We start from the raw sequence: 45,716 nt of genomic DNA, 5'->3' as shown, positions 1-45,716 counted from the left end.
CCTCTGGCTAACACTTCCCCTTGCCGGGTGTGTAGAGGACTTTCACCTCCCAGTCACCAGCGTGGCCACCACAGCCAAGCTGGTTGCGCTTGCGCGCAACGCGCCATGCCTGGCGCACCAAAAAAAACCCTCCGTGAGGAGGGTCAAGACTGCATGGGATGTCAGGGAGTACTCAGGCCCGCGGCGTTCATAAACATGCGCATCAGGCTGGCCACCACGAACAGGGCCAATACGCTACCGGCCCAGATCATTGCCAGCCAGCCCAGGCGCTGCCAGAGCGGCTTTTTCTCGGCCTGTTCGATATCGTCCAGTGAAGGTTTACCGGTCATGGTCCAAGCCTCCTAGTGATAGCCGTCTTCATGGGTCACCTTGCCGCGGAACACGTAGTAGCTCCAGAAGGTGTAGCCCAGGATGAACGGGATGATGAACAGCGTGCCCACCAGCATAAAGCCCTGGCTTTGCGGCGGCGCGGCGGCATCCCAGATCGAGACCGACGGCGGGATGATGTTGGGCCACAGGCTGATGCCCAGGCCGCTGTAGCCGAGGAAGATCAACACCAGGGTCAGCAGGAACGGCGTGTAATGGGCGTTGCGGGCCACGGCACGCACCAGCGCATACAGGGTCACCAGGACCAGGATCGGCACCGGCAGGAACCAGAACAGGTTCGGCAGGGTGAACCAGCGCGAGGCGATTTCCGGGTGAGCCAGGGGTGTCCAGATACTGACGATGCCAATCACCGCCAACAACACGAACGCCAGGGGCCGCGCCAGGTTATGCATCTGCTCCTGCAACTTGCCTTCGGTCTTCATGATCAACCATGTGCAGCCCAGCAGCGCATAGGCCACGATCAGGGCCACGCCGCAGAACAGGGTGAACGGGGTAAACCAGTCCAGTGAGCCACCGGCGAACTGGCGGTCGACCACCGGAAAGCCTTCGATAAACGCCCCCAGCGCCACGCCCTGGAAGAACGTCGCCGTCAGCGAGCCGCCGATAAACGCCTTGTCCCACAGGTGGCGCTTGTCATCCTTGGCCTTGAAGCGGAACTCAAAGGCCACGCCACGGAAGATCAAGCCGATCAACATCAGGACCAGGGGCAGGTACAAGGCCGAGAGCACCACCGAGTAGGCCAGCGGGAACGCGCCGAACAACGCCGCGCCCCCCAGTACCAGCCAGGTCTCGTTGCCGTCCCAGACGGGGGCGACGGTGTTCATCATCACGTCACGGTCGGTCTTGCCCGGGATAAAGGGGAAGAGAATGCCGATCCCCAGGTCAAAGCCGTCCATGATCACGTACATCATGATGCCGAAGATGATGATCACAGCCCAGATCAGCGGAAGATCAATACCCATGATTCAATTCCCCTTGTTCAGTGTGTCGCCGTGATCAGCGTCGCCGCTGTCATCGGCTGCCGACAATGGACGCGCCGGGGTACGTTGCTGCCCGGGGCCGCCATGGGCCGGTTCGGTACTGTCGTGGGCGATCGGGCCTTTGCGCACCAGGCGCATCATGTAGCCCAGGCCAGCGCCGAACAGGGCGAAATACACCACCACAAACAGCACCAGGGTGATGCTCATCTGCATCAGGCTGTGGTTGGAAGAGGCATCCGCCGTGCGCATCAAGCCGTAGACCACCCAGGGCTGGCGCCCGATTTCCGTGGTGAACCAGCCGGCCAGGATCGCAATCAACCCCGACGGCCCCATCCACAGTGCCAGGTACAGGAACGGCCGGTTGGTGTACATCTTGTCGCCCTTGCGCAGCCAGAGGCTGAACAGGCCGGTGAAGATCATCAGCATGCCCAGGCCGACCATGATCCGGAATGACCAGAACACGATGGTCGAGTTGGCGCGATCCTCAGGCGGGAACTCCTTGAGGGCCGGCACTTGCTTGTCCAGGGAATGGGTGAGGATCAGGCTGCCCAGGTACGGGATTTCCACCTTGTACTTGGTTCTTTCCTCTTTCATGTCCGGCCAGCCGAACAGGATCAACGGGGTCGGTTCATTACCGATGTTTTCCCAGTGGCCTTCGATGGCGGCAATTTTTGCCGGCTGGTGCTTCAGGGTGTTGAGACCGTGGAAGTCACCGATGACCGCCTGGATCGGCGCAACGATCAGCGCCATCCACATGGCCATCGATAGCATGGTGCGGATCGCCGGGTTGTCCTTGCCCCGCAGCAAGTGCCAGGCCGCCGAGGAGCCGACAAAGAATGCCGTGGCAACAAACGCCGCCGTGGCCATATGCGCCAGGCGATAGGGGAACGAGGGGTTGAAAATCACCGCCATCCAATCGGTTGGAATGACCTGGCCATTGACGATTTCAAAACCTTGCGGCGTCTGCATCCAACTGTTGGAGGCCAGGATCCAGAAAGTCGAGATCAAGGTACCGACGGCCACCATCACCGTGGCAAAGAAGTGCAGCTTGCGCCCGACCTTGTTCCAGCCGAACAGCATCACCCCAAGAAAACCGGCTTCAAGGAAGAACGCCGTGAGCACTTCATAAGTCAGCAGCGGCCCGGTGACGGAACCGGCGAAGTCCGAGAAGCGACTCCAGTTGGTGCCGAACTGGTAGGCCATGACCAGGCCGGAGACCACACCCATGCCGAAGTTGACGGCAAAGATCTTCGACCAGAAGTGGTAGAGGTCACGGTAGGTATCATTGCGGGTCTTGAGCCACAGGCCTTCCAGTACCGCGAGGTAACTGGCCAGGCCAATGGTGATGGCCGGGAACAGGATGTGGAACGAGATGGTGAATGCGAATTGAATTCGGGCGAGATCTAGCGCCTCCAAACCGAACATAAGTCTTCCTCTGTCAGGTAATACCAGCTGCAGGCGGGGAGGCCTGCACCCACTGCCCCCACGGATATGGAGTGTGGCGAATTGCAATTCGTTCTTTTTATAACCGACCACGTAGGGATTCTGGCCTTTCGGCCACCAGGCCAACGCTGCAATCAGCATTGATCTGGATCAAGCAACGCTCAAAGAATAGTCCCATTTTTCGGACGGGATGGTGTGGTCTTTTGCCGCGCGACAGGCTGCCCCGGTAAAATGGATGTCTTGCTAAGGATATCTGTATGACAGCAACTATTTGTTACAGGTTGATGCTAATCTCGCCGTTCCCCACGCTCAGTCCAGTCCTCGCCGATGCCCAGTGAAACCCCGCTGCTGTTACGTCATCACCGCCCTTTTATCGCGTTCTGGCTGGCACGGATCTTTACCGCCAGCGGCTTCCAGATGCTCACCGTGGCCATCGGCTGGAACCTCTACCAACTGACCGGTAACGTGCTCGACCTGGGGTTGGTGGGCCTGGTGGAGTTTGTGCCACGGGTGCTGTTCATGCTGCACACCGGGCATGTGGCCGACCGCTACGAGCGGCGCAAGGTCGCCGCTCTTTGCCAGACGCTGCAGGCCTTGATTGCCTTGGCGCTGGTGATTGGCAGCCTGACGGACCATATCACCCGCGAGATGATCTTTATCCTCGCCTTCCTGCTGGGCTCGGCCCGCTCCTTTGAAATGCCCACCACCCAGGCCCTGCTGCCGAGCATCGTGCCCAGCGCCCTGTTCCCGCGGGCGGTGGCGGCGGCACAATCGGCCCAGCAATCGGCCACCATCGTCGCGCCGGCCCTGGGCGGTTTGCTCTATGCCTTCGGCAGCGCCTGGGTGTATGGCCCGACCGTGTTGTTGTACCTGATAGCCTGCGGGCTGACCCTCAACCTGCCGGCACGGCAGACCCCGTTGAACAAGGGCAAGGCCACCCTCGACTCGCTGCTCGCAGGGATCCGTTTTATCCGCAGCCGACCGGACATCCTCGGGGCGATTTCCCTGGACCTGTTCGCCGTGTTGCTGGGCGGGGCCACCGCGTTGCTGCCGGTGTTTGCCAAGGACATCCTGCTGACCGGCCCCTGGGGCCTGGGGCTGCTGCGTTCGGCGCCGGCAGTCGGTGCGCTGCTGATGTCGTTGTGGCTGGCGCGGTTCGCCGTGGACCGGCACGTGGGCCGCGTCATGTTTACCGCCGTCGGTGTGTTTGGCGTGGCGACCATTGCCTTCGGCCTGTCCACCTCATTCTGGTTCTCGCTGGCGGTGCTGGTGGTGTTGGGGGCGGCCGACATGATCAGCATGGTGATCCGCGCCTCATTCGTGCAACTGGAAACCCCCGATGAAATGCGCGGGCGGGTCAGTGCGGTCAATGGCTTGTTTATTGGGGCGTCCAATCAGTTGGGCGAGTTTGAATCCGGGGTGACGGCGCATTGGCTGGGCACAGTGCCCGCCGTGGTGCTGGGCGGGGTTGGCACGCTGGTGGTGACTGGGGTGTGGATCAAGTTGTTTCCGACGCTGGCCAAGCGGGACCGCATGCATACGCCGTAAGTTGCCTCACTGGATACGCAACTGGCTCACCAGGGTATTGCGGGGCGCATTGATCGACGTGTTGCTGTACTCGAACCAGCCTGCAGCGCGGATATCCACGTCAAATATATAGATGTAGCCCATCAATGTACCCGCGCCATTGCAGGCCTGGCTGACGGCGCCGACCTGGCAGATCGCCGTCTTTTGCCCCGCAAGCCGCGCCCCATCAAAGGTGGCGATGGAATTATTGCCCAGCCCCGCTTCCATCACCGAGATCCGCGTCGGCCCACGGTGCTGGCACTGCCGGGTGCTGTCGACGCCCTCGGCGATGGACTCGTTGCACGCCTGGGACTGCACCTGGAACACCCGCACCTCGCTCAAGGCCGGTGCAGGCGCGCCCCACGCTGGTGCCGCCGCCAGCCACAGGCCGATACAGGCGAACGGAGCTAGACTCCACGCGATGGCTTTTTTCATGCTTTGGATGATCCTGGACTGAACGTCGACGGAGTATGCCTCAAGGCCACACTCAACAAAACCGAGGCTGGGCGCCACAGGCCGTCGACCTGCTGGTATGATGCGCCGCTTTTTCCGATCCTCTGTAGAAAACACGCAGCGCCTGGCGCAGTTTGTGCTTTGACTTTGAGGTCAACAAATCACGGCGCCAAGCGCGCCACAGGGAGCAGGCATGCTGGAAAAGCTGTTTCAACTCAAGGCACACAACACCAACGTGCGTACCGAGATTCTGGCCGGTATCACGACATTCCTGGCCATGGCCTACATCCTGTTCGTCAACCCGAGCATTCTCGGCGAAACCGGCATGGACAAGGGCGCGCTGTTTGTCGCCACCTGCCTGGCGGCGGCCATCGGTTCGACGATCATGGGCCTGATCGCCAACTACCCGATTGCCCTGGCACCGGGCATGGGCCTGAACGCCTTCTTTACCTACACCGTGGTCCTGCACCTGGGCCATACCTGGCAAGTGGCGCTCGGTGCGGTCTTCATCTCCGCCGTGCTGTTTTTCCTGCTGTCGATCTTCCGCATCCGTGAATGGATCATCAATGCCATCCCCTTGCCCCTGCGCTCGGCGATTGCCGCCGGTATCGGCCTGTTCCTGGCGCTGATCGCCCTGCATAACGCCGGCATCGTGGTCAGCAACCCGGCGACCATGCTGGGCATGGGCGACCTGGCCAAGCCTGCACCGATCCTGGCCACCCTGGGTTTTTTCCTGATTGTGGCCCTGGAAGCCCTGAAGGTGCGCGGCGCCGTGTTGATCGGCATCCTGGCCGTGACCATCGCCGCCATCGCGCTTGGCGTCACCCCGTTCGGTGGCGTGGTGTCGATGCCACCTTCCCTGGCCCCGACCTTCCTGCAACTGGATATCGCCGGCGCCCTGGACGTGGGCTTGATCAGCGTGATCTTCGCCTTCCTGTTCGTTGACCTGTTCGACAACTCCGGCACCCTGATCGGCGTCGCCAAGCGCGCCGGCCTGATGGGCAAGGACGGCCACATGCCGAAAATGGGCCGCGCCCTGATCGCCGACAGCACCGCGGCCATGGCCGGTTCGCTGCTGGGCACCTCGACCACCACCAGCTACATCGAGTCGGCTGCTGGCGTGAGTGCCGGTGGCCGCACCGGTTTGACTGCCATCGTGGTGGCGATCCTGTTCCTGCTGGCACTGTTCTTTTCGCCGCTGGCCGCCAGCGTCCCGGCGTTTGCCACCGCCCCCGCCCTGCTGTTTGTCGCGGTACTGATGACCTCCGGCCTGGCGGAAATCGACTGGGACGACATTACGGTCGCCGCCCCGGTGGTGATCACCGCCCTGGCGATGCCCTTCACTTACTCCATCGCCAACGGCATCGCCTTCGGCTTCATCGCCTGGACCGGTATCAAGCTGCTTACGGGCCGCTACCGTGAACTCAACCCAGCGCTGGTGATCCTGTCGATCCTGTTCGTGATCAAGCTAGGCTGGTTCCCCGCATGACTTTTGACGCAGCAAGTTACGCCCAGCAACTGCAAGAAAAGGTCACGCGCTTGCGTGACCTGCTCGCGCCGTTCGACGCGCCCGAGCCGCAGGTGTTCGATTCGCCCCTGCAGAACTTCCGCCTGCGCGCCGAGTTCCGCCTGTGGCGCGAAGACGGCCAGCGCCACTACGCGATGTTCTCCCAGGACGACAAGCGCACGCCGATCCTGATTGAGGAATTCCCCATTGCCAGCCTGCGCATCAACCAGTTGATGCCGCAGCTCAAGGCCGCCTGGCAAGCCAGCGCCGCCCTGAGCCACAAGCTGTTCCAGGTAGAGTTCCTCACCACCCTGGCTGGCGACGCGATGATCACGCTGTGCTATCACCGCCCGCTGGACGAACATTGGCACACCGCGGCCAACAAGCTGGCGGCCGAGCTGAACGTCAGCATCATCGGCCGCTCCAAGGGCAAGCGCGATGTGATCGGCCACGACTATGTAGTCGAGAAGCTCGAGGTTGGCGGTCGCACCTTCAGCTATCGCCAGCCCGAAGGCGCCTTCACCCAGCCCAACGGTACGGTGAACCAGAAGATGCTCAACTGGGCCTATGAAGCCCTGGGCGATCGCAGCGATGACCTGTTGGAGCTGTATTGCGGCAACGGCAACTTCACCCTGCCCCTGGCCACCCGCGTGCGCAAGGTACTGGCCACCGAGATCAGCAAGACGTCGGTCAACGCCGCCCTGAGCAACCTCGATGAAAACGCCGTGGGTAACGTCACCCTGGTGCGCCTGTCTGCCGAAGAACTGACCGAAGCCCTGAACGAGGTGCGGCCGTTCCGACGCCTGCACGGTATCGACCTCAAGAGCTACGCGTTCGGCAGCGTATTCGTCGACCCGCCCCGCGCCGGCATGGACCCGGACACCTGCGAGTTGACCCGACGTTTCGAGAACATCCTGTACATCTCCTGCAACCCGGAGACGTTGGCGGCGAACATTGCGCAACTGCATGACACCCACCGCATCACCCGTTGTGCGATGTTCGACCAGTTCCCGTGGACCCACCATATGGAATCGGGCGTGCTGCTGACCCGGCGCTAACCCCTTAGTGGATGTGGTGAGTATCCACCGGCTCATTCCTCCTTGCGTGGCCGCCCGCCCTTCTTGCCATTGGCACGGGCGGCTTCGGACTTGGCGGCACTGGTCTTACGGCCATTGCGCGATGCCACCATGCTCGCCGCCAGGTCCATCAAGGGCTGGCTCGTGGCGATCAGGCCGGCGATGGACACATGCAGGTCGCGGGCCTCACAGCACAGCGCCTTGCCGCCAAACCCGAGCTCCAGCTGCTGGAAGTCCTGCACAGAAAACCCTTCAAACTCCGCAAGGCCAGCCACCGGCAACAGAATGCGGCTGCCGTCGCTGAAGCCGATGCAGATGCAGTCGTCTTCATAGCCCACGGAGCTGGCATTGGCGTACACCCGCTTGAGCTTGCGCCCACGGGCCACCGCCTTATCGATGGCGGCCTCAGTGAGCGGGACATCGGGCCGTACCTTGGCTTTTACAATTTTCATAACTCAATCTCCACGGATCCTGGCGCCCTCACCAGGTTCAAAATGGTTCGCCGCCCCGCCACATCGTGCCGGGCCTTGGCGATCACGTAGACACCCCGCCGGATGACCAACCCCGGCACGACCTCATCGGCCTCCCAATCCCAGGAATGGTTCTCCAGGCAGACCGTGTGCAGCTTCTCCCACCAGATCCTTCGCGCCCGCGCCAGATAATGCGGCTGCTTCAATGCCTGGCGGATGCCTTCCAGCACCCCACTGGGTGGCCGCCGCCGCTCGGGATCCACATCCCACAACGCCACGTCCCCATGCAGAAAGCTGAAGCAAAAACGCGCATCCCAGTCCTTGCCCCCGACATGTACGTGTGGCGGGCAATGCTCATCCCTGAGCAACACTGCAATCACATGTCCTTTGTAAGTGCCTACTTTCATCGTAACCCATCCGTTAGGTTATTTATCACCGATCGGCGCTTTAACGAGCATCAACCGACAGCCGGCTCCTTCCAATCGCCAGAGCTGCCTCACAGCCTAGTAACGATTGGCACCGCTTCAAATGCCGGGTTGTAACCGCGCGTGCCCCAGCCAATACAGCCCTCACCCACAATTGATCGTTCGTTAATCGAACACTTCCCCTGCGCAGGAGCCCACGCCAATTGACCAAATTAACTATTCAGTACATTTTATTCCCATCCATAAAAACAACACCGGAGACACCCCCATGCCACCTATCGTGCTGGTCCTCAACGGCCCCAACCTGAACCTGCTCGGCACCCGCGAACCGGCCACCTATGGCCACGAAACCCTGGCTGATGTCGCCGCGCTCTGTGGACGCAGCGCTGAACAGCTCGGGCTGAAACTGGAGTTTCGCCAGACCAACCACGAAGGCGAGCTGCTGGACTGGATCCACGGCGCCCGCGCCCGCTGTGCCGGGATTGTGATCAACCCGGCGGCCTGGACCCACACCAGCGTGGCCATCCGCGACGCCCTGGTGGCCAGTGAACTGCCAGTGATCGAAGTGCATCTGTCCAACGTGCATGCCCGCGACCCCTTTCGTCATCACTCCTTCGTCTCGCCCATCGCCAAGGCTGTGCTCGCCGGGTTTGGCAGCCACGGCTACCACCTGGCCCTTGAGCATTTGGGGCGGGTGCTCAAATGAAACCATCCATCCTCGCCGGCCTGATCGGCGCCGGCATCCAGGCGTCCCGCACGCCGGCCCTGCATGAGCAGGAAGGCGATGCCCAAGGCTTGCGCTACCTGTATCGCCTGATCGACCTGGATCAGTTGCACCTGGACAGCAACGCCCTGCCCGAGCTGCTCAAGGCTGCCGAACAGATGAACTTCACCGGGCTGAACATCACCTACCCGTGCAAGCAGGCGATCCTGCCGCTGCTCGATGAACTCTCGCCCGAAGCCCGGGGCATCGGCGCGGTCAACACCGTGGTCTGGCGCGAGGGCAAGCGTATCGGCCACAACACCGACTGCCTGGGTTTTGCCGAAGGGTTTCGCCGTGGCCTGCCGGATGCGGCGCGCCAGCGTGTGGTGCAGATGGGCGCCGGTGGCGCGGGCGCGGCGGTGGCCCATGCGCTGTTGGCCGAGGGGGTCGGCCAGTTGAGTGTGTTCGATGTGGATAACGACCGCGCCCAAAGCCTGGCCGCCAACCTCAACCAGCACTTCGGCCCAGACCGGGCGTACGCCGGCAGCAACCTGGATAGCGCGATGGCGGCAGCCGACGGCCTGGTCAACACCACGCCCATGGGCATGGCCAAGCTGCCGGGCATGCCCGTGCCAGCGGGGTTGTTGCGTGCGGATTTGTGGGTCGCGGAAATCGTCTACTTCCCGCTGGAAACCGAGCTGCTGCGCAGCGCCCGGGCCTTGGGCTGTCGCACGCTGGATGGGGGCAATATGGCGGTGTTCCAGGCGGTGAAGGCCTTTGAGTTGTTCAGTGGTGAGAAAGCAGATGCACAAAGGATGCTCGATCATTTCCAGAGCATGAATACTTCACTGTAGAAGCCAGCTCCCACACAAACACACCCACATTGAATTCGGCGGTGGATCAGGCCTGTAGGTAACGCAACACCGACTCGCAAATCATCGCCCGATGCCGCTGCTTGATTGCTTCATCCGACAATTCGATCTGAAAAATCTCACTGAAGGTATGGCGGTTGGACACCCGGTAAAAGCTGAACGAATTGATCAGCAAATGCACATCCAGCGGCTCCAGCCCCGCGCGGAACAGCCCCTGCTCCGCCCCCCGGCGCAAGGTCGCCCCAAGCGCCTCAAGGATATTGCTGTTCATCGCCTTGATCGCATCCGACTGCTTTACGTACTCAGCGTTGTGAATATTCTCGATGCTGACAATCCGCACAAAATCCACATTCTGGTCATGGTGGTCGAAGGTGAACTCCACCAGGCGCCGGATCGCTTCACGGGGTTCCAGCGCGGTGAGGTTCATCCGGGTTTCGGTGTTGCGGATATCCCCGTAGAGCTTTTCCAGGACCTCGACGTACAGTTGCTCCTTACTGCCGAAGTAGTAATAGATCATGCGCTTGGAGGTGTGGATGCGCTCGGCGATGGCATCCACCCGCGCCCCGGAAAGGCCCTGCTGCACGAACTCGACAATGGCCTCTTGCAGAATGTTCTCGCGGGTCTTTTCCGGGTTGTTCTTGCGGCTCTTGCGCGGCGCCAGGGGGGCGTCGGGCAGTTCGGAGGTCGGGGTCATGGTGCGCTCACGGCCATTGATGCAGGTGCCGATTATGGGCCGCCACGTCGTACGAAGGAAGCACCAGCGCCCTACAACTTGGCCTGACGCAACGCCCCGCTGCGCGACTTGGCCATCGCGGCCAGGCGTACCGCCACGTTGGCGGCGCCATAGCCCGCATAACCGTTTTTGCGCTGGATGATCTCGAAGAAAAACCGCCCCTCGAAGGGTTCGGTGTACACATGAAACAACTCACCGCCCTGGGCATCACGGTCGTACAACACGTTGTAGTACGCCAGCTCGCTGAGGAACTGATCGTCGAAATCAAAACGCGCCGCCAGGTCATCGTAGTAGTTGAGCGGGATATCCAGTAGTGGCACGCCCGCCTCTTTGGCCCGGCTGACCTCGGCAAAAATATCCGCACAATCGAAGGCTATGTGATGCACACCGGAACCACGATAACTGGATAAGGCGTGGGAAATCGCCGTGTTGCGGTTCTCGGAAATATTCAGCGGCAGGCGGATCGAACTGCAGCGGCTGCGCAGCGCCCGGCTCTTGACCAGGCCGTAAGGGTCCGGCAGCACCACTTCATCGTCGGCCTCGAAATCCAGCAGGCTCTTGTAGAACAGCACCCAACTGTCAAGGCTGTCGGCCGGCAGCGCCATGGCCATATGGTCGATGCGCAGCAGGCCGCCGCCGCGGGTGCTGGCGGCCTGCAGGTTGAAATCGGTGTCGTAGAACCCGCCGGCATGCGGGTCCACCAGGTAGATCAGGCTGCCATCCGGCGCGCGCACCGCCGCCAGCTCCAGCTCGTTGGGCCCGACCAGGCCGCGATAAGGCTGGCCCTTGTAGGCCACCGCCCGCTCCAGGGCCTTGGCGCTGTCCTTGACGCGAATCGCCGTGGCGCACAACGACGGGCCATGGGCCTCGAAAAAGTTGTGGGCAAAGGAGTACGGCTCGCAGTTGAGGATCAGGTTGATATCACCCTGGCGCAGCAGGCTCACGCTCTTGGAACGGTGCTGCCCGGCCTTGACGAAGCCCAGGCGTTGCAGCCATTGGGTCAGCCGGGCGCCGAGGTTTTCATCCACCGCAAACTCGAGGAATTCGATGCCGTCGTACTCGCTGGCAGCCGGGGTCTCAAACAGGATGTCCACCGGCGTGGCCTGCTGCGCCAGGCGTTGGCGGGTCTTCTCTTCCAGGTACAGCAATGAGCGCAAACCATCCGCCGCGTTGGCCCGGGTGGGCGCGGCGCGAAAGCCATCGTTGAAAATCTCCAGGGACAGCGGCCCGGTGTAGCCACTCTGAATGATCGGCGCGAGAAAACCCGGCAGGTCGAACTCGCCCTGGCCGGGGAAGCAGCGGAAATGCCGGCTCCACTCCAGCACATCCATGGCCAGGAGCGGCGCGTCGGCCATTTGCACGAAGAAGATCTTGTCGCCAGGGATCCGGGCGATCGCCGTCGGGTCGCCCTTGAGTGACAAGGTATGAAAACTGTCCAGCAACACCCCGAGGCTGGGATGATCGATCTCGCGTACCAGTTGCCAGATCTGTTGCCAGGTGTTGACGTGCCGGCCCCAGGCCAGGGCCTCGTAGCCAATGCGCAAGCCACGCCGGCCGGCGTGTTCGGCCAAAAGGCTCAAGTCATCACGCAGGATCGAATGTTCGCCCGTGGAGTCCGCCGAGGCATTGCTGCACACCAGCACCAGGTCGGTGCCCAGTTCCTGCATCAGGTCGAACTTGCGCTCGGCCCGTTCCAGGTTGCGCGCCAGGCGCTCGCGGCGGCACCCTTCAAAGTCGCGAAACGGCTGGAACAAGGTGATGGCAATGCCCAGGTCGGCACACATCTGCCGCACTTCGCGGGGGCTGCCGTCGTAATACAGCAAATCGTTCTCGAATATTTCCACCCCATCGAACCCGGCCGCCGCAATGGCTTCGAGCTTTTCCGGCAGGGTGCCGCTCAGGGAAACAGTGGCGATGGAACGCTGCATGGGGTGACTCCCGGCAATGAAAGCTGGTGTTGTTTGCGGCAAATTATTGGCCCCCGGCGATAAAGCGGCAATTTAAAATGTACCAACCGGTTAGTTTTATGGGCGATTATCGAACACAATGGCGATTGGCGAATTGACGATTTTTTAGCCGCTGCGCACCATCGATTGCGCATCCAGGGCCGCTTTTTCAAGGCGCAAACCTGTGATCAAGACCCAGAACACACCCTAACAATTTTAAAAAACGGGTACTTCTCATGCCTTCGCAAAACTCCGCCGTAGCCCCGCGCCCCGGCAACCCGCAAGCGGCCATTGGCGACAAGATTCGCGGCGCCCTCGCCGTTGGCAAAACCCGCTGGGGCATGCTGGCCCTGGTATTTTTTGCCACCACCCTGAACTACATCGACCGTGCCGCCCTGGGTGTGATGCAGCCGATCCTGGCCAAGGAGATGAGCTGGACGGCGATGGACTACGCCAACATCAACTTCTGGTTCCAGGTGGGTTATGCCATTGGTTTCGTGCTGCAAGGCCGGTTGATCGACCGGGTCGGCGTCAAGCGCGTGTTCTTCTGCGCAGTGCTGCTGTGGAGCATCGCCACCGGCGCCCACGGCCTGGCCACCTCGGCGCTGGGTTTTATGGTCTGCCGCTTTATCCTCGGCCTGACCGAAGCGGCCAACTACCCCGCTTGCGTCAAGACCACCCGCCTGTGGTTCCCCGCCGGCGAGCGGGCGGTGGCTACCGGGATCTTCAACGCCGGCACCAACGTCGGCGCCATGCTCACACCAATGCTGCTGCCACTGGTGCTGCATGTATGGGGCTGGCAGGCCGCCTTTTTGTGCATGGCGGCACTGGGTGGGATCTGGCTGGTGTTCTGGGGCCTGAAGTACTACAACCCCGAAGAGCATCCGAGCGTGAAGCAATCGGAACTGGACTACGTGCAACAGGAAGTCGAGCCGGAACAACCTCGCGTGCCGTTCAGCCGCATCCTGCGCATGCGTGGCACCTGGGCCTTCGCCATTGCCTACGCCCTGACCGCGCCGGTGTTCTGGTTCTACCTGTACTGGCTGCCGCCGTTCCTCAACCAGCAATACAACCTGGGGATCAACGTGACGCAGATGGGTATCCCGCTGATCATCATTTACCTGACGGCCGACTTCGGCAGCGTGGGCGGTGGGGTTCTGTCCTCGTTCCTGATCGGACGTGGCATGCCGCCGATCAAGGCGCGCTTGCTGTCGATGCTGCTGTTTGCCTGCTGCATCGTCGGCGTGATCATGGCCGCCGGCGCAAGCCAGCTGTGGGTCGCGGTGTTGGCCATCTCCCTGGCCATCGGCGCGCACCAGGCCTGGACCGCCAATATCTGGAGCCTGGTGATGGACTACACGCCCAAGCACATGATGAGCACAGTGTTTGGCTTTGGCGGGATGTGCGCGGCTATCGGCGGAATGTTCATGACCCAGATCGTCGGCCATATCCTGACCGTGACCCACAACAATTACACCGTGCTGTTCACCCTGATCCCGGCGATGTACTTCATCGCCCTGGCCTGGATGTACTTCATGGCACCGCGCAAGATCCCTACCGTCGCGACCTGATTCAACGCCGCCGCTGCTGCCAGGCAGCGGCCAGGCCGCTCAGGCAGATCACCCCGATCCCGACCACCGTGGTCAGGTCCGGGGTGTGATTGAACACCAGCCAGCCCAACAACCCCGCAAACACGATCTGGCAATAGCCGAACGGCGCCAGCAAGGCCGGCGCGGCGAAGCGGAAGGCCTGGGTCAGCATCAAGTGCGCAGTCATCCCACAGGTGCCCAGGGCCAGCATCAACAGGCCATGGCCCAGGGTCGGCACCTGCCAGAAGAACGGCACCAACGCGCTCATCACCAGGGTGTTGCACAGGCCGGCGAAGAAGTTGCTGGTGGTCGGGCTGTCGTACTGGCTGAGGATGCGGGTCAGCAGTTGGTAGAAACAGAAGAACAACGCCGAGACCAATGGCAACAACACCGCCGGGGTGAACAACTCACCGCCCGGATGCACAATGATGATCACCCCGACAAACCCACAGATCACCGCCAGCCACTGGCCCCGCGTCACATGCTCGCCCAGCAGCGGCACCGACAGGGCCGTCACCAGGATCGGCGCGAGGAAGTTCACCGCCGTGGCTTCCGCCAGCGGGATGTAATGCAGGGCGGCGGTGAAAAACAGGCTGGTGCCCAGCAGGCACAAGGCTCTGGCCACTTGCCATAACGGGCGCTTGCTGCGCAGCACGCGCAAGCCCGATTGCGGCAGGAAAATCCCCGCCATCAGCAGTGTATGCACCATGTAGCGGGCCCACACCACCATCACGATCGGATAGAACCCGGCCAGGTATTTGGACAAGGCGTCGTGGCTGGAAAACAGGAACGTGGCCAGCACAATCAGCACGATGCCCTTGAAGGGATGGTTGACGCCGGAAAGTGGGGTGCTGAGAGTCATTGAATTCTCGTGCGTGACAGGCTGAAATGACCGCCGCAAGCAGTGGCACTCAACGCGCTAATCTAGAGCGGGTGGTGCATCGGTCTCAAGAGCATAACCAAACAGCGGGCGATCAGCGCACTAATTCGCCCAAACCCAGTCCAACCCTGCACGCCAGCCTGCCATTGCAGGCTTTTTAACCAAGGCCAATCCCCGATGAAAAAAACCCTGTTGCTGCTTTCGACCCTCGCCCTGCTCAGTGCCTGCGATAAAGCCCCCCAGGCGCCCAAGCCGGCGCCGCCTTCGGTACAGGCGAGCCTGGTGCCAGAAACCCTGCCCACCGACAAATGGGTCGGCAAATGGATCGGCGTCGAAGGCCTGCACCTGACCGTCAGCAAGGACGACAGCATCGGGCGCGGGCATTACCTGCTGACCATGCAATACGGCCTGGATGCCGATGCGGCCGGCACCTTCAAGGGTCAGGCTGGCGAAGACGGCATCCTCTTCAACCGCCCGGACGGCCCACAGGTGCTGCGCGCCGGCAATGGTGCCGCCACCGGTTTGAAATGGCTGGCGGATAAAAAAGACTGCCTGGTGGTCAACACGGGCGAAGGGTATTGCCGCGAATAACGGCCATACTCAATCACGGCGCTAACAACACGATCATCAAGAGGATTGCCCCATGCTATGGAAAAAGGGTCGACGCAGCGACAACGTGGTCGACGCGCGCAATGACGGCGGCGGTGGCGGCGGCATGCGCTTTGGGGGTGGCAAGGGCCTGAGCCTGACCGCCATTGTGCTGATCGTCGGAATCGGCCTGCTGACCGGCCAGGACCCGATGCAGATCCTCGGGCAACTGAGCGGCCAGATGACCGAGCAGGCCCCTTCGGTCAGCCCGCAAACGCGCCAGGCGCCGCCGGCCAATGATGAGCAGGCGGATTTCGTGCGCGCGGTGCTGGGCGACACTGAAGACACCTGGGGCCAGGTGTTCCAGGAAAACGGCCTGGCCTACAAGAACCCCAAGCTGATCCTGTTCCGTGGCCGGGTGAATTCCGCCTGTGGCGGCGCGACCTCGGCCAGTGGCCCGTTCTATTGCCCGGCCGACCAGCAGGTCTACCTGGACCTGGATTTCTTCCGGGAAATGTCCCAGCGCTTCCAGGCGGCCGGCGATTTTGCCCAGGCCTATGTGATCGCCCACGAAGTCGGCCATCACGTGCAAACCCTGCTGGGGATTTCGTCAAAAATCCAGGTGGCGCGCCAGCAAGGCCGGCAGATGCAAGGCGATGGTGGCCTGCTGGTCCGCCAGGAGCTGCAAGCCGACTGCTTCGCCGGGGTCTGGGCCAACCGTGCGCAAAAGCGCCTGAACTGGCTGGAACCGGGCGATATCGAAGAAGCGCTGAACGCCGCCAACGCCATCGGCGATGACCGCTTGCAGCAACAGGGCCAGGGGCGTGTGGTCCCCGACTCGTTCACCCACGGCACCTCGCAACAGCGGGTTCGCTGGTTCAAGACCGGGTTTGCCCAAGGCCAGATCTCCCAATGCGACACGTTTACGGCCAAGAGCCTGTAAATGAATAAACGCTGCGGATGGCTGCTGGGCGTGATGATCACCAGCGCTACCGCCACCCAGGCCGCCGGGCAGGCGGTCAAGGTGGTCAGCCCCGAGCGCTTTTCTCTGCAAGCCGGCGACCTGAGCCTGGGCCTGAGCCAGGACTGGCGCCAGCCGCTGCCACAAATCACTCGCGCGTTGATTATCGTGCATGGCCGGCTGCGCAACGCCCAGACCTACCTCAACAGTGCCGAAGATGCAGCGGCCCACGCCGGGCAAGGTGCCAATACCCTGGTGATCGCGCCGCAGTTTCTCAACGAGGCCGATATCCAGCGCCATCACCTGGGCGATAACGTTTTACGCTGGCACGGCAATGGGTGGATGGCTGGCGAGGCGTCAATCGGCCATGACCAGATCAGCTCCTACGGGGCCCTGGACCAGATCATCCAGCACCTGGGCAACCGCACACTGTTCCCGGCCCTCAAGGCAATAGTAGTCGCCGGGCATTCCGGCGGCGGCCAGGTGGTGCAGCGCTTTGCCCTGACCGGCCATGCCCACCCGGCCCTGCAAACCGCCGGGATCAGCCTGCGCTATGTGATCGCCAACCCGTCGTCCTACGCCTACTTCAGCCCGCAACGCCCGGTGCCGTTTACCCCGGCCAGTTGCCCGGACTTCAATGCCTGGAAATACGGCCTGCAAAAGCTGCCGGCCTATGCCAATGGCCAAAGCCCCCAGCAACTGGAAAAAGCCTACGTCGCGCGCGATATCACCTACCTGCTGGGCCAGCAGGACACCGACCCCAACCACCCGGCCCTGGACAAGAGCTGCGCGGCCGAGGCCCAGGGCGCCTACCGGCTGATTCGTGGGCACAACTATTTTGACTACCTCAAGCTGCGGCATCCGCAGTTGAGCCAGCGGTTGGTTGAAGTGCCTGGGGTTGGGCATGATGGCGACAAGATGTTTACCTCGCCGCAGGGGCAGGAAGCCTTGTTCCACTAACCGCCCTGGAAAAACCCAATCAAAAATGTGCTGCCTGGGCTAGATCATCTGGCGCAATGCCGCGCAGTCCTTGGCATGCCAGTCAGCCAGCCCAGGCCAGGGGTTTTCGAGCTGGTTGACCAACACCGTCCGCGTCCCCGCCGCCCGCCCGCAATCCAGGTCAAAGCGATAGTCACCCACCATCACCATCTCGGCCGGCGCCACATCCCAGGCCCGGGCCAGTTTCAACAGGCCTCCGGGGGCCGGCTTGGGCGGTGCATCGTCACGTCCCAACACATCCTCCACGGCAAAGCAGTCCGCCAGGCCGATGGCCTGCAAGGTGATGTGCGCCAACGCCTGCGCATTGCGCGTCAGGATCCCGAGGCGATAGCCCCGTGCCGCCAAGTCCCGAACCAGCTCCACCGCGCCCGTGGCCGCCACCGACCCCAGCGCCAGTTCACGCTCATGCTCCAGCAACCAGGCATGCTTGGCCGCCGCTTCAGCCGCGGGCAATGTCGCCAGGTGAGTGAGGATGTCGTCGGCAGGCGGAACATCCAGGGCCACGCGGATTGCCGCAAAGTCATGCACGGCCACGGTCAGGGTGCCGTCCATATCAAACACCCAGTGCTTAACGTCGGCCAGGCTCATGCCCAATCCTTGCGATGGCGGATCAAACCCTCCTGGGTCACCGAGGCCACCAGTTGGCCGGCGCGGTTGTACACGCTGCCACGGGAGAACCCACGGGAATTGCCGGACCATGGGCTGTCCATGGCGTACAACAACCAGTCATCGGCCCGCAGGTCGGCGTGGAACCACAAAGCATGGTCCAGGCTGGCCACTTGCATGTCCTTCTGCCACACGGTCTTGCCATGGGGCAGCAACGAGGTGGTCAGCAGGCCAAAGTCCGAGGCGTAGGCCAGCAGGTACTTATGCAAGGCCGGCAAGTCGGCCAGGGCGCCATCGGCGCGGAACCACACATACTTGACCGGATCGCCCGGCTGCGGGTTGTACGGGTCTTTCTCGGTCACCGGGCGCACTTCGATCGGCTTGGGGCACAGCAGTTTTTCGCGCATGGGTTCGGGGATCAGGTGCGCGCGCTGCCGGGTCAGCTCCAGCTCCGACGGCAGGTTCTCCGGGCCTACCACCACCGGCATGGTGGTCTGGTGCTCGAAGCCTTCTTCGTCGTACTGGAACGAGGCGCTGCAGGTGAAGATCGGGTTGCCCTTCTGGATCGCCGTCACCCGGCGCGTGCTGAAACTGCCGCCATCGCGTACCCGGTCCACTTGATAGACCACCGGCAGCCCGGCATCCCCCGGACGCAGGAAATAGCCGTGCAACGAATGCACATGCCGCGCCTCTTCAACGGTCTGGCTGGCCGCCGACAGCGACTGGCCCAAGACCTGGCCGCCGAACAGTTGGCGAAAGCCCAAGTCCTGGCTGCGACCACGGAAGAGGTTTTCTTCAATCGGTTCCAGGGTCAGCAAGTCGACCAGATCTTCCAACACTTGGCTCATTCAAACTCTCCTCACACAGGGCAAAACCGCGCAGTCTTGGCTGCGGCGGGGAATCACATCGGGCGGCCTGCTTATCCGTGCAGCGTATCCAACCATTGGGCGCGGGTGATGCGGTACAACACATGATGGCGCAGCGGATCATCCGCCGCGAGCCTGGGGTGCTGAAAATCTGCCGCCGGATCGTAATGCATGCCGATGGCCTGCATGACTTTCTGCGACGCCAGGTTGGCCTCGGTGGTAAAGGCCACGATCTCCTCCAGTAGCAAACGATCAAACCCACCACGCAACGCGGTCCAGGCCGCCTCACTGGCAAAGCCCAGGCCCCAGTGCTCGCGGGCCAGACGCCAGCCGATCTCCACCGCCGGGGTGAAGTCGGCCTCAAAGCCGACATGCATCAACCCCGTGAGGCCGATAAACTCGCCGCTGTCCTTGCGTGCCAGGGCCCACAGGCCAAACCCGAACTCGGCAAAATGCCCGCGTACCCGCCCGATCAGGGCGGCGCTTTCCAGGCGGTCCAGGGGGGCCGGGAAATAGCGCATCACCTGCGGGTCGGCGCACATGCGGGCAAACGCCGGCAGATCGCTGTCGCGCCATTGGCGCAGCACCAGGCGCGCGCTTTCCAACTCCAGTATCGGCTCCATCGTTCCCCTCCCCGGCCATGTGCGTGAGTGTACAGCGCTGTTAAGATCCGTCGCTGGTTCCTGTCAGAAATTGCCATGCCTTTGCCACTGATCTACCACGACGACTACAGCCCCGAGTTCCCGGCGGATCATCGCTTCCCCATGGACAAGTTCCGGCTGCTGCGCGATCACCTGGTCGACAGCGGCCTGGCCCAGGACAGCCAACTGCTGCGTCCCCAGTTGTGCCCGGCCGACGTCCTCGCCCTGGCCCATGACCCTGGCTATATCGAACGCTATATGAGCGGCGACTTGTCCCGCGAAGACCAACGGCGCCTCGGCCTGCCCTGGAGCGAAGCCCTGGCCCGGCGTACGGTACGGGCGGTCGGCGGTTCGTTACTGGCGGCCGAACAGGCCCTGGAACACGGCCTGGCCTGCCACCTGGCCGGTGGCACCCACCACGCCCATTACGATTACCCGGCGGGCTTTTGTATCTTCAATGACCTGGCGGTGATCAGCCACTTCCTGCTGGCCAGCGGGCGGGTCAACCGGGTGCTGATCTTCGACTGTGATGTGCATCAGGGCGATGGCACCGCACGCATCCTCCACGACACCCCCGATGCCATTACCGTGTCCCTGCACTGCGAAAAAAACTTCCCCGCACGCAAGGCCACCAGCGACTGGGATATCCCGCTGCCCATGGGCATGGGGGATGCCGATTACCTCAAGGTGGTGGACGATGCCCTCAACTACCTGCTGCCGTTGTACCAGCCTGACCTGGTGCTGTATGACGCCGGCGTCGATGTGCATAAGGATGACGCCCTCGGCTACCTCAAGCTGACAGACGAAGGCGTCGCCGCCCGTGACGAAAGCGTGATGCGCCACTGCCTGGGCCGCGACATCCCAGTGATGGGGGTGATTGGTGGCGGCTACAGCAAGGACCGCCCTGCCCTGGCCCGCCGCCATGGCATCCTGCACCACAGTGCGCAGCGGGTGTGGACGTCATCAGGTTGTCATTGAAGTATGAGCGCGTTACCCACAATGCCTGTGGAACGGCCTGTGGATAACTTGAGCGTAAACGCCTGTAAGGCAGGAACCGTATAGCATGTAGGAAGATGTACGTTTTTTGATCAGGCAGTTTCGCGGTCCTCGGGTAGAATGCTCGGCCTACTTCGCCGAACCGCAGCCACCGCCATGCCGCAAATCCCAGCCCAGCCTTATCACGTCACGATCATCGGCGGCGGCCCCGCCGGGCTGATGGCCGCCGAAGTCCTGAGCCAGGCCGGGGTCCGGGTGGACCTGTATGACGGCATGCCCTCGGTGGGGCGCAAGTTCCTGCTGGCGGGCGTGGGTGGCATGAATATCACCCACTCCGAAGCCTACCCGGCGTTCCTCGCCCGCTATGCCGAACGCGCGCCAGATATCGCCCCGCTGCTGCGCCAGTTTGGTGCCGAGGCGTTGTGCGAATGGATTCATGGCCTGGGTATCGAAACCTTTGTCGGCAGCTCCGGCCGGGTGTTTCCGACCGATATGAAAGCCGCACCGCTGCTGCGGGCCTGGCTCAAGCGCCTGCGTGACCAAGGGGTGGTTATCCACACCCGGCATCGCTGGCTGGGCTGGAGTGCCGACGGCGGCTTAATGATCCACAGCCCGGATGGCGAGAAAATTGTCCACAGCGATGCCGTGCTGCTGGCCCTCGGCGGCGGCAGTTGGTCGCGGCTGGGGTCCGACGGCGCCTGGCTGAAGTTGCTGGAAGACCAAGGCGTACCCTGCGCCCCGCTGCAACCGAGCAATTGTGGCTTCGAGGTGTCAGCCTGGAGCGAATTGATGGTGAGCAAATTCGCCGGCGCGCCACTGAAAAATGTCGCGATAGGCCTGGCGGATGACAAGCCTCACCTGGGCGAATGCGTCATCACCGCGACGGGTATCGAAGGCAGCCTGATTTACGCGCTGTCGGCGCCGCTTCGCGAAGCCATCAACCGCGAAGGCTCTGCCACCGTGCACATCGACCTGCTGCCGGGCAAGCCGCTGGACAAGGTGCAGGCGGCGCTGGCCAAGCCCCGTGGCTCACGCTCGATGAGCAAGCATTTGCACAGCCAGTTGGGCCTGGATGGGGTAAAGGCCGCGCTGTTGCGCGAGTTGGCACCCGCAGAGCACTTCCATGATCCGGCGCGGTTGGCTGTGGATATCAAGGCACTGCCCCTGACCCTGGTACAAACCCGACCGTTGGATGAAGCCATCAGCACTGCCGGCGGCGTGCCGTTTGAATTACTGGATGAGCGCTTGATGCTCAAGCCATTAGCGGGGGTGTTCTGTGCCGGGGAGATGCTGGACTGGGAGGCACCGACCGGCGGCTATTTGCTGACGGGGTGTTTTGCCAGTGGGCGGATGGCGGGGCGGGGCATATTGACGTGGCTGGACAGCTCTTGGGCTCACTAAAGATTGGGGGCATTGATGCCCCCAACCCTGTACTTACAGCAAATGTTGTCTCAGGCCGCCACGATAAAAGCGCTGCTCCGTGGTCGGGCGCTCATGCTCGGGCCCATTGATAACCAGCGCTTGTATCATCTCGTGAAGCTCTCGAAGAGAGTTAAGTAAATGCTCATCCACCGGGAGTAGCTGTACTTCATCCTGCGCAGAATGCTGATAGGATGAAGAATAGTCTTCCTCTGGCATTTTCGGCTCGAAGCAATCAAATTCACTCGATGCTACTTGCGGGATACTTTTATGTTCGTCTTTTAGACTCAAGATGCGCCCCTCCTACTATTGGTTGCTCTACGCACAAGACTGGCGGGCTGCCAACTCACACCAAAAGACCTCTCTGACGGTTTAGCTCCAGCGCCAAAGTACTAGCCTTGTAGTGTGCTACAACAACTTTTCTAGCGCAGCATAATTACCCTTAAACATCTCCTTGTGTTCCGGCGAAAGATCGTAGTTTTTCATCAGATAAACCTCACCATCTTGAAGGGCCTTGAGTGCTGAGTGAAAACTCCCCGCCTGAACAAACGTTTTCACCTCATCAATCATTTCACCCACGGCCTCTTTTGCTGCTCTTATTTTTTCACCTCTCTTACTTTTCTCTGACTCACTAATGCTAACACCGACACCGGCAGCTGCCAACAAACCCATCCCACCTAAAATCAAAAAAGGAATAGCCATATCAACTCTCCATTTAAAGTTGAATTTCACAAAAACCCTTTGACATACTTAAGGTAAAAAACCACCCCCACTGCTACTTGCAGGGCGATTTTATACTCGTCAGTTAGACTCAAAGTACGCCCCTCCCACTATTGGTGCTCTACGCACAAAGCTGGCAGACAAAGACGCCTCCCTGAAAACTTTTCAACCGTACATAATGGCGCTTTTCTGAGGCTGACCGGGCGTATCAAAAGGCTTCTTTTCTAGCTTTGCATATTCATCTTTAAAAGCCCTCGCCTCCCCCGGCGGAGGTCCGAAGTTTTTATTCACATAGTCTTCATACTCCTTAAGTGCCTGGGTTGCGGCATCCAAGTCCCCTGCCTTGGTATACTCTTTCACCTTATTATTTAACTTAGCCACTTCCTCTTCTTTTGCCCTTACCTTTTCAATGGCCGTATTTTTTTCTGAGTCATTAATTTTACCCCCCGCACCGGCACTCGCCATCGAGCCTAACCCAGCTGAAGCAAAAAGAGGATTAATCATATTCACGCTCCACTTAAAATCGAAATTCAAAAAAACCATGACACTTTTATGTGTGGCCATCAACATCTAAAAGTTTCCAAAAGCATTAAACTCTTATCCGAAAGAATATTTTTTAACGGGATAAGGCACTCGCCTTGCCAACCGCAAGTCGCCATGCTTCGCTCTTGCAGAGGGCTCATAGGCTAAACAATAGCCCGCCTCTAGCATTTCCGGCCCGAAGCAAACAAACGCCCTCCTTGTTTATCAATTGTAGTTAACGCCGTACTTCTGAACTTGATAGTTAATCCCAAAAGAATCTTCTGTTTTCTTAAGCTCCGGCGCCCCTGCTCCCAATATTTTCTCCAATTGTGCAAGGTGCTCAGCCTGAACCTTGTAGAGTGCAGCGCCACTGTCTTCCTTCTCGGCCTCCTTGATATTTTTTTTATAGTCAGCTTTCAGCTTGTCATGTTTTTCTTTTGCAACGTCTACGAGCTCTTCATACCGCTCTTTATACGCCAACTTTTGTTCTGGTGAAAGTTTGTAGTTACTCATCACATAATCTGCAAATTTTTGATATGCCTGAAAGGCGGGGTAAAGCTTCCCCTCCCCGATTAGCCTTTCCGCCTCACCAAGCAACTTTTTGCTAGTTTCGGCCACCTCTTTATTCTCTCTTACTCTTTTGTCAATAACCGCAATGCCGGTACCTGTAACAATCGCACCACTTAGTGCGGCTATAATGATCGGAACCAAAGGAAACGCCATACCACCCTCCATAAAATCGATATCAACAAACACGTTGACGACCAAATCATGGTGGTCATTGAGTTCTAAAAGTTCCAACACCACACAACTTTCAACTCAACAAAATATTTCCAGATAGAACAAAGCACAACTTTACAAGAAGGGGCTTCAATTATTTATCGAGCAATATTTAGACAAACTAATGTGAGCGGGATTGCCCCGCCCACACGACTCACTGACTGTTTATTTGATCAACAAAAAACAGTTACTTCTTTTTACGCGGCCCCGTATTAAAAACCGGCACCTTACGCACCGGCTTGATCGACGGCTCTACCGGTGCCGCCTCGCCACTGTCCACCCATTTGCCCAGGTTACGCTTACCGCCCCCGCCAGACGTCTTAGGCTTCTTCGGTTTTTTCGGCTTCTTCACCACTTGCCCGCTGGCATCGGTGTCCGGCACGCGGTGCTCGGGTTCAAAGTCCTGCTCCATATGGCGAGCCAAGGTCTGGCGGGTCAGCATTTCGATAGCCGAAAGCATGTTCACTTCATCGGCACACACCAGGGAAATCGCCTCACCGGTATTGCCGGCCCGGCCGGTGCGGCCGATGCGGTGGATGTAATCCTCGGCGACAATCGGCAGGTCAAAGTTGACCACCATCGGCAAGTCCTCGATATCCAGGCCACGGGCCGCCACATCGGTGGCCACCAGGATCTGCACATCACTGGCCTTGAAACGGTCCAGGGCACGTTGGCGCGTAGCTTGTGGCTTGTCACCGTGGATACCGTCGGCATTGATCCCCAGGCCTTGTAGCTTATCGACCAATGCATCCACGCCATTACGGGTCTTGGCAAATACCAACACCTGCTTCCACTTGCCCTTGCGCATCAAGTGCACAAACAGTTCGGCCTTGCGCTTCTTGTCCACCGGCACCACCCACTGCTTGACGGTGTTGGCGGCGACGTTGCGCGGGCTGACTTCAATGCTCAAAGGGTCATTGAGCATCTGCCCGGCCAGCAGGCGGATGTCATCGGAGAAGGTCGCGGAAAACAGCAGGGTCTGGCGCTTTTTCGGCAACATGCGGTAAATGTTCGCCAGCTCTTCCGAGAAGCCCAGGTCGAGCATGCGGTCGGCTTCATCCAGCACCAGGGTTTGCAGCTGATTGAGTTTCAGCGCGTTCTGGCGGAACAGGTCGATCAGGCGGCCAGGGGTGGCCACCAGCACATCGACCCCCTTGCGCAGCTTCATCATTTGCGGGTTGATGCTGACGCCGCCGTACACCGCGTAGGTCGTCAGCGGCAGGTGTTCGGCGTACTGGGCGACGCTGGCGTGAACCTGCTCGGCCAACTCGCGGGTCGGGCACAGGATCAGCGAGCGCACCGAGTTGGCGCTGACTTTTGGCCCTTCCAGGGTTAGCAATTGCAGGAGCGGCACGGCGAAACCGGCGGTCTTGCCGGTGCCGGTCTGGGCCGCGGCCATCAGGTCGCGGCCGGCCAGCACGGCCGGGATGGCTTGCGCCTGCACCGGCGTCGGGGTCTGGTAGCCAAGCGTCTCAAGGGCGCGCAGCAAGGGTTCGATCAGGCCAAGTGTGGCGAAAGTCATGTGTTTACCGTAGGAAAAATTCAGCGCAAGGGCGTAATGCGCGGCAGTTTACCTTATTTCCGGCTTCGGCTTGCGCCACTGGGGCAGGCTGATCAACAGCACCGCGCTGATAATCACCAGCATCGCCAGGGCTTCCTCCAGGCCGATGGTCTCACCCACGAACACAATCCCCAGCAACACCGCCACCGCCGGGTTGACGTAGGCATAACTGGTGGCCGCCGCCGGACGCACATGCTTGAGCAGGTACATATAAGCGTTGAAGGCGATGATCGAGCCAAACACGGTCAGGTAGGCCAGGGCCAGCCAGCCTTCCACTGGGGGCATGGCTTCCAGGTGTTCGCCCTTGAGTGCGCTGCCGATCAACAACACCACCCCGGCGACCAGCATTTCAGCGGCGCTGGCCATGGCGCCCTGGGGCAACGGCAAGTGCCGGCTCCAGACCGAACCAAACGCCCAGGAGGCAGCAGCGAACAACAGCAACCCTGCGCCCAGCGGGCTCGACTGCAGGTTGGAGCCCATATTGAGCATGGCAATGCCGATCATCCCCAGAATCACCCCGGCCCATTCCAGACGGGTATTACGCGCGCCCCAGAAATAGCCACAGAGCAAGGTAAACAGCGGCACCGTCGCCACGGCCAGCGCTGCAACCCCGGAAGTAACGCCGGTGTGTTCAGCCACACTCACCGCGCCATTGCCGAAGGTCAGCAGCAAGATGCCGATCATGCCCGCGGCTTTCCACTGCGCCCAGGTCGGCGCTGGCACCCCGCGCCAACGCAGGTAGCCATACATCAGTGCCCCCGCCACACAGAAGCGAATGCCCGCCAACAGCAACGGCGGCCAGTACTCCACGCCAATGCGGATCACCAGGTAGGTAGACCCCCAGATCACATACAGTGCAAAAAAAGCGGCGATCAACGGTAAGGGAAAACGGCGTGGGCCAGGCATGGGCAGCTCTGCGGCAAGACAAGGGATGGCTATTTTAGAAATCCACACCAATAAACATAAGTTACAAAACCTGTTTAAAGTGCCCATACACTTTTCAAATCATGGTTATCAGGGCTATAAGCCTTGTATTCAAAAGCCCCTCACTGCCAGAGCCTTATTCATGGACAAATACGACCGCATGCTCCTCAGCGCCCTGCTGGAGGATGGCCGCGCCACCTACGCGCAACTGGCCCGCACCGTAAACCTCTCCGCCCCCGCCGTGGCCGAACGCGTGGCCAAGCTGGAAGCCAGCGGCGTGATCACCGGCTACCAGGCCAAGGTCGACCTGTCCAAGATCGGCTTGCCGATCCAGTGCACGATCGAACTGCGCTTGACCAACAACGGCAGCCAGAAAGTGTACGACGCGCTGGCAGAAATCCCCGAGCTGACCGAGTGCCACCGGGTCACCGGCGACCCGTGCGTGATCATGCAGGCGGCGGTGGGCTCGATGCCGGAGCTGGAAAACCTGATCAACCGCGTGGCGAAATTCGGGTTCAGCAAGACCTCGATCATCTTGTCGAGCGCCATAGAACGACGGGTGCCATTGGGGCATCTGGAGAAGAAGAATGGCGGCGCCTGAGCGGGCGCCATCGCGGGCAAGCCCGGCTCCCACAGTGGACCGGGTTGCCCGGGCTGGGTGCGATCACCTGTGGGAGCTTGATTGTTCTGAAGATTGAGATCAGAACCCGCGATGCTTCTTCAGGTGATCCGTGATCTTCGCCGCCGGCACTTTCTGCAAGCTGCACAGCAGATCGTGGGACAGTTCGCGCAAGCCGTGGGCACGGCGCAGTTCCTGGGCCAGGTGGGCGGTGAGGTTGGCCGCCATTTCGGCGTCGGCCATTGCCCGGTGAGCCTTGCCGGTGTGGGGCAACTGGGCGTAGGCGGTCAGGGTGCCAAGCTTGTGGTTCGGTGCAGCGGGCATCAGCCGGCGGGCCAGAAGCAGCGAGCAGGCGAATTTTTGCAGGCGGGTGCGGCGGATCAGGCCCAGCTCGAAGTCCCAGAACTTCTGGTCGAACGCGGCGTTGTGCGCCAGCAGCGGTGTGGTGCCGACAAATTCATTGACCTCGTTCATCACCCGCTCGGCCGGCGGCGCGCTGCGCAGCATGGCGTTGCTGATGCCGGTCAGTTGCTCGATAAACCCCGGCACACGTACGCCGGCGTTCATCAGGCTCTGGTAGCGGTCCACGATCTGGCCCTGCTCCAGGATGACCACGGCGATTTCCGTGGCCCGGCAACTGCTGCTCGGCGAGATGCCGGTGGTTTCAAAGTCGATGACCGCTATCCGTTCCAAACCTGTTCCAACCCCATCTGAAAATCTATTTGAGCAACAACGCGCCTTCGATAGGCACGTAGCGGCTGGCCGCGCGGATCAACGAGTTGGCCGTCAGCCCCGGCACGCCGTAGGCCACGGCTTCGACGCCATGTTTATGGATGATGCGGTCGAGCAACATATCGAAATCGCCATCCCCCGAGGCCAGCACCACTTCGTCGACCTGGGCGGCGGCGTCCATGATGTCGATGGTGATGCCTACGTCCCAGTCGCCCTTGGCCGAGCCATCGCTGCGCTGGATGTACGGCTTGAGCTTCACGGTAAAGCCCAGGTTGCGCAGGATCTGCTGGAATTGCTGCTGCTTGCTGTCGCCACGGTCGATGGCATAGGCATACGCCTCGACGATCTGCCCGCGCTGGCTGATATCGGCCCACAGGGCGGCATAGTTGAAGTGGCAGCCATAGGCCTGGCGTACGGTGTAGTAGAGGTTCTGGACATCGGCGAACACTGCAATTTTTTTCACCGCATATCCTCATGGCACCGGGGACGTGATGGCCCGCAAAGGTCGTCAGTATGCCAGCCAAGAGGCGCTTTCCGAGAAAAATCAGACCGGGACGACAATGCGCCCCGGTTCAGTGTGTGTCAGACGAAAGAATCGTCGTCGCCAAGGAAGGAGGAATCGTCGGTATAACCACTGTCGGCGTAGGTGTCCGCGCTGTCGTTGCCCCAGCCACTGTTGTCACTGGCCGGCGCCGGTTCTTCGCGGACAATCTCTTCCACCACTTGCGGCTGCTGGTTATGGCTGAACAGGCTGCTGATGCCCTGGGCCAGCATCACACCACCGGCCACGCCGGCTGCGGTTTTCAGGGCGCCGCCGAGAAAGCCGCCGCCCATGGTCGCTGCCTGCTGGGGTTGCTGATAGTTCTGTTGCGGCGCCGGCGCGCTGTTGAAGCCCGGCCGGGTCGGTTCGCGCCAACCGCCCGCGTTCGATGCCGGCGCGCTGGGCGCAGGCTGCGGCTCGCGGGAGCTGCCACCAAAGATGCTCGACAGGAACCCACCGCCGCCCGCCGCCGGCTGCGCGGTCCTGGCCCGTTGCAGTTCATCCTGCAATTGCTGGATCTGTTGCGCCTGCTGCTGGTTCTGCGCATCCAGGCTCTTGATCGCGGCTTCCTGCACCAGAATCGCCTGGGTCATGAAATACCCGGCGGCCGGTTGGCGAGTGATGTGCTCCTTGATCCGCGCTTCTGCCTGGGCGTCGCGGGGGGCTGAGTCCGTTTCGGCTTGCTGCAACCGTGAAAACAGTCCATCGATCAGGGTTTGCTCTTCGCTGTTCATGGCGACCTCGTTAGATTGCCGGTAAAAATCCGCGTCCCGCCCGCAATGGGCAAGGTACGTCACCAGTAATGGGGCTGGGCCGTGACGTTTCAATGATCTTTACCCAAGGTTTACGTTTGTCGGTGATCGGTTAAAGTGTCCGCTGCTTTTTCCGCCTGTGATGACCTTGATGAATCCGTTGACTGTTCTGCGCGACTCTTTCTACTTTTTCCAGCGCAACCTGGGCGCCATCGTGCAGTTGTGCCTGCCCTTGGTGATCCTGGAGGCCGTGCTGCAACAAGTGCTCGATCACACCCTGGGCCCGGAGGCGTTTACCGGCTACAGCATGATCGTGGGCCTGCTGGTGTATCCGCTGTACACCGCCGCCCTGATCCTGTTCCTCGACGCCCGCAGCCGTGGCGAGTCGCCGCGCACCGCCGACGTGCTGGCCATGGCGCTGACCCTGTGGCCACGCTATGCGCTGCTGACCGCCATGAGCACCCTGTTGATCCTGCTGGGGTTGTCGCTGTATTTCCTGCCGGGGCTGTGGCTGATGGTCACCCTGGCCTTCGCCGAATACCTGCTGGTACTGCGTGGTATGACGGCGCTGGCGGCGATGAAGGAAAGTTTTCGCCTGACCCGAGGGCATTTCCTGCGCATCCTGGTCTGCCTGTTGTGCGTGATGACCCCGCTGTGGCTGCTCAAGGGCGCCAGCGTCGCGGCCTGGCCCGACCTGCAGAACCCGCTGCTGGCGGTGCTGATCGACAGCGCCCATAGTTTCTTGCAGCTGTTTACCAGCGTGGTGCTGTTCCGCCTGTTCATGCTGATCGCCGGCGATGCCGACGCCCGCTAACGTGGCCCTTGGGCTCCCGGCCGCCGGTCGGGTATGCTCGGGGCCTGTCCTGCAGCGCCCTAAGGCGAGCCGATGACCCGTTTACTGCGTATAACCCTGGTGGGCCTGCTGATCCTCGCAGGTTTGCTGACCGCCCTGGTCTACAGCCTGACCTGGCGCCCCGACGACAAGCAGATCCTGCCCGTACACTGCGGCGTGCCGCGCGCGCCCACCCTGCTACCCGGCCAGGCGCTCAAGGTGATGACCTGGAACGTGCAATACCTGGCGGGCAAGAACTACGTGTTCTGGTACGACACCCCGGACGGCAGTGGCCCGGACGAACGGCCCACGGTGGAAGACATGGCCTCCAGCCTGGATGAAGTGGCGCGGGTGATCCGTGACGAACAACCGGACGTGCTGTTGCTGCAGGAACTGGACGAAGGCGCCAAGCCGTCCCATTACCAGGATCAACTGGCGCTGCTCCAGGAGCGGCTGGTGGACCTCTACCCGTGCAGCGTCCAGGCCTTCGACTGGAAAGCCGACTTTGTGCCCAACTGGCATATCTTCGGCAGCGTCGGCCGCAAGCTGGTGACCCTCAGCCGCTACCAGATCGAACATGCCGAACGCCTGCAACTGCCCGTAGCCTCGGCCAACCTGATCAGCCGACAGTTCCAGCCCAAGCCGGCGTTGCTGCTCAGTTACCTGCCATTGAGCGATGGCGGCCAACTGGCAGTACTCAACACCCGCCTGGACAACGGCGCACCCGGCCATAGCGCGGTGCGCGAACAAGTGCAGGCGACCATCAAGCTGCTGGATAAATTCGAAAGCCGCGGCACGCCGTGGCTGATCGGCGGGGACTTCAACCTGCTGCCGCTCGGGCAATTCCTGCGCCTGGACGCCGGCAAGCGTGGGCAGTATTCGCCAGACAGCGAACTGCATCTGTTGTGGGACAAATACCCGATGGTGCCCAGCAACAGCCAGTCCAGCGGGATCGACCGGGCCCAGTGGCTGACCCACTTTCCCAACGACCCAAGCCTCAATGGGCCGGATCGCACGGTGGATTATCTGTTCTATAGCCCCAGGCTGAAGAAGGTCGAAGCGCGGGTGCGGCAGGACGATACATTGCGTATTTCCAACCACCTGCCGGTGATTGCGCGGTTCTTGCTGCCCGCTGCGCAATAACACCAAGCCCAATGTGAAATAGGGTTTGTGTGGGAACTGGCGTCTCCGGGATTACTTGCGCGGCTTGATCCGCGCAGTCGCTTCTGCCACCAGTGGATCATCCGGCCAGTAATAGAGTGTATTACCTATCGATCCCCCACATTGACACTGTTCCGGATATTGAAATCACTCGGTTGGGCAGGAATTCGCCCAAAGAAGGTTGACTGTCAATGAGGTTAGGTAGGATTGACAAAATAATAGGACATATGAGGGACGGATTGACAGGCATCACCGTCGGTTTTCGAGGAGACGCAATGAAGATTGACACCTTAGGGTGTCGCATGAGCACAAGCATGTGGCTCAACTCCATTGGAATTAAGACTCAGTCCCTGGCGGTGGATGACCGCGGAGTGGAAGAATCGAGGAGGGGCGAGTTTTCACAAATCTTGAAGTATCGAGATCGCCGCATCTTGTAAACCATTTTTTGTACTTGTTAACTATTGCGACTTACAGTGAAAAAAGGCCGCCCGATCACTGATCGGACGGCCTTTTTTTTTGGGGGGGGACGAATGCTCAGACCCGATGGCGTCAGCCCAGCACCTCATTGGCTACTTGGTCGACCGCGCTTTTGGTGATGTCGACGATCAGGTCGGCCTCTTCCTCGGACAGGATCAACGGTGGTGCGAAGCCAAGAATGTCGCCATGGGGCATCGCCCGGGCAATCATGCCGCGCTCAAGACAGGCCGCCGACACTTTCGGGCCGACCTTCAAGGCCGCATCGAACGGGGTACGCTGCTCACGATCCGCCATGAACTCAACGGCAGCCAGCATACCGTCGCCGCGCACTTCACCCACCAGCGGATGACCTTCCAGGGTTTCACGCAACCGACGGTTCAGGTAGCTGCCGACCTTCTCGGCGTTGGCCGTCAGGTTTTCCCGCTCGAGAATATCGAGGTTGGCCAAGGCGGCGGCGGCACAAATCGGATGCCCCGAGTACGTCCAGCCATGGCCCATGGCACCTTGGGATTCGGACGCCTTTTCGATCACGCTCCACACTTTTTCACCGACGATCACCGCCGACAACGGCGCATAGGCGCTGGTCAGACCTTTGGCAGTGGTGATCAGATCCGGGCGCATACCGTAACGCTGGCTGCCCATCTTCGAACCCAGCCGACCGAAAGCGCAGACCACTTCGTCGGCGATCAGCAACACGTCGTATTTGTTCAGCACCGCTTGAATCGCGGCCCAGTAGCCGGCTGGCGGAACAATGATGCCGCCGGTACCCATCAACGGTTCGCCGATAAACGCGGCCACGGTGTCCGGCCCTTCGGCCAGGATCATTTTTTCCAGCTCCTCGGCGCAATAGCGCACGAACGCCGCTTCATCCATGCCGGTCGGCGCCTTGCGGTACCAGTGCGGGCACACGGTGTGCTTGATGCCTTCGGCCGGCAGGTCGAAATGCTGATGGAAGCTCGGCAGGCCGGTCAGGCTTCCGGTCATGATGCCCGAACCGTGGTAACCGCGATCACGGGAGATAATTTTTTTCTTCTGCGGGCGGCCCAGTACGTTGTTGTAGTAGCGCACCAATTTGATCTGGGTTTCGTTGGCGTCGGAACCGGACAGGCCGTAGTAGACCTTTTTCATGCCCTCGGGCGCCCAGTCGATGATGCGGCTCGACAGCTCGATGATCGCTTCGGTCGAATGGCCGACGTAGGTGTGGTAGTAAGCCAGCTCCTTGGCTTGCTTGTAGATCGCATCGGCGACTTCGGTGCGACCGTAGCCGATGTTCACGCAGTACAGGCCGGCAAAGGCGTCGATGAATTCGCGGCCCTCATGATCGCGAATACGAATACCCGACGCACTCTTGATGATGCGCCCCTTGAGCGCGCCGCTGGCGTGGTCATGGGCGTGGGTCGACGGGTGCATGAAGTGCGCGCGATCTTGTTCGAACAGCGTATCGAGTTCTTGGCTCATGGCGGATCTCCTTAGAACTGGCCTTGATGGTGCAGGCAAAAGTATTTGGTTTCGACAAAGGCTTCGAAGCCCTCGGTGCCGCCCTCGCGGCCCAGCCCCGAGGCTTTCATGCCACCGAACGGGATCGGATGGCCGGTAAACTTGACGCCATTGACCGCGATCATGGCGTGGTCGAGGCGGCGAATCAGGGGGTAGATCAGGTCCAGGCGGTTGGAACAAATGTAGGCCGCCAGACCGTATTCGGTGTCGTTGGCCATTTCGATGGCTTGCTCGAGGGTGTCGAAAGGCATGACGCCGGCGATCGGCGCGAAATTCTCTTCGCGGTAGATACGCATCTGCGGCGTAACGTCGGCCAGCACCGTCGGCTGGTAGAACAACCCGCCGAGGGCGTGCGCTTCACCGCCGACCAGCCGTTGTGCACCAAGTAGCAGGGCGTCTTCGACGCGCTCGGCCGTAACATCGAACGCCGCCTGATGCATCAACGGGCCGATGTCGACGCTTTGCTCCTGATCACCCACCAGCGCCGGGCCTACCCGCAGTTCGCGCACCGCAGAGGCAAAGCGGTTGAGAAACGCCGGGTAAATCGAACGATGCACCATGATCCGGTTGGCCGCACAGCAATCCTGGCCGGAGGTCTGGAACTTGGCCTCCACTGCGACTTTCACCGCCAGTTCCAGATCAGCATCGGCGCAGACAATGAACGGCGCGTTACCGCCCAGCTCCAGCGACACCTTCTTCACATCCTGGGCAGCCGCTTGCAGGACCAATTTACCGACGCGGGTTGAGCCGGTGAAGCTGACCGAACGCACGCGAGTGTCCTGCACCAGGGTTTGCATGGCCATTTGCGGTTCGCCCAGCACCACGTTGAACACGCCTGCCGGGAAGCCCGCTTCCTCTGCCAGTTGCGCCAGAGCCAATGCGGAAAACGGTGTTTCATGGGCCGGCTTGATCACCACAGTGCAACCGGCAGCCAGTGCCGCGGCGGCTTTGCGGGTGATCATCGCCGAAGGAAAATTCCACGGGGTCAGCAGCGCACAGACGCCGACCGGTTCCTTGACGGTGCCTAAGTGCGCGCCAGGGATATGGCTGGGAATGTTCTGCCCGTAAAGACGCCGCGCCTCTTCGGCAAACCAGGGAATGAAGCTGGCGGCGTAGGCGATTTCGCCGCGTGACTCGGCCAGGGGTTTACCTTGTTCCTGACTGAGGATGCGCGCCAGGTCTTCCTGATGCTCAAGGATCAACGCCGCCCAGCGCCGCAGAATCGTCCCGCGGGCATCGAGGCTTTGTTCACGCCAGGCCGCAAACGCCCGGTGTGCAGCATCAACGGCGGAGATGATCTGAGACTGATCGAGCATCGGCACATGACCGATCAACTTCTGATCGGCCGGATTGTGCACGGCGACGCTGTGGCCGCTCTCACTGTGGACCCAATGCCCGTCTACGTAGCAAAGTGCTTTGAACAACAGCGGATGTTTGTATGTCATGGCGTTCACTCCAAACTGTGTGCGTGAGTCCATGCTAGGGCAGTGCAGCCCAGGTGATTTGGCGTTTGGCGGGGCGTCATCACAGGTTTTTTCTGATTGAACACCGGCAAACAAGGGCTTTTTGCGGTGAAGGTTTTGCGCCGGTTTATGGCTCCTGCGCCAGCTCGGCTGGCAAGCCCCCCCCGGTCTTGATGGTTTTGGTGACGATGTAAGTGAAGTAGCGCTCGATGCCCAGGTCATCGAGCAATAACTGGTCGATAAACCGCTGGTAATGGTCGATGTCCGGCGCCTGGATCATTGCCATGTAATCAACGCCGCCACCGGTGGCGTAACAGAACGCCACTTCGGCGGCCTCGTTCATGCGTTGCTCGAAACGCCGCATGTCCTGGGCGGTGTGCCGGGCCAGGGTGATTTCCACCAGCACCTGCTGGCTTTTGAACACCGCGTACCAGTCGATCTGCGCTCGGTACCCTTTGATCAGCCCAAGCGCCTCCAGCTTGCGAACCCGCTCCCACGCCGGGGTCACCGAAAGATTGATCGCCTCGGCCAGGCTCGACTTGGTGATCCGACCGTCTTCGGCGAGGATTCGCAGGATTTTCAGGTCATAGCGATCGAGCTTGTGCATGGTCCGAAAATCTCCTAAATGTGTGGGAGAAACCTGTGGGAGCGAGCCTGCTTGCGATGGCGGTATTTCAGTCACATCATTAATGTATGTAACGCCGCAATCGCGAGCAGGCTCGCTTCCACAGGGTTTGGGGTCAGGTCAATACATCGGCGATGACTGCAATGGTATCGCCGCACTGCACCAGGCCGGGAAAGTGGCGCGCCGCCAGCAGGCCGCTGCGGGCCGCGCGATATTCCACCGGGGCGACGCCGCTGCGGGTAGCGTCGTAAACGCGGGCGATCACTTCGCCCTTGCTCACTTTGTCGCCCAGATCGCGGCACATTTCCAGCAAGCCGTCGTGTTCGCTGGCGATGAAGCAATTGGCATCGGGCATGTCGAGCATGATTGACCCCGTGGTCTGGATCTCACCTTCGAGAATCCCCGCATGCACCAGCAGATTACGCACCCCGCGCTCGGCAATCGCCACACTGCGCGCTGTGGACGAACCACCGCCACCCAGTTCGGTCGTGACAAAGACTTTGCCCTGACGCTCGGCGGCGGTGTCGTACATCGCCCCGGCATCGAGTTCCAGCATGCGCATGCTGTAAGGTGCATTGAAAGCGCGCATTCCGGCTTCGCATTGCGCCTGCTGATTTTTGTCGGGCAGCACATGACAAGCTGCGAAAGGCAGGAAATCCAAGGTGCGGCCACCGGAATGGATGTCCAGCACGAAGTCCGCCAAGGGCAATAAGGTCCGGTTGAAGTAGTCGGCGATTTTCTCGGTCACGGTGCCGTCCGGCTTACCGGGGAAACTGCGATTGAGATTACCCTTGTCGATCGGCGACGTGCGCCGACCAGCATGGAACGCCGGGGTGTTCATGAACGGGACGATAATCACCCGCCCCGTGACTTCGGCAGCCGTCAGACCCTGGGCTAGTTTGCTCAGCGCCACCGGGCCTTCGTATTCATCACCGTGGTTACCGCCGGTAAGCAGCGCGGTCGGACCCTCACCGCGCTGAATCACAGTGACCGGAATCATCACCGCGCCCCAGGCCGAGTCGTCCCGGGAGTACGGCAATTTGAGGAACCCGTGTTGCACGCCTTCGCGGGCAAAATCCACCGTGGCGCTGATCGGATTATCGGGCAATTCGCTCATGGCTCAATCCTTCACGAACAGTTGGCGTGGCACGTTGCACAGCGTCTCGACGCCGGTCTCGGTGATCAGAATGCTTTCGGTGATTTCCAGTCCCCAATCGTCCATCCACAGTCCCGGCATGAAGTGGAAAGTCATGCCTGGCTGCAACACGCTGGTGTCGCCGGGACGCAGGCTCATGGTGCGTTCGCCCCAGTCTGGCGGATAACTGATCCCGATCGGGTAGCCGCAACGGCTGTCCTTGTGGATGCCGAACTTCTGCAACACTTTGAAAAACGCCACAGCGATGTCGCCGGTGGTGTTGCCCGGTTTCGCCGCTTCCAGTCCAGCGGCGATGCCTTCGACCACGGCTTTTTCGCCGTCGAGGAAATGCTGTGGAGGTTTGCCCAGGTAGATCGTGCGCGACAACGGGCAGTGATAACGCTTGTAGCAACCGGCAATCTCGAAAAACGTCCCGGCCCCCTTTTCGAACGGCGAATCGTCCCAGGTCAGGTGCGGCGCGCTGGCATCGGCACCGGTCGGCAATAGCGGCACGATGGCCGGGTAATCGCCGCCATGGCCATCAGCGCCGAGGATCCCGCTGCTGTAGATGTCAGCCACCAGTTCATTTTTGCGCATGCCCGGCTCGATCCGTTCGAGGATCCGCCCGTGCATGTTTTCGACGATGCGCGCAGCGATGCGCATGTAAGCGATTTCCTGGGGCGACTTGATCGCTCGCTGCCAGTTCACCAACCCGACCGCGTCGATCAGCTTGGCCTGCGGCAGGTTTTTCTGCAGCGACAAATACGCGGCGGCGCTGAAGTAATAGTTATCCATTTCCACGCCGATGGTCAGCGCGTCCCAACCCCGGGCACTGATGACTTCCTGCGACAGGTAATCCATCGGATGGCGTTCCCGGGACTGCACATAGATGTCCGGGTAACCGACGATGTTCTCGTGCTGCATGAACACCGTGCGCTTGGCGCCGTTGGCGTCTTGTCCGCGACCGAACCAGACCGGCTCGCCGTCGAGCGCCAACAACACGCATTGGTGAACGTAAAACGACCAACCGTCATAGCCGGTCAGCCAGGCCATGTTCGACGGATCGGTGACCAGCAACAGCTCGATGCCCTGAACCTGCATGGCCGCTCGAACCTTGGCCAGACGCTGGGCGTATTCCTCCCGTTCGAACGGGAGATTGACGACTATCTGAGACATGCACATGCCCTCTGATAAATGACGCACGGATGAAAAAAATGGATTAGCTGCCGAACTGAAAGCCCTTGCCGGCCGAGCGCGCGCGCTCGAAGGCCAGATTGGCCATGGCGGTGTCTTGGGCGCCGGTGCCTGTGAGGTCGCACAAGGTGACTTGCGCATCGCTGGTCCGACCCGGGCGCTGGCCCGCGAGCACTTGTCCCAATTCGGCCAAGCCCGATTCGTTGGCAATAACGCCGGCCGCCAGAGCGTGATGCAACTCGCCGAGGATTCGCGTCTGGCTCAAGCGATCTGCCACGTAGCGGTCGACCTGCGCCAGCGCCTGGGGGGAAATTTCGTTTTTGTGTTCGGCGTCGGAGCCCATGGCAGTGATGTGCAGGCCGGGGTGCAGATGGCGCGCTTCGATCAAAGGTTCGCGGCTCGGGGTGCAGGTGATCGCGATGTCCGCGCCGGCCATGGCCTCGTCGATGCTCGCGCAAGGCGTGACCACCAGACCGCTGTCACGCGCCAATTCGGTGCTGAAGGCTTCAGCCTTGGCGCGGTCACGTGCCCAGACTCGAACGGATTCAATCGGCCGGACCAGGCGCAACGCCTGAAGCTGCAACGCCGCCTGTTCGCCGGCACCGATCAGCGCCACGCTGCGACTGTCAACCCGCGACAGCGCACGAGCAGCGACCGCGCCCGCCGCTGCTGTGCGTACGGCGGTCAGATAACCGTTATCCAGCAACAAGGCATCGAGCAAACCGGTGCGTGCCGACAACAGCATCATCATGCCGTTGAGGCTCGGTAGCCCAAGTGTCGGATTGTCGAAAAAACCCGGACTGACCTTGATCGCAAAGCGTTCCAGGCCTGGCAGGTACGCAGTCTTCACGTCCACTTCACCGTTGTGCTCGGGGATGTCCAGACGCAGGATCGGCGGCATTGCCACTGCTGCCGTGGCCAGCAGGACAAAGGCTTGTTCGATGGCTTCGATGCTCGGCAGGTCTAGTGCCACGCAGGCACGCAGATCAGCTTCGCTCAATAAGGTGATATCACTCATCAATGCGGCACTCCATTCAGTTTTTATTGTTGGGGTTCACGCATCCGCGCCTGCGAGGACGCGCAGGTGCTGATCGACGTCGACGTTACGGCCACTGACCACCACCACGATCGGCCCGCGCGGCTCAATCAATCCATCAAGCAACGCGGCAATCCCGACCACGGCCGCGCCTTCCAGCACCAGACGCTCTTCGCGATAGGCATGGCGTAGGGCATTGGCGATGGAAGTCTCGCTGAGCAAATGCAGGTGGTCACACAGATCGCGCGTCATGTTGAAGGTGTAACGGTTGTTCAGGCCGATACCACCGCCGAGCGAGTCGGCCAGGGTCGGCAGCTCTTCGACTTCCACCGGATGCCCAGCTGCGAGGCTGCCGTGCATGGCCGCACCGCGTTGCATGCTGATGCCGTGGGTGATGATGTTCGCGCTGACGCTTTTGATCGCCAGCGCCACACCGGCAAACAAACCGCCGCCGGACAATGGCACGAGGATTTGCGCCACGTCCGGTTGCTGTTCGAGGATTTCCAGCCCCAGCGTGCCCTGCCCGGCGATGATGGCCGGGTGATCAAACGGCGGCAGCAATGTCGCGCCTTGCTCGTTGGCGATCCGTTCGGCTTCACGCTGGGCGTCGTCCTGGGACTGGCCGACGATGCATACCTCGGCGCCCAGATCGCGAATGGCTTGAACCTTGTTCGCCGGCACCAGATGCGACAGGCAAATCGTCGCCTTCACGCCTTGTCGGGAAGCGGCATACGCCAGAGCACGACCGTGATTGCCGGTCGACGCCGCCACCACGCCACGCGTTTTCTCCTCGGCGCTCAGCTGCGCCACGGCATTGCTCGCGCCGCGCAATTTGAAACTGCCGGTGATTTGCTGGGATTCGAGTTTGAGGTACACCGCCACGCCCAATCGCTGCGAGAGGCTGGGCGAATATTCCATGGGGGTACGCCGGACAAGCAATTCGATGCGCTGGCGAGCGAGGTAAACATCATGTAGCTGCAACGATGACATGATCGCGTCCCGACTGTGGTGTTAGGCGCAGTCTAAGAGGACTGGATTGTCGCAATGAATGTACTAGGGCAATTTAGCCGACAAACTTTTTGGGGGACTTTTTCCCGGTCAAAAATCGTGGATTTGCGGGTACTGCCCGAATATCTCGCGCATGCCAATCAGCGCATCGCGCATTTCTTCGTCGCTGCATTCGGCGCCGACACAGATCCTCACCGCTCGAGCCCGAGGCGTTCCACGCACGGTGAACGGGTCAGGCGACGTGACTGCAATGTGCCGGTGACGCAGGGCCCGCACCAGGCTGTCGACCTCCCAATGCGGGGGAATACCGACCCACGCATTCAATGCATGAGGATGCTGGCCGAGCAGGTGCTCGCCCAGGTATTCGCTGACCATCGCCTGACGGCCGGCCAACAGTTTGCGCTGCAAACGCACGAGCGTGTCGGCGCGACCGTCACGAATCCAGCGCGCGGCGATTTCGGAGACCATGGGCGTGGCCATCCAGCTGTTGACCCGCAAGATGCTCTCGGTGCGCAACGCCAGACGCTTGGGCACCACCAGATAGCCGATGCGCAAACCGGTCAGCACCGACTTGGTCATGCTGGTGCAATAGAACGACAGTTCTGGCAGGTAATGGCTAATCGGCGGCGCGCGATGCTCGTCCAGCAACGGGCCGTATACATCGTCCTCAATAATGTGCACGCCGAAACGCCGGGCGATGTCGGCAATCTCCCGCCGACGACTGTCCGGCATCAGGCTGGTGGTCGGGTTGTTCAGGTTCGGCGTGCACACCAGCGCGGTGATGCGCTCGTTGCTGCACATGTCTTCGAAATGTTCCGGGTCAATGCCATAACGGTCCATCTCCAGGCCTTTGAGGGTGAACCCCAATACTTGGGAGTTGCCAATCACTCCGTGATCGGTGACCCCTTCGCAAAGTACTACATCATCGGGGCCCGCCAGAGATGCCAGCGCAAGGAAGATGCCGTGGGCCGCGCCATTGGTAATCAGGATGCCATCGCGCTCGACCCGCAGTCCTTGCCGTCCGATCCAGTGCATGGCCTCTTCACGGTGCGACTCGAAACCGGCAATCGGACGAAACGCGTGAATCCACGGCTGATCCTCTTCCGTGCTGAGCTCGCGGCAGGTGTCACGCCAGCACTGGTCGTGCTCGCGGGTGTGCAGGATCCGCGTGATGGAAAAATCCACGAGGGCCCGTTCGGGGCTATCGAGAATATAGGTAGCCACTCGATCGCTCATGCGCCGCGACACAAAGCTGCCGCGCCCGACTTCGCAACGCACCAGCCCCTGGCGCTCCAGCTCTTTATAGGCGTTGGTGACCGTCTGCACACTGATGCCCATGGCATCGGCAACGTGCCGCTGCGGTGGCAGGCGGTGATCATTGACCAGGACACCCTGCTCGATATCGTCGGCAATTGCCTGCACTAGAATCTTGTATTTGGACTCGCCGCTACGGGCGTTTTCCAGTGCTGCTTTCCACTTGTCCATCAGCGCTAAAACCCGGGTCTGTACTCGTCGGGACAGCATCTCGCTAGAATCCATGCAAAGCAATTGTCCTAGTGCAATACAATGATGCTCAGAGCTTTTGTATGCTCGGCTCAAGGTCGATAGCCGGGCACACTTCAAGCCCCCACAACAAAATCAGTCGACCTGTACCGGACTGTGTCCCGATCCATGGGATCAGTTCTTGTACGCTTTGCTCTTGTAACACTGCCTCCTACCACAGAGCCGTCACCGACGGGTCAACAAGAAACAGGAGATTTTATCGATGAGCAATTTCCCTTCCCGCAGCACCCATGCTTTGCGTCGCCTGTTCGTGGCTTGCGCGATGCTCGGCCTGGCCGCCAGCGCCCAAGCCGCTACAACACTGGAAACCGTCAAACAGAACAGCAGCATCCGTATCGGTTATGCCAACGAAACCCCGTTCGCCTTTACCGAAACAGACGGCAGGGTCACCGGTGAATCACCGGAAATCGCCAAAGCCATCTTTGCCAAAATGGGCATCAAACAGGTCGACGGCGTGTTGACCGAATGGGGTTCGTTGATCCCGGGCCTGCGCGCCGGGCGCTTCGACGTGATTGCCGCCGGCATGTACATCACGCCGGCCCGCTGCAAGCAGGTGCTGTTTACCGATCCGCAGTATCAACTGCCGGACGCACTGCTTACAGCCAAAGGCAACCCGAAGGCTCTACACAGCTATGAAGACATCGCCAAGAATCCCGAGGTGAAACTGGCGATCATGGCCGGTACGGTGAACCTGGCGTATGCGCGGGATTCGGGCGTGAAAGACGCGCAGATCCTCCAGGTGCCGGACACCACAGCTCAGTTGCAAGCCGTGCGCGCCGGTCGTGCCGATGCCGCCGTGGGTACTCAACTGACCATGAAAGGTTTGGCCGCCAAGGGTGGAGAAAAAGTCGAAGCAGTCACCGAGTTCAAGGACGACCCGTCGCACATAGGATACGGTGCTCTCGCCTTCCGTCCGGAAGACAAAGACCTACGCGATGCGGTCAACGCGGAGTTGAAAAAGTGGCTGGGCTCCGAAGAGCACCTCAAGGCGGTCGCTCCTTTCGGATTTGACAAATCCAACGTGACAAGAAAAACGGCTGCCGAGCTCTGCGCTCAATAGTCGAAACAGGCATGGCGTCACGGTGCGATGCCTATTTCCCTGCTTAATCCGGATGGCCAGGTTTAAACCATGGGTGAATTACTTCCGCTATTGATACAAGGCGCCTGGGTGACGCTCCAGGTGACGATCTTCGGTTCGCTGCTGGCGATTGTCGCGGCGATTCTCGCGGCCCTGGGGCGTATGTCGCCATGGCGGCCATTGCGTTGGTTTTCCGTTGCTTACATTGAAGTGTTTCGCGGCACGTCGTTGCTGGTGCAATTGTTCTGGCTGTTTTTCGTGCTACCGCTGCCACCGTTCAACCTTGAACTGAGCCCCTATAGCGTGGCCATCGTCGGCCTTGGCTTGCACATTGGTGCTTACGGCGCAGAGGTGATGCGCGGCGCGATCAGCTCTGTCGCGAAGGGTCAGTATGAAGCGTCCACAGCACTGAACTTCAGCGGCTACAAGCGCTTTCGCCGCATTATTCTTCCGCAGGCGTTGCTGGCCGCTATTCCGCCGGGCACCAATCTGCTGATTGAATTGCTGAAAAATACTTCGCTGGTGTCATTGATCACTTTATCCGATCTGAGCTTCCGGGCGCGTCAACTGGATCAGGCGACTTTCCAGACCCTGGAAATTTTCAGCCTTGCGCTGGTGATGTACTTCATCCTGGCGCAAGCCATCAATATCGGCATGCGTCGCATTGAGCTCCATCTGGCTCGCGGGCGGATGCGGGGAGGTCTGTCATGACACTGTTTGATTGGACCTATGCCTGGCAAATCCTCCCCGATTTACTGCGCGCTTCGCTTAACACCGTAGGGATTACCCTGATCGGTTTCCTGATCGCCATTGTGCTAGGTCTGTTCCTGGCAATTGGTCGACGCAGCCGCAGAGTCTGGCTATCGTGGCCAGCCACCGGGGTGATCGAGTTCATTCGCAGCACACCGCTGCTGATCCAGGTGTATTTTCTTTACTACGTGCTGCCTAATTACGGCGTCAGCATGACCGCGATGCAAGTGGGGATTCTCGGCATAGGCCTGCATTACGCCTGCTACATCGCCGAGGTGTATCGCGGCGGCCTCGACGCCGTGCCGCGTGCGCAATGGGAGGCGGTCACGGCGCTGAACATCGCCCCGTACAGCGCCTACCGCAACATCATCCTGCCCCAAGCCCTGCGGCCGATCCTGCCGCCATTGGGCAACTACCTAGTGGCGATGCTCAAGGACACGCCGGTACTGTCGGCGATTACTGTGGTGGAGATCATGCAACAGGCCAAGAACATCGGCTCAGAGAACTTCCGCTACCTGGAACCGATCACCATGGTCGGTCTGTTTTTCCTCGCCCTGAGCATCGCCTTGGCTTATTTGGTACGGCGCCTCGAACTGCGCCTGGAGCTACGCTAATGACTTCTCCACTCTCGACACCCAGCGACCTTTCCCGGCGCAGCAACCCGACCCCGCTGCATTCGCAGGAGGCCACGGCCATGCAGGAAACCAGATCGGTCAAGCCGATCGTCAGCTTTCAGGACGTCACCAAGAGCTACGGCAACTTCACCGTGCTCGACCACTTGAACCTAGACGTCACGCCGGGTGAGAAAGTCGCGATTATCGGTCCCAGCGGCTCGGGTAAATCCACATTATTACGGGTGCTGATGACGCTCGAGGGCATCGATGACGGGTTGATCCGCATCGAGGATGACTTGCTGACCCACATGCCCAATCGCAACGGTGTGCTAGTGCCGGCCAATGATCGGCATATCCGCCGGGTGCGCGGCAAGATCGGCATGGTGTTCCAGAGCTTCAACCTGTTCCCGCACATGACTGCGTTGCAAAATGTCATCGAAGCGCCGGTGCAAGTCCTTGGCATGAAACCCGCTGAAGCGCGCGAACGGGCAGCAGACTTGCTGGAACTGGTGGGGCTGGGCAGCAAGCTTGGCCATTACCCTTCGCAGCTGTCCGGCGGCCAGCAACAGCGGGTGGCGATCGCCCGGGCACTTGCCATGCGGCCCAAAGTCATGCTGTTCGACGAAGTGACCTCGGCACTCGACCCGGAACTGTGCGGCGAAGTACTTAACGTGATCCGCAAACTCGGCGCCGAGCACAACCTGACGATGCTGATGGTCACGCACCAGATGGGCTTCGCCCGGGAATTCGCCGATCGCGTATGCTTCTTTTATAAGGGGCAGATTCACGAACAGGGCACTCCCGCGCAGATCTTTGAACACCCGCAACAGGAACGAACTTGCGCGTTCCTTAGCGCAGTGAAAGAAGCCAACTAACCGAAAACTCAGCTGGAAGGGGCTGTGCTATGCACAGTGCCCTTCAGGTCGAATGCAAAGGGTTGGCACAACTGTGCAAATACCTGGTTTTCAATCAACCATGATTCTTCGCACATTGTGGGGAAGTGCCAGGGTCTGAATTATTTTATTCAGTATAACGCCGCGGTAATCAAGGATCCTTTAGAGCAAAAAGCATGGTTGAGAGGGCTTTTAGGGTGCAGTCGATCACTGACTGAGCTTCACAAGGGCTCCCGCTTCATCACCGTACTCCACGGAATCCCCCCGGGCCATTTGAAGCACCTTGCTCTCCCAAATTTCGGTGTGTTCGCTTTGGTAATTGAAGATCAACTTAGGACGCTTGTGGCCCTTCAAAGTGAGACAAGATATCTGATGAAAGAACTGGATATGGCTACCTCTGGTTACTAATTTTTTGGCCATTGCACAGGCATGAATTTACGAATACGCCACTCCCTCAAATTAAAAATCCAAGCTACTTTGATAGCGCTTCAATTTATTCTCCAATTCCTTTACACGTTCAACTAGCTGCAGATTCTGCGTAAGCACTTGGTAAAGTTGCTCTCGGGCTTGTTCAAGCTCAACCACAGCCCTCCCGGCCTTATTCTGGGCGCGCTTAATCTGTAAAGCCTTAGAGTTGCTTGTCGTGCTGCACTCTGTTCGATAGGCCTCTATTCTGGCAATTAAAGGCATGTGCGAGCCGCGAGACCTTTTCAAATAACCACGATCGAATCCAGCCTCAACACTAACAATACCTGCCGTGATCTTTGATCCGTCGATACCTACATGTGCGGAAATGACTGGGCACCCCGCTTTAAGGCGCTCAAACGCCGCCTCGCATATTTTAACGCCGTCAGATGTGATCCCACCAGACATCATTCAACCTCCATAACATTAATCAGACGATGTCTGTATCGAACCAGTCTATCCCAATCACCCTTTGTAATCTGATACTCGCCAGAACCTTCCTCGTACACCGCAAGTTCTCTTTCAGCGTCTTTAATAGCTTGGCGGTTGCAGGAGCTGAGTGCAACACGGTTATTGAATTGACGCAGGAGCATCATATTGCATAGCCAAGGCTTTCTGCATCACTTCGCTCATGACTTCGATAGGACATTTGAAATCGAAGCGCTTAC

48 protein-coding genes are annotated in these 45,716 nt (G+C 60.4%); 18 read left to right on the top strand and 30 right to left on the bottom strand.

What is annotated here, in order from left to right:
• Nucleotides 1-161 precede the first annotated feature (161 nt).
• Genes BLL38_RS23735 through BLL38_RS23725 form a run of 3 tightly spaced genes read right to left on the bottom strand, consistent with a single transcriptional unit; the run spans nucleotide 162 to nucleotide 2,792 of the window.
• The gene (locus BLL38_RS23735; protein WP_076964558.1) at nucleotides 162-329 is read right to left on the bottom strand and encodes a DUF2474 domain-containing protein; all 168 of its coding nucleotides are present in this window, start codon (nucleotides 327-329) and stop codon (nucleotides 162-164) included.
• Between the two features lie 12 nt (nucleotides 330-341).
• Nucleotides 342-1,349, bottom strand: coding sequence for a cytochrome d ubiquinol oxidase subunit II (gene cydB, locus BLL38_RS23730; protein WP_076964557.1), 1,008 nt, complete (start codon nucleotides 1,347-1,349; stop codon nucleotides 342-344).
• Nucleotides 1,350-1,352: 3 nt separating this feature from the next.
• A complete protein-coding gene (locus BLL38_RS23725; RefSeq protein ID WP_076964556.1) occupies nucleotides 1,353-2,792 on the bottom strand; it encodes a cytochrome ubiquinol oxidase subunit I in 1,440 nt (479 codons plus the stop codon).
• Between the two features lie 345 nt (nucleotides 2,793-3,137).
• Between BLL38_RS23725 and BLL38_RS23720 the strand changes: the two genes are divergently transcribed.
• Complete coding sequence (locus BLL38_RS23720; RefSeq protein ID WP_076964555.1) at nucleotides 3,138-4,358, top strand: MFS transporter; 1,221 nt, start codon at nucleotides 3,138-3,140, stop codon at nucleotides 4,356-4,358.
• Nucleotides 4,359-4,364: 6 nt separating this feature from the next.
• Here BLL38_RS23720 and BLL38_RS23715 read toward each other — a convergent pair whose 3' ends face one another.
• Nucleotides 4,365-4,811: a DUF4879 domain-containing protein gene (locus BLL38_RS23715; protein ID WP_076964554.1), complete on the bottom strand. Its 447-nt coding sequence runs from the start codon at nucleotides 4,809-4,811 to the stop codon at nucleotides 4,365-4,367.
• A 211-nt stretch (nucleotides 4,812-5,022) separates the two neighbouring features.
• On the opposite strand from BLL38_RS23715, the gene BLL38_RS23710 reads away from it, so the two are divergent.
• Both BLL38_RS23710 and trmA read left to right on the top strand, forming a co-directional pair.
• Nucleotides 5,023-6,318 carry an NCS2 family permease gene (locus tag BLL38_RS23710; protein WP_032861840.1) on the top strand — a complete coding sequence of 432 codons (1,296 nt, stop codon included), beginning with the start codon at nucleotides 5,023-5,025 and terminating at the stop codon, nucleotides 6,316-6,318.
• Complete coding sequence (trmA, locus tag BLL38_RS23705) at nucleotides 6,315-7,394, top strand: tRNA (uridine(54)-C5)-methyltransferase TrmA (protein ID WP_076964553.1); 1,080 nt, start codon at nucleotides 6,315-6,317, stop codon at nucleotides 7,392-7,394. The genes BLL38_RS23710 and trmA overlap by 4 nt, the downstream gene beginning before the upstream one ends.
• Nucleotides 7,395-7,426: 32 nt before the next feature.
• Here trmA and BLL38_RS23700 read toward each other — a convergent pair whose 3' ends face one another.
• Together BLL38_RS23700 and BLL38_RS23695 are read right to left on the bottom strand one after the other, a co-directional pair.
• Nucleotides 7,427-7,864: a DUF2442 domain-containing protein gene (locus tag BLL38_RS23700; RefSeq protein WP_076964552.1), complete on the bottom strand. Its 438-nt coding sequence runs from the start codon at nucleotides 7,862-7,864 to the stop codon at nucleotides 7,427-7,429.
• Nucleotides 7,861-8,289 (bottom strand): DUF4160 domain-containing protein, encoded by a 429-nt coding sequence (locus tag BLL38_RS23695; protein ID WP_076964551.1) that lies wholly within the window; start codon nucleotides 8,287-8,289, stop codon nucleotides 7,861-7,863. Before BLL38_RS23695 ends, BLL38_RS23700 begins: the two co-directional genes overlap by 4 nt.
• 286 nt (nucleotides 8,290-8,575) lie before the next feature.
• Between BLL38_RS23695 and aroQ the strand changes: the two genes are divergently transcribed.
• Together aroQ and BLL38_RS23685 are read left to right on the top strand one after the other, a co-directional pair.
• The gene (aroQ, locus tag BLL38_RS23690) at nucleotides 8,576-9,013 is read left to right on the top strand and encodes a type II 3-dehydroquinate dehydratase (RefSeq protein WP_076964550.1); all 438 of its coding nucleotides are present in this window, start codon (nucleotides 8,576-8,578) and stop codon (nucleotides 9,011-9,013) included.
• Nucleotides 9,010-9,864 (top strand): shikimate dehydrogenase, encoded by an 855-nt coding sequence (locus BLL38_RS23685; protein WP_076964549.1) that lies wholly within the window; start codon nucleotides 9,010-9,012, stop codon nucleotides 9,862-9,864. Before aroQ ends, BLL38_RS23685 begins: the two co-directional genes overlap by 4 nt.
• Before the next feature lie 46 nt (nucleotides 9,865-9,910).
• On the opposite strand, the gene BLL38_RS23680 is transcribed toward BLL38_RS23685, so the two are convergent.
• Together BLL38_RS23680 and quiC are read right to left on the bottom strand one after the other, a co-directional pair.
• Nucleotides 9,911-10,576 carry a TetR/AcrR family transcriptional regulator gene (locus tag BLL38_RS23680; protein WP_076964548.1) on the bottom strand — a complete coding sequence of 222 codons (666 nt, stop codon included), beginning with the start codon at nucleotides 10,574-10,576 and terminating at the stop codon, nucleotides 9,911-9,913.
• A gap of 71 nt (nucleotides 10,577-10,647) precedes the next feature.
• A complete protein-coding gene (gene quiC, locus BLL38_RS23675; RefSeq protein ID WP_076964547.1) occupies nucleotides 10,648-12,543 on the bottom strand; it encodes a 3-dehydroshikimate dehydratase QuiC in 1,896 nt (631 codons plus the stop codon).
• A 254-nt stretch (nucleotides 12,544-12,797) separates the two neighbouring features.
• On the opposite strand from quiC, the gene BLL38_RS23670 reads away from it, so the two are divergent.
• A complete protein-coding gene (locus BLL38_RS23670; protein WP_076964546.1) occupies nucleotides 12,798-14,132 on the top strand; it encodes an MFS transporter in 1,335 nt (444 codons plus the stop codon).
• A gap of 1 nt (nucleotide 14,133) precedes the next feature.
• Here BLL38_RS23670 and BLL38_RS23665 read toward each other — a convergent pair whose 3' ends face one another.
• Nucleotides 14,134-15,012, bottom strand: a complete 879-nt coding sequence (locus BLL38_RS23665; protein ID WP_076964545.1) for a DMT family transporter — start codon at nucleotides 15,010-15,012, stop codon at nucleotides 14,134-14,136.
• Between the two features lie 195 nt (nucleotides 15,013-15,207).
• Here BLL38_RS23665 and BLL38_RS23660 point away from each other — a divergent pair, with 195 nt between their 5' ends.
• Genes BLL38_RS23660 through BLL38_RS23650 form a run of 3 tightly spaced genes read left to right on the top strand, consistent with a single transcriptional unit; the run spans nucleotide 15,208 to nucleotide 17,539 of the window.
• Nucleotides 15,208-15,621: a hypothetical protein gene (locus tag BLL38_RS23660; protein WP_076964544.1), complete on the top strand. Its 414-nt coding sequence runs from the start codon at nucleotides 15,208-15,210 to the stop codon at nucleotides 15,619-15,621.
• 52 nt (nucleotides 15,622-15,673) lie between these two features.
• The gene (gene ypfJ, locus BLL38_RS23655; protein WP_076964543.1) at nucleotides 15,674-16,561 is read left to right on the top strand and encodes a KPN_02809 family neutral zinc metallopeptidase; all 888 of its coding nucleotides are present in this window, start codon (nucleotides 15,674-15,676) and stop codon (nucleotides 16,559-16,561) included.
• Nucleotides 16,562-17,539: a hypothetical protein gene (locus BLL38_RS23650; RefSeq protein WP_076964542.1), complete on the top strand. Its 978-nt coding sequence runs from the start codon at nucleotides 16,562-16,564 to the stop codon at nucleotides 17,537-17,539. It begins immediately after the preceding gene.
• Nucleotides 17,540-17,578: 39 nt separating this feature from the next.
• Here the strand turns inward: BLL38_RS23650 and BLL38_RS23645 are convergent, their stop codons facing one another.
• The 3 genes from BLL38_RS23645 to BLL38_RS23635 all read right to left on the bottom strand — a co-directional run bounded on the left by BLL38_RS23645 (nucleotide 17,579) and on the right by BLL38_RS23635 (nucleotide 19,673).
• Nucleotides 17,579-18,166 carry an HAD family hydrolase gene (locus tag BLL38_RS23645; protein ID WP_076964541.1) on the bottom strand — a complete coding sequence of 196 codons (588 nt, stop codon included), beginning with the start codon at nucleotides 18,164-18,166 and terminating at the stop codon, nucleotides 17,579-17,581.
• A complete protein-coding gene (tesB, locus tag BLL38_RS23640) occupies nucleotides 18,163-19,032 on the bottom strand; it encodes an acyl-CoA thioesterase II (RefSeq protein WP_076964540.1) in 870 nt (289 codons plus the stop codon). The genes BLL38_RS23645 and tesB overlap by 4 nt, the downstream gene beginning before the upstream one ends.
• 71 nt (nucleotides 19,033-19,103) lie before the next feature.
• On the bottom strand, nucleotides 19,104-19,673 hold the full coding sequence (locus tag BLL38_RS23635; protein ID WP_076964539.1) for a GNAT family N-acetyltransferase: 570 nt from the start codon (nucleotides 19,671-19,673) through the stop codon (nucleotides 19,104-19,106).
• Nucleotides 19,674-19,748: 75 nt separating this feature from the next.
• Between BLL38_RS23635 and BLL38_RS23630 the strand changes: the two genes are divergently transcribed.
• Together BLL38_RS23630 and BLL38_RS23625 are read left to right on the top strand one after the other, a co-directional pair.
• Nucleotides 19,749-20,669: a histone deacetylase family protein gene (locus tag BLL38_RS23630; RefSeq protein WP_076964538.1), complete on the top strand. Its 921-nt coding sequence runs from the start codon at nucleotides 19,749-19,751 to the stop codon at nucleotides 20,667-20,669.
• Between the two features lie 138 nt (nucleotides 20,670-20,807).
• The gene (locus BLL38_RS23625) at nucleotides 20,808-22,088 is read left to right on the top strand and encodes a TIGR03862 family flavoprotein (RefSeq protein WP_478370867.1); all 1,281 of its coding nucleotides are present in this window, start codon (nucleotides 20,808-20,810) and stop codon (nucleotides 22,086-22,088) included.
• 33 nt (nucleotides 22,089-22,121) lie between these two features.
• Here the strand turns inward: BLL38_RS23625 and BLL38_RS30745 are convergent, their stop codons facing one another.
• From BLL38_RS30745 to yedA, 6 genes are all read right to left on the bottom strand, one after another.
• A complete protein-coding gene (locus BLL38_RS30745) occupies nucleotides 22,122-22,397 on the bottom strand; it encodes a hypothetical protein (protein WP_130898262.1) in 276 nt (91 codons plus the stop codon).
• Between the two features lie 117 nt (nucleotides 22,398-22,514).
• Nucleotides 22,515-22,808, bottom strand: a complete 294-nt coding sequence (locus BLL38_RS23620) for a hypothetical protein (protein WP_076964536.1) — start codon at nucleotides 22,806-22,808, stop codon at nucleotides 22,515-22,517.
• A 183-nt stretch (nucleotides 22,809-22,991) separates the two neighbouring features.
• The gene (locus BLL38_RS23615) at nucleotides 22,992-23,396 is read right to left on the bottom strand and encodes a hypothetical protein (RefSeq protein ID WP_076964535.1); all 405 of its coding nucleotides are present in this window, start codon (nucleotides 23,394-23,396) and stop codon (nucleotides 22,992-22,994) included.
• A gap of 177 nt (nucleotides 23,397-23,573) precedes the next feature.
• A complete protein-coding gene (locus BLL38_RS23610; protein ID WP_130898261.1) occupies nucleotides 23,574-24,149 on the bottom strand; it encodes a hypothetical protein in 576 nt (191 codons plus the stop codon).
• Nucleotides 24,150-24,315: 166 nt separating this feature from the next.
• Nucleotides 24,316-25,650, bottom strand: a complete 1,335-nt coding sequence (gene rhlE1 / locus BLL38_RS23605) for an RNA helicase RhlE1 (protein ID WP_076964533.1) — start codon at nucleotides 25,648-25,650, stop codon at nucleotides 24,316-24,318.
• Between the two features lie 48 nt (nucleotides 25,651-25,698).
• Nucleotides 25,699-26,595 (bottom strand): drug/metabolite exporter YedA, encoded by an 897-nt coding sequence (gene yedA / locus BLL38_RS23600; protein ID WP_076964532.1) that lies wholly within the window; start codon nucleotides 26,593-26,595, stop codon nucleotides 25,699-25,701.
• Between the two features lie 160 nt (nucleotides 26,596-26,755).
• On the opposite strand from yedA, the gene BLL38_RS23595 reads away from it, so the two are divergent.
• Nucleotides 26,756-27,214 (top strand): Lrp/AsnC family transcriptional regulator, encoded by a 459-nt coding sequence (locus BLL38_RS23595; RefSeq protein WP_076964531.1) that lies wholly within the window; start codon nucleotides 26,756-26,758, stop codon nucleotides 27,212-27,214.
• A gap of 99 nt (nucleotides 27,215-27,313) precedes the next feature.
• On the opposite strand, the gene BLL38_RS23590 is transcribed toward BLL38_RS23595, so the two are convergent.
• From BLL38_RS23590 to BLL38_RS23580, 3 genes are all read right to left on the bottom strand, one after another.
• Nucleotides 27,314-27,925 carry a 3'-5' exonuclease gene (locus BLL38_RS23590; protein WP_076964530.1) on the bottom strand — a complete coding sequence of 204 codons (612 nt, stop codon included), beginning with the start codon at nucleotides 27,923-27,925 and terminating at the stop codon, nucleotides 27,314-27,316.
• A gap of 25 nt (nucleotides 27,926-27,950) precedes the next feature.
• The gene (locus BLL38_RS23585) at nucleotides 27,951-28,427 is read right to left on the bottom strand and encodes a LabA-like NYN domain-containing protein (protein WP_076964529.1); all 477 of its coding nucleotides are present in this window, start codon (nucleotides 28,425-28,427) and stop codon (nucleotides 27,951-27,953) included.
• 119 nt (nucleotides 28,428-28,546) lie between these two features.
• Nucleotides 28,547-29,239, bottom strand: a complete 693-nt coding sequence (locus BLL38_RS23580) for a DUF2076 domain-containing protein (RefSeq protein WP_076964528.1) — start codon at nucleotides 29,237-29,239, stop codon at nucleotides 28,547-28,549.
• A 169-nt stretch (nucleotides 29,240-29,408) separates the two neighbouring features.
• Between BLL38_RS23580 and BLL38_RS23575 the strand changes: the two genes are divergently transcribed.
• Together BLL38_RS23575 and BLL38_RS23570 are read left to right on the top strand one after the other, a co-directional pair.
• On the top strand, nucleotides 29,409-30,071 hold the full coding sequence (locus tag BLL38_RS23575; protein ID WP_076964559.1) for a YciC family protein: 663 nt from the start codon (nucleotides 29,409-29,411) through the stop codon (nucleotides 30,069-30,071).
• A 72-nt stretch (nucleotides 30,072-30,143) separates the two neighbouring features.
• The gene (locus BLL38_RS23570) at nucleotides 30,144-31,232 is read left to right on the top strand and encodes an endonuclease/exonuclease/phosphatase family protein (protein ID WP_076964527.1); all 1,089 of its coding nucleotides are present in this window, start codon (nucleotides 30,144-30,146) and stop codon (nucleotides 31,230-31,232) included.
• Between the two features lie 567 nt (nucleotides 31,233-31,799).
• On the opposite strand, the gene BLL38_RS23560 is transcribed toward BLL38_RS23570, so the two are convergent.
• From BLL38_RS23560 to ehuR, 8 genes are all read right to left on the bottom strand, one after another.
• The gene (locus BLL38_RS23560; protein ID WP_060764066.1) at nucleotides 31,800-33,185 is read right to left on the bottom strand and encodes an aspartate aminotransferase family protein; all 1,386 of its coding nucleotides are present in this window, start codon (nucleotides 33,183-33,185) and stop codon (nucleotides 31,800-31,802) included.
• Between the two features lie 11 nt (nucleotides 33,186-33,196).
• Nucleotides 33,197-34,669 (bottom strand): NAD-dependent succinate-semialdehyde dehydrogenase, encoded by a 1,473-nt coding sequence (locus BLL38_RS23555; protein ID WP_060764067.1) that lies wholly within the window; start codon nucleotides 34,667-34,669, stop codon nucleotides 33,197-33,199.
• 145 nt (nucleotides 34,670-34,814) lie between these two features.
• Nucleotides 34,815-35,294: an Lrp/AsnC family transcriptional regulator gene (locus BLL38_RS23550; RefSeq protein ID WP_060764068.1), complete on the bottom strand. Its 480-nt coding sequence runs from the start codon at nucleotides 35,292-35,294 to the stop codon at nucleotides 34,815-34,817.
• Nucleotides 35,295-35,427: 133 nt separating this feature from the next.
• The gene (doeB, locus tag BLL38_RS23545) at nucleotides 35,428-36,429 is read right to left on the bottom strand and encodes a N(2)-acetyl-L-2,4-diaminobutanoate deacetylase DoeB (protein ID WP_060764069.1); all 1,002 of its coding nucleotides are present in this window, start codon (nucleotides 36,427-36,429) and stop codon (nucleotides 35,428-35,430) included.
• Nucleotides 36,430-36,432: 3 nt separating this feature from the next.
• Nucleotides 36,433-37,623 (bottom strand): ectoine hydrolase DoeA, encoded by a 1,191-nt coding sequence (doeA, locus tag BLL38_RS23540; RefSeq protein WP_060764070.1) that lies wholly within the window; start codon nucleotides 37,621-37,623, stop codon nucleotides 36,433-36,435.
• Between the two features lie 43 nt (nucleotides 37,624-37,666).
• A complete protein-coding gene (eutC, locus tag BLL38_RS23535) occupies nucleotides 37,667-38,659 on the bottom strand; it encodes an ectoine utilization protein EutC (protein ID WP_060764071.1) in 993 nt (330 codons plus the stop codon).
• 36 nt (nucleotides 38,660-38,695) lie between these two features.
• Nucleotides 38,696-39,667: a hydroxyectoine utilization dehydratase EutB gene (gene eutB, locus BLL38_RS23530; protein WP_076964526.1), complete on the bottom strand. Its 972-nt coding sequence runs from the start codon at nucleotides 39,665-39,667 to the stop codon at nucleotides 38,696-38,698.
• A gap of 108 nt (nucleotides 39,668-39,775) precedes the next feature.
• Nucleotides 39,776-41,170, bottom strand: coding sequence for a MocR-like ectoine utilization transcription factor EhuR (ehuR, locus tag BLL38_RS23525; protein WP_060764053.1), 1,395 nt, complete (start codon nucleotides 41,168-41,170; stop codon nucleotides 39,776-39,778).
• Nucleotides 41,171-41,450: 280 nt separating this feature from the next.
• Here ehuR and ehuB point away from each other — a divergent pair, with 280 nt between their 5' ends.
• The 4 genes from ehuB to ehuA all read left to right on the top strand — a co-directional run bounded on the left by ehuB (nucleotide 41,451) and on the right by ehuA (nucleotide 44,565).
• Entirely contained in the window at nucleotides 41,451-42,308 is an 858-nt protein-coding gene (gene ehuB, locus BLL38_RS23520) for an ectoine/hydroxyectoine ABC transporter substrate-binding protein EhuB (protein WP_060764054.1), read from the top strand.
• A gap of 69 nt (nucleotides 42,309-42,377) precedes the next feature.
• The gene (gene ehuC, locus BLL38_RS23515) at nucleotides 42,378-43,037 is read left to right on the top strand and encodes an ectoine/hydroxyectoine ABC transporter permease subunit EhuC (RefSeq protein ID WP_060764055.1); all 660 of its coding nucleotides are present in this window, start codon (nucleotides 42,378-42,380) and stop codon (nucleotides 43,035-43,037) included.
• Complete coding sequence (gene ehuD / locus BLL38_RS23510) at nucleotides 43,034-43,690, top strand: ectoine/hydroxyectoine ABC transporter permease subunit EhuD (RefSeq protein ID WP_060764056.1); 657 nt, start codon at nucleotides 43,034-43,036, stop codon at nucleotides 43,688-43,690. The genes ehuC and ehuD overlap by 4 nt, the downstream gene beginning before the upstream one ends.
• Nucleotides 43,691-43,770: 80 nt before the next feature.
• Entirely contained in the window at nucleotides 43,771-44,565 is a 795-nt protein-coding gene (gene ehuA, locus BLL38_RS23505) for an ectoine/hydroxyectoine ABC transporter ATP-binding protein EhuA (RefSeq protein WP_060764057.1), read from the top strand.
• Nucleotides 44,566-45,042: 477 nt separating this feature from the next.
• Here ehuA and BLL38_RS23495 read toward each other — a convergent pair whose 3' ends face one another.
• Entirely contained in the window at nucleotides 45,043-45,456 is a 414-nt protein-coding gene (locus BLL38_RS23495) for a hypothetical protein (protein WP_307847834.1), read from the bottom strand.
• Nucleotides 45,457-45,716 lie beyond the last annotated feature (260 nt).

This window comes from Pseudomonas gessardii (assembly GCF_001983165.1).
Lineage (GTDB): Bacteria > Pseudomonadota > Gammaproteobacteria > Pseudomonadales > Pseudomonadaceae > Aquipseudomonas > Aquipseudomonas gessardii.
Note: the sequence above shows the minus strand (reverse complement) of the source record. Positions and strands in the feature narration are given on the sequence as shown.

Bases quoted from the DNA above. Each gene is read 5' to 3' on its own strand.
- BLL38_RS23630 (WP_076964538.1), top strand. From the start codon at position 19,749: ATGCCTTTGCCACTGATCTACCACGACGACTACAGCCCCGAGTTCCCG.
- eutB (WP_076964526.1), bottom strand. From the start codon at position 39,667: ATGTCATCGTTGCAGCTACATGATGTTTACCTCGCTCGCCAGCGCATC.
- BLL38_RS23725 (WP_076964556.1), bottom strand. From the start codon at position 2,792: ATGTTCGGTTTGGAGGCGCTAGATCTCGCCCGAATTCAATTCGCATTC.
- BLL38_RS23495 (WP_307847834.1), bottom strand. From the start codon at position 45,456: ATGTCTGGTGGGATCACATCTGACGGCGTTAAAATATGCGAGGCGGCG.
- ehuA (WP_060764057.1), top strand. From the start codon at position 43,771: ATGCAGGAAACCAGATCGGTCAAGCCGATCGTCAGCTTTCAGGACGTC.
- BLL38_RS23620 (WP_076964536.1), bottom strand. From the start codon at position 22,808: ATGGCTATTCCTTTTTTGATTTTAGGTGGGATGGGTTTGTTGGCAGCT.
- BLL38_RS23710 (WP_032861840.1), top strand. From the start codon at position 5,023: ATGCTGGAAAAGCTGTTTCAACTCAAGGCACACAACACCAACGTGCGT.
- BLL38_RS23650 (WP_076964542.1), top strand. From the start codon at position 16,562: ATGAATAAACGCTGCGGATGGCTGCTGGGCGTGATGATCACCAGCGCT.
- doeA (WP_060764070.1), bottom strand. From the start codon at position 37,623: ATGTCTCAGATAGTCGTCAATCTCCCGTTCGAACGGGAGGAATACGCC.
- BLL38_RS23720 (WP_076964555.1), top strand. From the start codon at position 3,138: ATGCCCAGTGAAACCCCGCTGCTGTTACGTCATCACCGCCCTTTTATC.
- ehuD (WP_060764056.1), top strand. From the start codon at position 43,034: ATGACACTGTTTGATTGGACCTATGCCTGGCAAATCCTCCCCGATTTA.
- ypfJ (WP_076964543.1), top strand. From the start codon at position 15,674: ATGCTATGGAAAAAGGGTCGACGCAGCGACAACGTGGTCGACGCGCGC.
- BLL38_RS23555 (WP_060764067.1), bottom strand. From the start codon at position 34,669: ATGACATACAAACATCCGCTGTTGTTCAAAGCACTTTGCTACGTAGAC.
- BLL38_RS23550 (WP_060764068.1), bottom strand. From the start codon at position 35,294: ATGCACAAGCTCGATCGCTATGACCTGAAAATCCTGCGAATCCTCGCC.
- BLL38_RS23635 (WP_076964539.1), bottom strand. From the start codon at position 19,673: ATGGAGCCGATACTGGAGTTGGAAAGCGCGCGCCTGGTGCTGCGCCAA.
- ehuR (WP_060764053.1), bottom strand. From the start codon at position 41,170: ATGGACAAGTGGAAAGCAGCACTGGAAAACGCCCGTAGCGGCGAGTCC.
- BLL38_RS23695 (WP_076964551.1), bottom strand. From the start codon at position 8,289: ATGAAAGTAGGCACTTACAAAGGACATGTGATTGCAGTGTTGCTCAGG.
- BLL38_RS23680 (WP_076964548.1), bottom strand. From the start codon at position 10,576: ATGACCCCGACCTCCGAACTGCCCGACGCCCCCCTGGCGCCGCGCAAG.
- yedA (WP_076964532.1), bottom strand. From the start codon at position 26,595: ATGCCTGGCCCACGCCGTTTTCCCTTACCGTTGATCGCCGCTTTTTTT.
- BLL38_RS23625 (WP_478370867.1), top strand. From the start codon at position 20,808: ATGCTCGGCCTACTTCGCCGAACCGCAGCCACCGCCATGCCGCAAATC.
- eutC (WP_060764071.1), bottom strand. From the start codon at position 38,659: ATGAGTGATATCACCTTATTGAGCGAAGCTGATCTGCGTGCCTGCGTG.
- BLL38_RS23575 (WP_076964559.1), top strand. From the start codon at position 29,409: ATGAATCCGTTGACTGTTCTGCGCGACTCTTTCTACTTTTTCCAGCGC.
- tesB (WP_076964540.1), bottom strand. From the start codon at position 19,032: ATGAGCCAAGTGTTGGAAGATCTGGTCGACTTGCTGACCCTGGAACCG.
- BLL38_RS23735 (WP_076964558.1), bottom strand. From the start codon at position 329: ATGACCGGTAAACCTTCACTGGACGATATCGAACAGGCCGAGAAAAAG.
- BLL38_RS23715 (WP_076964554.1), bottom strand. From the start codon at position 4,811: ATGAAAAAAGCCATCGCGTGGAGTCTAGCTCCGTTCGCCTGTATCGGC.
- BLL38_RS23665 (WP_076964545.1), bottom strand. From the start codon at position 15,012: ATGACTCTCAGCACCCCACTTTCCGGCGTCAACCATCCCTTCAAGGGC.
- BLL38_RS23580 (WP_076964528.1), bottom strand. From the start codon at position 29,239: ATGAACAGCGAAGAGCAAACCCTGATCGATGGACTGTTTTCACGGTTG.
- quiC (WP_076964547.1), bottom strand. From the start codon at position 12,543: ATGCAGCGTTCCATCGCCACTGTTTCCCTGAGCGGCACCCTGCCGGAA.
- BLL38_RS23570 (WP_076964527.1), top strand. From the start codon at position 30,144: ATGACCCGTTTACTGCGTATAACCCTGGTGGGCCTGCTGATCCTCGCA.
- ehuC (WP_060764055.1), top strand. From the start codon at position 42,378: ATGGGTGAATTACTTCCGCTATTGATACAAGGCGCCTGGGTGACGCTC.
- doeB (WP_060764069.1), bottom strand. From the start codon at position 36,429: ATGAGCGAATTGCCCGATAATCCGATCAGCGCCACGGTGGATTTTGCC.
- BLL38_RS23685 (WP_076964549.1), top strand. From the start codon at position 9,010: ATGAAACCATCCATCCTCGCCGGCCTGATCGGCGCCGGCATCCAGGCG.
- aroQ (WP_076964550.1), top strand. From the start codon at position 8,576: ATGCCACCTATCGTGCTGGTCCTCAACGGCCCCAACCTGAACCTGCTC.
- ehuB (WP_060764054.1), top strand. From the start codon at position 41,451: ATGAGCAATTTCCCTTCCCGCAGCACCCATGCTTTGCGTCGCCTGTTC.
- cydB (WP_076964557.1), bottom strand. From the start codon at position 1,349: ATGGGTATTGATCTTCCGCTGATCTGGGCTGTGATCATCATCTTCGGC.
- BLL38_RS23645 (WP_076964541.1), bottom strand. From the start codon at position 18,166: ATGAGCCTGGCCGACGTTAAGCACTGGGTGTTTGATATGGACGGCACC.
- BLL38_RS23670 (WP_076964546.1), top strand. From the start codon at position 12,798: ATGCCTTCGCAAAACTCCGCCGTAGCCCCGCGCCCCGGCAACCCGCAA.
- BLL38_RS23700 (WP_076964552.1), bottom strand. From the start codon at position 7,864: ATGAAAATTGTAAAAGCCAAGGTACGGCCCGATGTCCCGCTCACTGAG.
- BLL38_RS23615 (WP_076964535.1), bottom strand. From the start codon at position 23,396: ATGTTGATGGCCACACATAAAAGTGTCATGGTTTTTTTGAATTTCGAT.
- rhlE1 (WP_076964533.1), bottom strand. From the start codon at position 25,650: ATGACTTTCGCCACACTTGGCCTGATCGAACCCTTGCTGCGCGCCCTT.
- BLL38_RS23560 (WP_060764066.1), bottom strand. From the start codon at position 33,185: ATGAGCCAAGAACTCGATACGCTGTTCGAACAAGATCGCGCGCACTTC.
- BLL38_RS23595 (WP_076964531.1), top strand. From the start codon at position 26,756: ATGGACAAATACGACCGCATGCTCCTCAGCGCCCTGCTGGAGGATGGC.
- BLL38_RS23660 (WP_076964544.1), top strand. From the start codon at position 15,208: ATGAAAAAAACCCTGTTGCTGCTTTCGACCCTCGCCCTGCTCAGTGCC.
- trmA (WP_076964553.1), top strand. From the start codon at position 6,315: ATGACTTTTGACGCAGCAAGTTACGCCCAGCAACTGCAAGAAAAGGTC.